49 protein-coding genes (1 of these 49 running past the window's edge) are annotated in these 56,975 nt (G+C 69.6%); 22 read left to right on the top strand and 27 right to left on the bottom strand.

Annotated features, from left to right (window positions below):
• Positions 1-63: 63 nt before the first annotated feature.
• The 4 genes from SSP08S_RS24085 to SSP08S_RS24070 are packed head-to-tail and all read right to left on the bottom strand — an operon-like array spanning position 64 to position 5,512.
• Entirely contained in the window at positions 64-1,413 is a 1,350-nt protein-coding gene (locus SSP08S_RS24085) for an ABC transporter substrate-binding protein (protein ID WP_026178781.1), read from the bottom strand.
• 18 nt (positions 1,414-1,431) lie between these two features.
• Positions 1,432-2,370 carry a carbohydrate ABC transporter permease gene (locus SSP08S_RS24080; protein ID WP_019070201.1) on the bottom strand — a complete coding sequence of 313 codons (939 nt, stop codon included), beginning with the start codon at positions 2,368-2,370 and terminating at the stop codon, positions 1,432-1,434.
• A gap of 13 nt (positions 2,371-2,383) precedes the next feature.
• Positions 2,384-3,403: a carbohydrate ABC transporter permease gene (locus tag SSP08S_RS24075; protein ID WP_019070200.1), complete on the bottom strand. Its 1,020-nt coding sequence runs from the start codon at positions 3,401-3,403 to the stop codon at positions 2,384-2,386.
• Between the two features lie 33 nt (positions 3,404-3,436).
• Positions 3,437-5,512 (bottom strand): fibronectin type III domain-containing protein, encoded by a 2,076-nt coding sequence (locus SSP08S_RS24070; RefSeq protein ID WP_026178780.1) that lies wholly within the window; start codon positions 5,510-5,512, stop codon positions 3,437-3,439.
• Positions 5,513-5,881: 369 nt separating this feature from the next.
• Here SSP08S_RS24070 and SSP08S_RS24065 point away from each other — a divergent pair, with 369 nt between their 5' ends.
• Positions 5,882-7,033 (top strand): ROK family transcriptional regulator, encoded by a 1,152-nt coding sequence (locus SSP08S_RS24065; protein ID WP_019070198.1) that lies wholly within the window; start codon positions 5,882-5,884, stop codon positions 7,031-7,033.
• A gap of 43 nt (positions 7,034-7,076) precedes the next feature.
• Positions 7,077-9,407 (top strand): glycoside hydrolase family 95 protein, encoded by a 2,331-nt coding sequence (locus SSP08S_RS24060; protein WP_019070197.1) that lies wholly within the window; start codon positions 7,077-7,079, stop codon positions 9,405-9,407.
• A gap of 21 nt (positions 9,408-9,428) precedes the next feature.
• On the opposite strand, the gene SSP08S_RS24055 is transcribed toward SSP08S_RS24060, so the two are convergent.
• A complete protein-coding gene (locus tag SSP08S_RS24055) occupies positions 9,429-10,175 on the bottom strand; it encodes an SDR family NAD(P)-dependent oxidoreductase (RefSeq protein ID WP_019070196.1) in 747 nt (248 codons plus the stop codon).
• A 32-nt stretch (positions 10,176-10,207) separates the two neighbouring features.
• The gene (locus SSP08S_RS24050; protein WP_019070195.1) at positions 10,208-11,410 is read right to left on the bottom strand and encodes a mandelate racemase/muconate lactonizing enzyme family protein; all 1,203 of its coding nucleotides are present in this window, start codon (positions 11,408-11,410) and stop codon (positions 10,208-10,210) included.
• Positions 11,411-11,508: 98 nt separating this feature from the next.
• Here SSP08S_RS24050 and SSP08S_RS24045 point away from each other — a divergent pair, with 98 nt between their 5' ends.
• The 3 genes from SSP08S_RS24045 to SSP08S_RS24035 all read left to right on the top strand — a co-directional run bounded on the left by SSP08S_RS24045 (position 11,509) and on the right by SSP08S_RS24035 (position 15,060).
• Positions 11,509-12,441 (top strand): LysR family transcriptional regulator, encoded by a 933-nt coding sequence (locus SSP08S_RS24045; RefSeq protein ID WP_019070194.1) that lies wholly within the window; start codon positions 11,509-11,511, stop codon positions 12,439-12,441.
• A gap of 105 nt (positions 12,442-12,546) precedes the next feature.
• The gene (locus SSP08S_RS24040; protein WP_019070193.1) at positions 12,547-13,425 is read left to right on the top strand and encodes an SMP-30/gluconolactonase/LRE family protein; all 879 of its coding nucleotides are present in this window, start codon (positions 12,547-12,549) and stop codon (positions 13,423-13,425) included.
• Positions 13,426-13,524: 99 nt separating this feature from the next.
• On the top strand, positions 13,525-15,060 hold the full coding sequence (locus tag SSP08S_RS24035; RefSeq protein ID WP_218006659.1) for a UxaA family hydrolase: 1,536 nt from the start codon (positions 13,525-13,527) through the stop codon (positions 15,058-15,060).
• Positions 15,061-15,072: 12 nt separating this feature from the next.
• On the opposite strand, the gene SSP08S_RS24030 is transcribed toward SSP08S_RS24035, so the two are convergent.
• From SSP08S_RS24030 to SSP08S_RS24020, 3 genes are all read right to left on the bottom strand, one after another.
• The gene (locus SSP08S_RS24030; protein WP_019070191.1) at positions 15,073-15,981 is read right to left on the bottom strand and encodes a GlxA family transcriptional regulator; all 909 of its coding nucleotides are present in this window, start codon (positions 15,979-15,981) and stop codon (positions 15,073-15,075) included.
• A 10-nt stretch (positions 15,982-15,991) separates the two neighbouring features.
• On the bottom strand, positions 15,992-16,591 hold the full coding sequence (locus SSP08S_RS24025; RefSeq protein ID WP_019070190.1) for an isochorismatase family protein: 600 nt from the start codon (positions 16,589-16,591) through the stop codon (positions 15,992-15,994).
• 102 nt (positions 16,592-16,693) lie between these two features.
• Positions 16,694-20,068 carry a pyruvate carboxylase gene (locus tag SSP08S_RS24020; RefSeq protein WP_019070189.1) on the bottom strand — a complete coding sequence of 1,125 codons (3,375 nt, stop codon included), beginning with the start codon at positions 20,066-20,068 and terminating at the stop codon, positions 16,694-16,696.
• Between the two features lie 235 nt (positions 20,069-20,303).
• Between SSP08S_RS24020 and SSP08S_RS24015 the strand changes: the two genes are divergently transcribed.
• Positions 20,304-21,521: a chitinase gene (locus SSP08S_RS24015; protein WP_026178779.1), complete on the top strand. Its 1,218-nt coding sequence runs from the start codon at positions 20,304-20,306 to the stop codon at positions 21,519-21,521.
• Between the two features lie 101 nt (positions 21,522-21,622).
• Here SSP08S_RS24015 and SSP08S_RS24010 read toward each other — a convergent pair whose 3' ends face one another.
• From SSP08S_RS24010 to SSP08S_RS24000, 3 genes are all read right to left on the bottom strand, one after another.
• A complete protein-coding gene (locus tag SSP08S_RS24010; protein ID WP_019070187.1) occupies positions 21,623-22,357 on the bottom strand; it encodes a hypothetical protein in 735 nt (244 codons plus the stop codon).
• A 67-nt stretch (positions 22,358-22,424) separates the two neighbouring features.
• A complete protein-coding gene (locus tag SSP08S_RS24005) occupies positions 22,425-23,612 on the bottom strand; it encodes a M20 family metallopeptidase (RefSeq protein WP_019070186.1) in 1,188 nt (395 codons plus the stop codon).
• Positions 23,613-23,660: 48 nt separating this feature from the next.
• The gene (locus tag SSP08S_RS24000; RefSeq protein WP_019070185.1) at positions 23,661-25,220 is read right to left on the bottom strand and encodes an AbgT family transporter; all 1,560 of its coding nucleotides are present in this window, start codon (positions 25,218-25,220) and stop codon (positions 23,661-23,663) included.
• 112 nt (positions 25,221-25,332) lie between these two features.
• Between SSP08S_RS24000 and SSP08S_RS23995 the strand changes: the two genes are divergently transcribed.
• A complete protein-coding gene (locus SSP08S_RS23995; RefSeq protein WP_019070184.1) occupies positions 25,333-26,358 on the top strand; it encodes an Lrp/AsnC family transcriptional regulator in 1,026 nt (341 codons plus the stop codon).
• 15 nt (positions 26,359-26,373) lie between these two features.
• Here SSP08S_RS23995 and SSP08S_RS23990 read toward each other — a convergent pair whose 3' ends face one another.
• Positions 26,374-27,882, bottom strand: a complete 1,509-nt coding sequence (locus SSP08S_RS23990) for a hypothetical protein (protein ID WP_019070183.1) — start codon at positions 27,880-27,882, stop codon at positions 26,374-26,376.
• Between the two features lie 140 nt (positions 27,883-28,022).
• Positions 28,023-28,766: an IclR family transcriptional regulator gene (locus SSP08S_RS23985; RefSeq protein ID WP_026178777.1), complete on the bottom strand. Its 744-nt coding sequence runs from the start codon at positions 28,764-28,766 to the stop codon at positions 28,023-28,025.
• A gap of 105 nt (positions 28,767-28,871) precedes the next feature.
• On the opposite strand from SSP08S_RS23985, the gene mhpD reads away from it, so the two are divergent.
• From mhpD to SSP08S_RS23965, 4 genes are all read left to right on the top strand, one after another.
• A complete protein-coding gene (gene mhpD, locus SSP08S_RS23980) occupies positions 28,872-29,705 on the top strand; it encodes a 2-keto-4-pentenoate hydratase (RefSeq protein WP_019070181.1) in 834 nt (277 codons plus the stop codon).
• Entirely contained in the window at positions 29,702-30,637 is a 936-nt protein-coding gene (locus SSP08S_RS23975) for an acetaldehyde dehydrogenase (acetylating) (RefSeq protein WP_019070180.1), read from the top strand. The genes mhpD and SSP08S_RS23975 overlap by 4 nt, the downstream gene beginning before the upstream one ends.
• On the top strand, positions 30,634-31,656 hold the full coding sequence (gene dmpG, locus SSP08S_RS23970; RefSeq protein WP_019070179.1) for a 4-hydroxy-2-oxovalerate aldolase: 1,023 nt from the start codon (positions 30,634-30,636) through the stop codon (positions 31,654-31,656). Before SSP08S_RS23975 ends, dmpG begins: the two co-directional genes overlap by 4 nt.
• A 142-nt stretch (positions 31,657-31,798) precedes the next feature.
• Positions 31,799-33,508: a carbohydrate binding domain-containing protein gene (locus tag SSP08S_RS23965; RefSeq protein ID WP_019070178.1), complete on the top strand. Its 1,710-nt coding sequence runs from the start codon at positions 31,799-31,801 to the stop codon at positions 33,506-33,508.
• On the opposite strand, the gene SSP08S_RS23960 is transcribed toward SSP08S_RS23965, so the two are convergent.
• Together SSP08S_RS23960 and SSP08S_RS23955 are read right to left on the bottom strand one after the other, a co-directional pair.
• A complete protein-coding gene (locus tag SSP08S_RS23960; RefSeq protein ID WP_019070177.1) occupies positions 33,505-34,629 on the bottom strand; it encodes a lysylphosphatidylglycerol synthase transmembrane domain-containing protein in 1,125 nt (374 codons plus the stop codon). The genes SSP08S_RS23965 and SSP08S_RS23960 overlap by 4 nt on opposite strands.
• A 231-nt stretch (positions 34,630-34,860) precedes the next feature.
• On the bottom strand, positions 34,861-36,471 hold the full coding sequence (locus SSP08S_RS23955; RefSeq protein ID WP_019070176.1) for an MFS transporter: 1,611 nt from the start codon (positions 36,469-36,471) through the stop codon (positions 34,861-34,863).
• Between the two features lie 108 nt (positions 36,472-36,579).
• On the opposite strand from SSP08S_RS23955, the gene SSP08S_RS23950 reads away from it, so the two are divergent.
• A complete protein-coding gene (locus SSP08S_RS23950; protein WP_019070175.1) occupies positions 36,580-37,188 on the top strand; it encodes a TetR/AcrR family transcriptional regulator in 609 nt (202 codons plus the stop codon).
• A gap of 10 nt (positions 37,189-37,198) precedes the next feature.
• Positions 37,199-37,987 carry an LmeA family phospholipid-binding protein gene (locus tag SSP08S_RS23945; RefSeq protein ID WP_019070174.1) on the top strand — a complete coding sequence of 263 codons (789 nt, stop codon included), beginning with the start codon at positions 37,199-37,201 and terminating at the stop codon, positions 37,985-37,987.
• Between the two features lie 34 nt (positions 37,988-38,021).
• Here SSP08S_RS23945 and SSP08S_RS23940 read toward each other — a convergent pair whose 3' ends face one another.
• The 4 genes from SSP08S_RS23940 to SSP08S_RS23925 form a co-directional block, all read right to left on the bottom strand.
• Positions 38,022-38,654 (bottom strand): TetR/AcrR family transcriptional regulator, encoded by a 633-nt coding sequence (locus SSP08S_RS23940; RefSeq protein ID WP_019070173.1) that lies wholly within the window; start codon positions 38,652-38,654, stop codon positions 38,022-38,024.
• Positions 38,655-38,751: 97 nt separating this feature from the next.
• Entirely contained in the window at positions 38,752-39,327 is a 576-nt protein-coding gene (locus SSP08S_RS23935) for a hypothetical protein (protein ID WP_019070172.1), read from the bottom strand.
• Between the two features lie 142 nt (positions 39,328-39,469).
• Positions 39,470-40,348, bottom strand: a complete 879-nt coding sequence (locus SSP08S_RS23930; RefSeq protein WP_026178776.1) for a SigB/SigF/SigG family RNA polymerase sigma factor — start codon at positions 40,346-40,348, stop codon at positions 39,470-39,472.
• A 132-nt stretch (positions 40,349-40,480) separates the two neighbouring features.
• Positions 40,481-41,293 (bottom strand): SAM-dependent methyltransferase, encoded by an 813-nt coding sequence (locus SSP08S_RS23925; RefSeq protein ID WP_043259626.1) that lies wholly within the window; start codon positions 41,291-41,293, stop codon positions 40,481-40,483.
• Between the two features lie 71 nt (positions 41,294-41,364).
• Between SSP08S_RS23925 and SSP08S_RS23920 the strand changes: the two genes are divergently transcribed.
• Positions 41,365-42,783, top strand: coding sequence for a PP2C family protein-serine/threonine phosphatase (locus SSP08S_RS23920; protein WP_102133401.1), 1,419 nt, complete (start codon positions 41,365-41,367; stop codon positions 42,781-42,783).
• Positions 42,784-42,822: 39 nt separating this feature from the next.
• Here the strand turns inward: SSP08S_RS23920 and SSP08S_RS23915 are convergent, their stop codons facing one another.
• Positions 42,823-43,269 carry an ATP-binding protein gene (locus SSP08S_RS23915; protein ID WP_019070168.1) on the bottom strand — a complete coding sequence of 149 codons (447 nt, stop codon included), beginning with the start codon at positions 43,267-43,269 and terminating at the stop codon, positions 42,823-42,825.
• A gap of 240 nt (positions 43,270-43,509) precedes the next feature.
• Between SSP08S_RS23915 and SSP08S_RS23910 the strand changes: the two genes are divergently transcribed.
• The 4 genes from SSP08S_RS23910 (at position 43,510) to SSP08S_RS23895 (ending at position 46,823) form a co-directional block, all read left to right on the top strand.
• Positions 43,510-44,376, top strand: a complete 867-nt coding sequence (locus SSP08S_RS23910) for a Sco1979 family transcriptional regulator (protein WP_019070167.1) — start codon at positions 43,510-43,512, stop codon at positions 44,374-44,376.
• Positions 44,373-44,624, top strand: a complete 252-nt coding sequence (locus SSP08S_RS23905) for a DUF397 domain-containing protein (protein WP_019070166.1) — start codon at positions 44,373-44,375, stop codon at positions 44,622-44,624. The genes SSP08S_RS23910 and SSP08S_RS23905 overlap by 4 nt, the downstream gene beginning before the upstream one ends.
• A gap of 85 nt (positions 44,625-44,709) precedes the next feature.
• Entirely contained in the window at positions 44,710-45,537 is an 828-nt protein-coding gene (locus SSP08S_RS23900) for an SAM-dependent methyltransferase (protein WP_019070165.1), read from the top strand.
• 242 nt (positions 45,538-45,779) lie between these two features.
• Positions 45,780-46,823, top strand: a complete 1,044-nt coding sequence (locus SSP08S_RS23895) for a glycoside hydrolase family 5 protein (RefSeq protein ID WP_019070164.1) — start codon at positions 45,780-45,782, stop codon at positions 46,821-46,823.
• 98 nt (positions 46,824-46,921) lie between these two features.
• Here the strand turns inward: SSP08S_RS23895 and SSP08S_RS23890 are convergent, their stop codons facing one another.
• Entirely contained in the window at positions 46,922-47,737 is an 816-nt protein-coding gene (locus SSP08S_RS23890; RefSeq protein ID WP_019070163.1) for a S1 RNA-binding domain-containing protein, read from the bottom strand.
• A 235-nt stretch (positions 47,738-47,972) separates the two neighbouring features.
• Here SSP08S_RS23890 and SSP08S_RS23885 point away from each other — a divergent pair, with 235 nt between their 5' ends.
• Positions 47,973-48,257, top strand: a complete 285-nt coding sequence (locus SSP08S_RS23885) for a hypothetical protein (protein ID WP_019070162.1) — start codon at positions 47,973-47,975, stop codon at positions 48,255-48,257.
• Positions 48,258-48,260: 3 nt separating this feature from the next.
• Here SSP08S_RS23885 and SSP08S_RS23880 read toward each other — a convergent pair whose 3' ends face one another.
• On the bottom strand, positions 48,261-48,686 hold the full coding sequence (locus SSP08S_RS23880; protein ID WP_019070161.1) for a nuclear transport factor 2 family protein: 426 nt from the start codon (positions 48,684-48,686) through the stop codon (positions 48,261-48,263).
• A 182-nt stretch (positions 48,687-48,868) separates the two neighbouring features.
• On the opposite strand from SSP08S_RS23880, the gene SSP08S_RS23875 reads away from it, so the two are divergent.
• Positions 48,869-49,681 (top strand): SDR family oxidoreductase, encoded by an 813-nt coding sequence (locus tag SSP08S_RS23875; protein ID WP_019070160.1) that lies wholly within the window; start codon positions 48,869-48,871, stop codon positions 49,679-49,681.
• A gap of 215 nt (positions 49,682-49,896) precedes the next feature.
• Positions 49,897-52,080: an MMPL family transporter gene (locus SSP08S_RS23870; protein ID WP_019070159.1), complete on the top strand. Its 2,184-nt coding sequence runs from the start codon at positions 49,897-49,899 to the stop codon at positions 52,078-52,080.
• A gap of 83 nt (positions 52,081-52,163) precedes the next feature.
• Here the strand turns inward: SSP08S_RS23870 and SSP08S_RS23865 are convergent, their stop codons facing one another.
• Complete coding sequence (locus tag SSP08S_RS23865; RefSeq protein WP_019070158.1) at positions 52,164-53,399, bottom strand: SH3 domain-containing protein; 1,236 nt, start codon at positions 53,397-53,399, stop codon at positions 52,164-52,166.
• A 171-nt stretch (positions 53,400-53,570) separates the two neighbouring features.
• On the opposite strand from SSP08S_RS23865, the gene SSP08S_RS23860 reads away from it, so the two are divergent.
• Positions 53,571-53,939, top strand: a complete 369-nt coding sequence (locus tag SSP08S_RS23860; RefSeq protein ID WP_019070157.1) for a response regulator — start codon at positions 53,571-53,573, stop codon at positions 53,937-53,939.
• 2 nt (positions 53,940-53,941) lie between these two features.
• Here the strand turns inward: SSP08S_RS23860 and SSP08S_RS23855 are convergent, their stop codons facing one another.
• The 3 genes from SSP08S_RS23855 to SSP08S_RS23845 all read right to left on the bottom strand — a co-directional run.
• A complete protein-coding gene (locus tag SSP08S_RS23855) occupies positions 53,942-54,664 on the bottom strand; it encodes a response regulator transcription factor (protein WP_019070156.1) in 723 nt (240 codons plus the stop codon).
• A complete protein-coding gene (locus SSP08S_RS23850) occupies positions 54,661-56,430 on the bottom strand; it encodes a sensor histidine kinase (protein ID WP_019070155.1) in 1,770 nt (589 codons plus the stop codon). Before SSP08S_RS23850 ends, SSP08S_RS23855 begins: the two co-directional genes overlap by 4 nt.
• Before the next feature lie 341 nt (positions 56,431-56,771).
• A protein-coding gene (locus SSP08S_RS23845) for a helix-turn-helix domain-containing protein (protein ID WP_019070154.1) crosses the window boundary here: on the bottom strand, positions 56,772-56,975 show its 3' portion. The gene runs 381 nt beyond the window's last position; 204 of the gene's 585 nt are visible here — the last part of the coding sequence; its start codon lies off the right edge, out of view; it ends in the stop codon at positions 56,772-56,774.

The following is a 56,975-nucleotide window of genomic DNA, read 5'->3' as shown; positions in this document are numbered from 1 at the left end:
ACTTGCGTGGGGTTCCCCGCCGTACAGGCCCCGTCCCGCCTCAGTGCGCCGGAGGGGCGGCGGTCACTTCTCGGTGAGGATGCTCTTCGTCTTGGCCTGCATGTCGGCGAAGACGCTGTCGTTCTTCTGGCCGCCGAAGTAGGCCTCGATCAGCGGCTCGATCGCGTCCTGGAGGGCCGCGCCGTTACGGAAGTCCGGCGAGGGGTAGAGCTCCTTGTTCTTGAGCATGTCGGTGAAGACAGTGAGGTCGACGCCCTGCGCCTTGAGTGCCTTGGCGGAGGCGTCCATCGAGGCGGGGATGGACGGGAAGAAGGTGCCGGTCGCCGACGCCTTGGTCTGGCAGGCCTCGGAGCCCATGTAGGAGACCCACTTCCAGGCCAGGTCGGGGTTCTTCGTGCCGGCCCAGATGGTGTTGCCGTTGGAGTTGCTGAAGACGGCGCGGGTCTTGCCGTCGGGGCCCAGGACCGTGGGGCCGATGCCGACCTTGATGTTCGGGATCTTGGCGAAGGTGGACGCCGTCCACGATCCGCCGGTCTCCATGGCGACCTTGCCCGAGGAGAGCAGGTCGACGTCGGACACCGTGTTGGTGAAGGTGCCGAGCTTGGGTGCGTAGCCCTTCGCGACGAGGGTGCGGATCCAGTCCATGGTCTTCACCAGGCGCGGGTCGTTGTAGTTCAACTCGGTCGGCCAGTTGGCCTTGTTGCCGAGCCGCCAGCCCGTCGTGGAGACGAAGGAGCTCCAGGTGGACTGGCCCAGGAAGTCCTTGGCGGCCAGCTGGCCGAAGCCGTAGGTCTTGATGTGTGCCTTGTCGAAGCCCGGCTGGTCACCGCGGCGGCCCTTGGTGTCGAGGGTGAGGTGGGCGATCATCCTGCCGATCGTGCCGCCGTCGTCGGGGTTCCAGTTCAGTTTCTGGACGTCGTCGGTGGAGTAGCCGGCCTTGGTGAGCATGTCGGTGTTGTAGTAGAGGCCGGTGGCGGCCCAGTCCAGGGGCAGGCCGTACTGGTGGCCGTCGGTGTACTTCCAGGAGTCGACGCCGACGGAGAACCGTGACAGGTCGAACTTGTCCTTCTTGATGTAGTCGTCCAGCGGGAGGAGTTGATGCTGGTCGGCGTACTGCGGGAAGAACTGGACGCTGTTCTGGAAGGCGTCGGGTGCCTTGCCGGCCACGAAGCCGGCGGTGAGCTTGGTGAAGTAGTCCACGACGTTGTACTGGGTGATCTTCACCTTGGTGCCGGGGTTGGCCTTCTCGAAATCCGTGGCGCAGACCTTGTAGGCGGCGGCCTGCTTGTCGTCCCAGGTCCACCAGTTGAGGGTGGAGGAGCCGGAGCCGCTGCTCGAGCCCGAGGAGCAGGCGGAGACGAGGGCGGTCAGGGTGAGCGCGGCTCCCAGTGCCACGGCCTTGCGAACTCTCATGGTTCCTTCTTTCACTGCTCACTTGAGGCCGGAGAAGCCGATGGAGTTGACGATGCGTCTGCCGAAGGCGATGAAGAGCAGCAGCATCGGCAGCGCCGCGATGAGGGCGGCGGCCATCAACCCGGCCCAGTCGGGGGCGGCTTGGGGTGAGGACTGCTTGAAGACGCCGAGGGCGAGGGTGAGGGGCTGGACGCTCTGGTCGTTGGCGATGAGCAGCGGCCAGAAGTAGTCGTTCCAGGCGTTGACGAACATCAGCAGCGAGACGGTGGCGATCGGCGCGGCCGACATCGGCAGGATGATCCGGAAGAAGATCCGCAGCGGGCCGGCGCCGTCGATGATGGCGGCTTCCTCGACCTCGGTGGACAGGCCGAGCATGAACTGCCGCAGGAAGAACAGCGCGAAGGCCTGGAACAGCCCGCCGGGGAGGATGAGTCCGGCAAAGGTGTCGGTGAGCCCGAGGTCCTTGACCAGCACGAAGTTGGGCAGCAGCGTGAACACGCTGGGCACCATCAGGGCGCTGATCAGGATGTTGAACACCAGGTCGCGGCCACGCCAGTGCAGCCGGGAGAAGGCGTAGGCGGCGGCTGCCGAGAGCAGCACGATGAGCGCCGTCTGCACGGACGCGTAGATCAGCGAGTTGCGCAGATAGATCGCGATGTCGAGGGTGGCACCCGAACCGCCCTGGGCCTGCGCCTCGGCGGTGGTGGCGATACCGAGGACACGTTCGAAGGCGCCCCAGGTGAAGCCCACCGGCAGCGGCGAGGACGGGTTGGTGGCGAGCTGGTAGTTGTTCGACAGCGCGGTGCGCAGGATCCAGTAGAAGGGGAAGAGGGTGACGAGCACGATGCCGCCGAGGTAGGTCCAGGCCACGGCCCTGCCGGGCGAGAACCTGCGGGTGTCCTTCCGGGGCGGACGACGCGGGAGCGCCGCCGGGCCGGGTGCGACGGTGACAGCCATGGGGCGGCCTCCTTCAGCTCAGGTCGGATTCGTTGGCGCGGGCGAGCCGCAGTTGGGTGAAGGTGACCGCGATGAGCAGGGCGAACAGGGCCAGCGACATGGTGGCTGCGTAGCCGAAGTCGAACTGGCGGAAGGCCTTGCGGTAGATGTACATCTGCAGCACGTTCGAGGCGTTGGCCGGACCGCCCTCGGTGGTGACCTGCACGATGTCGAACAGCTGGAACGAGTTGATCACCGTCAGGACGACCACCATGACGAGGATCGGCCGCAGCAGGGGCACGGTCAGCCGGCGGAACATCTGGATCTCGCTCGCGCCGTCGACCCGGCCGGCCTCGTAGATGGTCGGCGGGATGGTCTGCAGTCCGGCGAAGATCAACAGGGCGTAGTAGCCCATCCACTTCCAGACACTGATCGCCGCGAGGGAGGGGATCGCCCATCCCCCGCTGCCGAAGAACAGGACGGAGTGGCCGGTCAGGTGCTTGAGGGCGATGTTGACGATGCCGAGGGTCGGGTCGAGCATCCACTGCCACACCAGCGCGGCGATGACGTTGGAGATCAGGAACGGCAGCAGGATCACTCCGCGCAGCGCCGAGGACCGGGTCACCCGATCGAGCACCACCGCTGTCACCAGCGAGGTCAGGGTGCCGAAGACGACGGACAGCAGGACGAAGTAGCCGGTGACGAGCAGCGAGTGCCAGAAGACGTCGTCTCCGAACAGCTCCCGGAAGTTGGCCAGCCCGACCCATTTCGGCGGGCTCAGGACGTGGAACTCGGTGAAGCTGAGGTAGATGCCGCGCAGGGTCGGATAGGCGTAGAAGGTCGCGAAGCCGATCACTGCGGGCAGGATGAGCAGCAGGGCGACCGGCAGGTCCCGGCGGCGGGCCGCGGCCGAACGCGTGACGGTGGGGCGCCGCCCCTTCCTCGGTGAACTCCTTTTCTTGACCGGCGAGTTGGCTGTGGTGGCCACCACACCCGGCTCACCGGGCCACGGTCTCACCGGCGTTGTGTGGTTGCCCTGCGATGTGACCACCACAGCACCCTCCTTCGTACGGTACGAACTGGTGGATCAGACGGTGATCTTGTCGATGTCCGGCGCGTAGTCGGTCGCGTTGCCGAAGCCGATCGTGTTGTCGCCGGCCTTCAGCGGCACCGGGACGGTGAGGGACTGCGGGGTGCCCCAGGCGTTGTCGTTGGTGCCGGGCACCGGAACCTGGAGCGTCGTGGCCCCAACGGACAGGTCGATGACACGACTTGAGTCGGCGTCCACGTAGTCCAGCTTCAGCAGATACGTGCCGTCCTTCGGCGCGCTCACGTGGGTGAAGGACACGACCCCGCCGCCGAGGTTGCCGATCTTCTTCCCGCCGGAGCAGCCGTCGCAGCCCGCGACGACGGCGTTGCCGGTGAGGATGTTGCCGGGCGCCTCGGCCTCGTGGGCGGTGGGACCACCGGACGCGGGCGTGGTGACCTCAACGACCTTGCTGGGAGCCGATGTTCGACCCTTGGCGTCACGGGCGACGACGGTGAAGGTGTGGGCATCTGCCGCGCTCAGGCCGTTGACGGTCGCCGTGGTGCCGGTGCTGGTGGTCACCGGGCGGCCGTCGGCGTAGACGGTGTAGCGAGTGACGGGCGAGGTGCCGGTGTTCACCTTGTCCCAGGCCAGCGACACGCTCGTGGAGGTGGCGGCGGTGCCGTGGACGCCAAGCGGAGTACCGGGGTTGGCGCCCTGCCGGGTCGGAGTGAAGGTGAAGAGCCGTGAGCCGTGCGGCGGCAGGTTCGCCGTGAGGTGTCCGGAGACGCGGCCGAGGTTCTTGTGCTGCCACAGGTCACGGACCGCGGCCGAGTCGCCAATGCCCAGGTCGGTGAAGTCCGCGGTGACGTCGGCGGTTTCGGAGCCCAGGTTGAACAGGGCGACGGTGTAACTCCCGTCGGGATTACGGGCGTACCAGGTCTGCTGGTTCGTCGTCTGGCTGACCGGCCGCGCGGGATGACCGGCTTGGTCCACGGCGATGACCTCGTCGTTGGTGAGCAACTTCAGCCCGTACGCGTCGAGTTTGGTGAGGTCGTCGCCCGAGTACAGCGGTGCCGACTCGATGGCCCACAGGGTGGCGTAGCTCTGCCGTTCGGCCTCGGTGAGGCCGTCCATGGCGCCGACGCCGACGTTCAGGGAGTCGAGGTTGTTCCAGTGGCCGGGTCCCGCGTCGTCGATCCACTGCACGACGTCGTTCCAGCGCACCTTGAGCGAGTTGTTCCAGGTGACGAGCGTGTCGCAGTAGCACTCGACATCCGTGTCGACCCGCCAGCCGTTGGAGTTGGCCTTCCAGGTGTCCGCCTGGGTGTGACTCAGTGACCAGGAGAGCGTCAACTGGATGGGACGGCCGGTCCGTTGGAGCGCGGTGTGCCAGGCCTTCACGTCCGGGGTGTTGTCGTGGTCGGCGTCGCCCTGCCACGAACCCGGGCCGACACCGTCGACCTTGAGGAAGTCCACACCCCAGCCGGCCAGTTGGTCGGCGAGGGAGTCGATGTACTTCTGTGCGCAGGGGTTGGTGAAGTCCATCTTGTACGCGGAGTTCCACCCGTTGGTCTTCCGCAGGTCGGGATAGACGATGTCCGAGGTGATGCAGCCCGGCACGTTGTGGATCGGTGTCTTCCCGTCGCCGTACGCGACGGGGTCGAGGCCGACCGCCAGGTACAGCCCGAACTTGAGGCCCTTGTGGTGGAGATAGTCGCCCAGCGACTTCATGCCCTGCGGAAACGTGGTGGGGTTCGCGGTCGGCCGGGCGTACTGGTCGAAGCCGCTCGCCCAGCCGGCGTCCACGTTGATGTACTCGTAGCCGTGGGACTTGAGCTTCGAGGCGACCACGTCGGCCTGCTGCTTGACGTGCGCCTCGGTCAGCCAGCTCACCCCGCCGTAGCCGGGATGGCTGGTGGCCTCCAGACTCCAACTGCTCCAGCCCATATAGGGCTTGGCGGCCAGGACCGCCTGTTGCCGAGTCGCGCCGGGGCCCGCGGTCGACGCGGCGGCCGGTGCCGCGAGGGACACCACGAGAGCGCCGGCGGCCAGGACGGACAGGCGACGGAGGAACCCACCGCGCGCACCGGATCTGTGCCGTACGAATGACGCGGGTCCTGCTGGACGAGCCATGTGTTTACTCCATCTCGGCGCGAAAAGGCACGGCGGGGCCCTGGGAAGGTCCGGAAGTGTCCCTGCACGGTCAGCCGCATGGGGAAATTGGTGAGTGGGCGTTCGGATCCGCCCTCGTGGCCGTACGACGACGGCCGGTCGGGGAGGAAACCGGCCGCCACCTGCGTCGGTGGACGTCCCATCCATCTGTCGCGAGGTGCCGCGAATGTAGCCAGGCTTTTCTTCCAGCGTCAACATATTGCGCCGCGCGAATCATCGACATTCGTGGAAAGAATGGAGGCGGATTCGGGAGATGAGGACGGAAGACGGACGTCGATCAGCGCGATCCTTCTTCTATCTTCTTTTCCAGTGGAAATGTATGGTCGCCGCATGACGCTCGCCGATCAGCCCCCCGCGGCCGCTCTGCTCTTCCAGACCCTTCTCGCCCACGGCCCGCTCACGCGCGCCGAAGTCGGGCGCCGTACCGGTCTGTCGCCCGGCGCGGTCACGAAGGTCGCCACTCCGCTGCTGAGCGACGGCTGGATCACCGAGCTGGGCCGCTCCACCGAGCAGACCCAGGGCCGCCCTGCCACGCTCATGGCGGTACGCGGCGAGCGCGCCCGCTTCGTGGGCGTGAAGATCACCGGTGACGAACTCATCGGTGTACTCGCCGACTTGACCGCACGCACCCTGGCCACCGCGCGGTCCGCACTCGGCTCGCGTGACGTCGGCACGGTCGTCCTGGCCGTCGCCCGGCTCGTCGAGAAACTGAACGCGAAGGCCAAGCCGTACGCGCCCGGTGCCCTGCACGGCATCGGCGTCACGATCTCCGGCGACGTCGACGGCCACACCGGGACCGTCCAGTACTCCCCCTTCCTCAACTGGCGCCGCGTACCACTCGCCCAACTGGTGCGGGACGCAACGGAGTTGCCGACCGTCATCGAGAACGACGTCCGCGCCCTGACCGTCGCCGAGCAGTGGTTCGGTGTCGGGGCCGGGCTGTCGTCCTTCGCCCTGGTCACCGTCGGCGCGGGCATCGGCTGCGGCATCTCCATCGGCGGCCGGGTCGTCTCCGGTGCCCACGGCGTCTCGGGCGAGGTCGGCCACCTGCCGGTGGGCGGCACCGACCGCGTGTGCACCTGCGGAAACACCGGCTGCGTGGAAGCCGTCGCCTCCACCCAGGCCATCATCGACCAGGCCCGCCAGGCGACGGGCGACCCCGAGCTGACGATGGACGGCGCGGTCCGCCTCGCCCACGCCGGCAACGCCGCCGTCCGCGCCGTCTTCGCCCGGGCCGGTCACGCCCTGGGCCTGGCGATCGCCTCCGTCGCCAACCTCATCGGCCCCGAACGCATCATCATCTCCGGTGAGGGCGTGGCCACTTACGACCTCTACGAGGACCAGATCCGCGCCACCTTCGCGGCCCGTGCCTTCGGCGCGGCGGCCGACTGCGACCTCGTCGTCAGACCCCTCCCCTTCGAGGAATGGGCCCGCGGCGGCGCCGCCATAGCCGCCCAGCACGTCTTCGCACCCGCCAAGTAGCCAGCGTCGCCTACGAGTTGGCCCCGTCCCGAAAGCGCACGTCATGCTGAAAGCCCTCACCGACCAGAGCATCCGCACTGTCCGCGTCCCACCCGGGCTGCTCCACTACGACCGCCCCGCCACCCGCTGGTTCGAAGCACTGCCCATAGGCAACGGCCGTCTCGGCGGCATGATCTACGGCGGCACCGACCGCGAGCGGATCCAGCTCTCCGAGTCGACCGCATGGTCGGGCGGCCCCTCCACAACGGACTTGAACCCGACCGCCCGCCAGCAGCTCCCGCGCATCCGCGAACTCCTCTTCGCGGGAGACCACGCCGAGGCACAACGGCTCGCAGCCGAGCATCTCCCGGGCAGACCAAGCTTGTTCGGGACCAACCTGCCCCTGCCGGAAGTGCGACTCACCTTCCCCGACGGCCCTCCGGCTCACGACTACCGACGGACGCTGGACCTGGACACGGGCCTCGCCGAGGTCACCTACGAACAGGACGGCGTCCGCTTCACCCGCGAGGTGTTCGCCACCAACCCTCATGGCCTGATGGCGATCCGCCTCACCCCGGACCGTCCCGGCTCGCTGGCCTTCGCCCTCTCGATCCGGGACGGCATACTCCCCGGCAGCACAAGCACCACGGACACCTGCGTCACCTTCGACGGCCATGCGTACGAGAGCCTGCACAGCGACGGGCGGCAGGGCGTCGCCCTGGAGATCCGCGCCCATCTCGAAGCCGAGGGCGGCACCGTGCAACACACTGGAGACACACTCCAGTTGGAGGGCGCCGACAGCGCGGTCGTGTACGTCGTGGTCGGCACCGACTGGGCCGGAGCGGACCCGCGAAAGCGCGCGGAATCACTGCTGTCCGCAGGCATGGAGGCCGGATACGAGACAGTGCGGGCAGCACACATCGCGGACCACCAGTCGCTGATGCGACGCGTCTCACTGGATCTCGGTTCACCGCCGCCCGACCTCGCGTCCGCCCCCACCGACACCCGCCGCGAACGGCTCGCCTCCGGCAAGGCCGACAACGCGCTGATGGCCCTCTACTTCCAGTACGGCCGCTACCTCACGGTGGCCGGCTCCCGCCCCAACTCCCCTTTGCCGCTTGCCCTGCAGGGCCTGTGGAACGACGGCCTGGCCAGCAGCGCGCCCTGGACCAATGACTTCCACCTGGACATGAACACCCAGCAGAATTACTGGGCCGCCGAACCGACCAACCTGGCCGAGTGCCAGGAGCCACTGTTCGGCCTACTGGACATCCTGGCGGACCAAGGCCGTTCCACCGCCCAGCAGTTGTACGGCGCTCCGGGCTGGGTCGCGCACACGGTGACCAACGCGTGGGGATACACGGCACCCGGCTCCGGTATCGGCTGGGGCATGAACGTGACCGGCGGGGCCTGGCTGGCCCTCCAGTTGTGGGAGCACTTCGAGTACGGCCGCGACGAGACGTTCCTCCGGGAGCGCGCGTACCCGGTACTGCGCGGAGCCGCCGAGTTCCTGCTCGCCTACACGGTCGAGGAGCCGGAGCACGGTCTGCTCGTCACCGGGCCGTCCGAGTCGCCGGAGAACTGGTATCTCGCGCCCGACGGCAGCCGGTGTTCCGTGTCCATGGGGGCGACCGCGGACCGGGTGTTCATGGAGGCGGTGCTGCGGATCTGCGCGGAGAGTGCCGAACTGCTCGGTGTCGACGCCGACTTGAGGACCAGCATCGCCGCCGCGCGCCGCCGACTGCCGCCGTTCCGCATCGGACGACACGGGCAACTGCAGGAGTGGCTTCACGACTACGAAGAGGCCGAGCCCAGTCACCGGCACACCTCCCACCTCAGCGCACTGTTCCCGGAGCGCCAGATCACCCCGCGCGACACCCCGGACCTGGCACGCGCGGCCGAGGTCACCATTGCGCGCAGACAGCAGGCCCCGGGCTGGGAGCAGACCGAGTGGGTCGAGGCCAACTTCACTGTCTATTTCGCCCGGTTGCTCAACGGCGACGCGGCCCTGAAGCACCTCACCAGCCTGATCGCGGACGCCAGCGAGGCGAACCTGATGTCGTTCTCGGCCGGCGGGGTGGCGGGCGCGGCGCAGAACATCTACTCCTTCGACGGCAACGCCGGCGGCACGGCCGGGATCGCCGAGATGCTGCTCCAGTCCGACGGACGGGACGTGGAACTGCTCCCCGCGCTGCCCGCCGCATGGCCGGGGGGCAGCGTGTACGGACTGCGCGCCCGTGGCGGTCTCACCGTGGACATCCGTTGGAAAGCAGGGAAGTTGGAGGCCGCGTGCATCCGGGCGGCACGAGCCGCCGACGTCCGGGTGCGTTACGGCGCGGACCTCCTCGACATACGGCTCGCCGAGGGAGAGACGCTTGCCCTCGGCCTCGGCTGAGGGCAAGCGTCGATGACAGCGTCACTGCGCGATCTGGCCGCCGTCGACGAGGAGGGTCTGTCCGGTCATCGCGGTGCCGTCGAGCGCCACGAAGGCCACGGCCGCAGCGATCTCCTCGGCCTCCAGCAGCCGGCCCATCGGGATCTGGTCGATCCACTGCGTCATCCGGCGGGGATCGTCCATCCCGACCGTGTCGAGGATGGGGGTGCGGGTCCGTCCCGGCGCGACGGCGTTGACCCGGACCCCGTACTGCGCCCACTCGACGGCGAGCGACCGCGCGAGCTGGGAGACACCGGCCTTCGCGACGTCGTAGGCGACGTGGTACTCGGGGTTGGACCCGATGAAGGCGGCGATGGAGGAGATGTTCACGATCGATCCGGAGCGCCGGTGCACGAAGTGCCGGCCGAACTCGCGGCAGGCCACGAAGGTGCCGGTCAGGTCGGTGTCGAGGACGCGGTGCCAGATCGCGTCGGTCACGTCGAGGGCCGCGTTCTCGTGGGCGATACCGGCGTTGTTGACCAGGACGTCGACGCGGTCGAAGCGCCGTACGACCTCGTCCGCGACCTCCGCGACGGCCCGAGGGTCGGCGACGTCCAGGGGCAGGAAGTCGCCGCCGGTCTCCTTGGCGACGGCGGTTCCGGTCTCGGTGTTGCGGTCGGTGACGACGACCCGTACGCCCCGGGCCGCGAGCGCCAGGGCGATGGCGCGCCCGATTCCCTGGCCCGCGCCGGTGACGACGGCCACGCGGTCGTCGGTCTGCTCGGTCATCTCGTTCCTTTCCTCGGTGGACGGTCGGGGTCTCACAGGGTGCGGGCCGAGCCCACCGCAGGGAGCTGCCAGCGGACCCGGGCGGCCGGTTCGATCGCGGTGGAGGCCCCCGGGCTCTGCGGGCGCTCCATGAGTCCTTCGCGTACGACGCTGCGCTCGACGAAGGCTTCCTGCGTCCAGGGGATGAACTCGACAAGGGGCGGCACCTCCGACAGGACGGTGCCCACCAGGTGCTGGTGCACCTGCATCATGTCGCCCGCGTGCGGTGCCAGCCGCAGGCCCCGGGCCGCCGCGTGTGCCGCGACCTGGAGGAACTCGGTGACGCCGCCGACCCGGGTGACGTCGGCCTGGACGACGCGGATGGCGTCGGCGGCCATGAAGGAGGCGAACTGGTGGTACGAGTAGATGCTTTCGCCGGCCGCCACGTCCAGCCGCGTCGACGACTGGAGGCGGGTGTGGGCCTGGAGGTCGTCGGCGTGGAAGGGCTCCTCCACCCAGTCCATCGCGGCCTCCTCGAGGACCGGCATGATCTGGTTGGCGGTCGACAGGTCCCAGCGCTGGTTGGCGTCGCACATCAGGGTCACGTCGTCGCCGAGCGCCTTGCGGACCGCGCGGACGCGCCGGGCGTCCTCCCGCCAGTCGGACCGGCCCACCTTGATCTTCACCCGGGACCAGCCGTGGTCGACCAGCGAGGTGAGGTCCCGGACCAGGTCGGAGTCGCTGAGGTTGAGCCAGCCGCCGTCGGTGTTGTACGCCTCGACGCTCTCCTGGGTGCCGCCCAACAGCCGCCACAGGGGCATCCCGGCGCGCTGTGCGGCGAGGTCCCACAGGGCGATGTCGACCATGGCCAGCGCCATGTGGACGACACCGGCCCGGCCGATCCAGTGCGTGGGCAGCCAGTACAGGCGTTTCCAGGTGCCGAGGATGTCCTCCGAGGAGGTGTCGAGGAGGGCGTCGGCATAGTAGGAGAGGATCACGTCGGAGAGGAGTTCGGGAGCGCAGTGCACACCGGAGATCCCGGTCCCGATCCGGCCGTCGGCGGTACGGATCTCGACCACGGGCACCGTCCAGTGCGCCATGGCGGCCGTGGAGTCGGCGATGGGCCGCTTCAGGGGCACGGCGAGTGCGTAGGTCTCCACGGAGGTGATCACGGCACCGTCGTCGCCGCGAAGGAGATCCGCTCCGTGCGCGGACAGCAGCCCGCGGGCAGTGCCGAAAGAAGTCTGATCGGTCATTGTCCCAGTCGGCCATGGTCTCCAAAACTCGTCAACAGTGAAATACGAATACCGGTGATCCGCCGCGCAGATGACCGTAAGAAGAGGAGGTTCGGCCAATGACGCTCGAACTGGCCTGGTTGCGTACCTGGGTTGAGGTCGTCGATACCGGTGGCTTCACCAGGGCGGCGGACAAACTGCATTTGTCGCAGCCGCGCGTATCGGCGCACATCGCGAATCTGGAACGCGAACTCGGCTGTCTGCTCATCGAACGCCGTATCCGCCCGCTCACCCTCACCGACGACGGGCGCGCGCTGCTGGCCCGGGCGCGCGCGGTGCTCGCGGCGGCGGACGAATTGGTCACCGCGCGCCAGACCGATCTGGGGAACATCACCGGAAGCGTCACCGTCGCGAGTTTCGCCAGCGCGAGTGCGGAGTTCCTGCCGGGAGTCATCACGTCCTTGCAGGCGAGATATCCGGGGATCCGGGTGGCGGTCCTGGACGGGGACGTGGACTTCATCGAGGCGGCGCTGTCCGAGCGCCGGGTCTCAGTGGCCCTCCGCACGGTCCGGCCCGAACCGCACGACCACGCCTTCACCATGCGGCCGTTGTGGCGCGAGCCGTATGTGATGCTCGCGCCGACCGGTCATCCCCTGCTCAAGAAGAGCGAGGTCGAACTCGCCGACTTCGCGAACCAGCGCGTCATCACGATCGGCGATCCGCTCGCCAACACGGTGGTCGGATACGAGGCCGAGGTCGAGTTGAGCATCCAGAACCTGGTCTCGCCGAACGGAATCGTGTCGCATCAGCCCACCACGCTGGGTGCCATGGTGCGCGCCGGACACGGACTCGGGATCATCAACCATCTGGGCGCGGTGATGATTCTGCGCGAAGGAATGGAAATGCGCCCCCTTCACCAACTCAACCGCTTTCGGGACGTGGGAGTGTGGTGGCATTCGGAGCGTCCGCTGGGCGCAGCCGCACAGGCTTTCATCCGAGCGGTGATGAGAGCCCCCAGACCTGAGGGCACAACAGCCATTCCACCGGTATGACATGACCCGCTTCCATTCGCGGAGCGAATACCCGGCATCTGCTATTCGGGCGTTGACGATCACGGGTGCCCGGGGCCAGGTTGAGGGAAAACGAACGGAGTCGCGATGACCAGTGTCCGAACGTACGCAGATCTCGAAGTGGCGGTCCGCAGTGAGACCTCGGACGTCGGCGAGGGACCGGTCTTCGATCCTCGCACCGGGCATCTCCTCTGGGTGGACATCTACGGCCGCAAGGTGTTCGAGGACGATCTGTCCACCGGTCGGCAGACCGTCCACGAGGTCGGCACGATGGTCGGCACGGTCGCGCCCCGCGAGTCGCACGACGGTTTCGCCGTAGCGGTTGCCGAGGGGTTCGGCTACGTCACCGACGACGGGCTGACACTGGTCGATCCCGTGCTGCCCGAACCGAACCTGCGCATGAACGACGGCAAGGTCGACTCCCGCGGCAGGTTCTGGGCGGGCAGCAACGACATGGAGTTCGCACCCGGCCAGGGCCGGTTGCACCGCTGGGACGGCGACGGGCCGAGCGTCGTCGTCGCGGACGGCCTCGTGCTGCCCAACGGGCTGGGCTGGAACGCCGAGGACACCGTCATGTACCTCGCCGACAGCTACGCCAACCTCCTCTACCGCGCGGACTTCCACGCGGAGCCGGGCGAACTCGGCCGCCTGGAGGTGCTGACCAAGACCGAGGGAGTGGGCGTCCCCGACGGTCTCGCCGTCGACGTCGAGGGCTGCTTCTGGGTGGCCATGCACGGCGCTCGCGAAGTGCGACGCTACGACCCGACAGGGCGCGTGGTCGGACTCGTTCCCGTGCCCGTGCTTCAGCCGACGAGCTGCGCCTTCGGCACGGACGGCCGCCTGTTCATCACGTCCGCGCGAAACGGCCTGTCCGCCGAGGAGTTGGCCAGGTCCCCGCTGTCGGGTTCCGTCTTCGTCGTCGAGACCGGAACGGCAGGAGTCCCTGTCCACCCGTTCCGGGCCTGACCCAACTGCCGCCGGGGCGACGGGCATTCGTATTCCGGATGACCGACCATCGATAACCGTCTTTCCCTTGCGCGGTGTTGGGGCCCTACGGTCGATCACGTGAACAGCGAACGTCGAGACGCACAGGGATCGAAACCGCTGGTGCCTCGTCCCGGCGTGGACGACATAGGCCTGCTTCTCGTGGCAGCGGCGCGAGGGACACTCCTCGAGCTACCAGACGGCACGGCACCGGCCGTCGAGGACATCCCCGCCGGGCACAAGGTCGCGCTGCACGACATTCCGAAGGGCACTCCGGTCCGCAAGTACGGCGAGGTCATCGGCGTGGCCCTCGCCGACATCCCGGCCGGCGGGCACGTCCACGTGCACAACCTGGGCGTCGGCCAGTGGGAAGAGCCGACCCCGCACCAGTCACCGACACGGTCACGACCGTCCGGTGTCTCTCCCACCCGCGACCACTTCCTCGGCTACCGCAGGGCCGACGGGCGCGCCGCCACCCGGAACTACGTCGTCGTGGTCCCGACCGTGAACTGCTCGGCCACGGTGGCCCGGATGATCGCCCAGCAGGCCGACGCCGTCCACAAGGGGACACCCGGTCTCGACGGTGTCATCGCGCTCCCGCACGACCTCGGCTGCGGAATGGCGGAGGGCACACCTGGGGATGCCGTCCTGCGCCGCACGCTGCACGGTTACCTCGGCCACGCCAACGTCGCGGCGGCCCTGCTGATCAGTCTCGGCTGCGAGGTGAACCAGCCCGAAAACCTGCTCCCCGACGGCGACTTGGGCGCCGAGACACTCACCATCCAGCAACTCGGCGGTACGGCGGCCACGGTGAACGCGGCACTCGACCGCATCGCGGACCTGGTCCCACGCATCACGCGGACCCACCGCACGCCGATCCCACTCTCGGACCTGACCCTGGGCCTCCAATGCGGCGGCAGCGACGCCTACTCCGGCCTGACCGCGAACCCCACGCTCGGTGTCGCGGCCGATCTGCTCGTCGCGGCCGGCGGGCGTGTCGTACTCGGCGAGACCCCGGAGATCTACGGCGCCCACCATCTGCTGCGGGACCGGGCGACGACCCCGGAGTCGGCGGCGCGCATCGACCAACTCATCGACTGGTGGCAGGAGTACGCGGCCGCGGGCGGCGCGACCCTCGACAACAATCCGTCGCGGGGAAACCGGGCCGGCGGGATCACCACCATCTGGGAGAAGTCCCTGGGCGCCGTGCTCAAGTCCGGGACGAGTCCGCTGAACGACGTCGTCGGCTACGCGGAGCCGGTCACCGCGCCGGGCCTCACCTTCATGGACACCCCCGGCTACGACCCGGTGTCGGCCACCGGGATGGTCGCGGGCGGCGCCAACCTGCTCGCCTTCACGACCGGCCGCGGCTCGTTGTTCGGCTCCCGTCCCGTCCCGTGTCTGAAGATCAGCACCACCAGCGGGCTGTACGAGCGGATGCGCGGCGACATCGACTTCGACGCCGGGCCCGCCATGAGCCACACCGATCAAGTCGCTTACGGCACCGCCCTGTTCGAGGCCCTGGTGGACCTGGCCTCCGGTGCGGAGAGCAAGTCCGAGGCGCTCGGGTTCGGGACGGAGGAGATCGTGCCGTGGCGTATGGGAGCGGTGCTGTGAGGGTCAGCCGGACTACTGGCCGCGAGCCCGCAGTCGGCGCAGCATGCGTGGGTCCTCGAAGCCGACCGAGCGGGCGGCGGCGTCGATCGTGGTGCCGTGGCTGATGAGGTGCTCGGCGCGTTCGAGGCGGAGGGTCTGCTGGTAGCGCAGCGGGGTGAGTCCGGTGGCCCGGGTGAAGAGGCGGGTGAGGGTGCGTTCGCTGACGCCGACGGCCGAGGCGAGGGCGGGCAGGGGCAGCGCCTCGTCGAAGCGGGTGTCGATGAGGTCCTGGGCGCGGTGCACGGTGTCGTCCAGGTGGGAGCGGTGCCGGAGCATCGCGCTGGACTGCGGTTCGTGGCCGTTGCGGCGGGCGTAGACGACCATGTCCCGGGCGATCTGGGCGGCCACGGCGGGGCCGTGCCGGGTGGCGACGATGTGCAGGGCGAGGTCGATGCCGCTGGCGATGCCCGCCGAGGTGATGACCCGGTCGTCGGTGGTGAAGAGGACGTCCCGGACGACGGTCGCCCTGGGGTGGCGCAGCGCGAGTTCTTCCTGCACGTCGTGGTGGGTGGTGCAGTGGCGGCCGTCGAGAAGTCCGGCCCGGCCGAGCGCGTCGGCTCCGGCGCAGACGCTGGCCACCGTTCCGCCGCGGGCGTGGTGCTCCCGTAGGACCCGCAGGGGCGTGGGCCCGATGGCGGGCCCCTGGGCGAGCCGGAGCGAACGCCAGCCGGGCACCACGATCAGGTCCTCGCGGCCGAGCTCGGGCCAGTCGAGCCCGGCCGTCAGCGGCAGCCCCTGGGCACTGGTGACCTCGGGTTGCTCGGCGACGTAGGAGAGCGTGTAGGGGTGCCCGAAGTCGGCCGCCGTGGAGAAGACCTGCGCGGGGCCGGCCAGGTCCAGCAGATGGACTCCGGGTACCAGGAAGAAGACGACGTGGCTCACGATCCGGTCATCATGCCTGATCGGCCGCGGCGGCTTCCAGTTCGGCGACCGTCGCGATGGTGGCGAACCGGCCGGCGAGGGCGTACTCGGTGCGGCGAATGATCTCGTCGGCGGGGAGGGTGCGGGGGTCGGCCAGGAGTTCGGCGACGGTCTGGTCGGCGGGGGCGTCGCGGTGCGCGATGGGGTTGGTGGCCGTCGCGTCGGTGACGAAGGTGACCTGGTAGCCGAAGTCGCTCGCGACCCGGGTGGTGGTCTCGACGCACTGTTCGGTGCGGATACCGCAGATGGTGAGCTCGCGGACGCCCTGCTCGGTGAGGATCTGCTGCAGGTTGGTGGTGGTGAAGGCGTTGTGCGAGGTCTTGTGGAGGAGCGGTTCGCCCTCCGCGCGCTCCAGTCCTTCGATGAGGCGGACGTGGCCGAGGGCCGGGTCGAAGACGTCGCCACTGCCGGGCTCGGAGTGCAGCACCCATACGACCAGGTCGCCCGCCCGCCGGGCCAGCTGCACCAGGCGGTCGGCCTGCTCGGCGATCTTCGGGTCGGAGATGGTCTCCCACAGGGGGCGGGCGCGGAAGGATTCCTGGACGTCGATGACGATCAGTGCTCGGTTCATGTCCCAAGACTGCGCCGTGCGGGTGGGGCGGCGACAGGCCGCATCGGGTCCGGGACCGGACCGATCCGGTCACCGGTGGGGCAACCTGTCGCCGCCGTGTACCTACCTCAGCTCGACGAGCAGGTCGCCGCCCTCCACCTGCTGGATGCGGTTGATGGCGAGGCGGGAGACCCGGCCGGACTTGGGCGCGGTGATCGCCGCCTCCATCTTCATGGCCTCGATGGTGGCGACGGTGACCCCGGCCTCCACCTCGTCGCCCTCCTCCACCGCGAGGGTGACGACGCCCGCGAACGGGGCTGCCACATGGCCGGTGTTGGCGCGGTCGGCCTTCTCGGTGACGGGGATGTCGGAGGCCGCGGCGGAGTCGCGGACCTGGATCGGACGGAGCTGGCCGTTGAGCGCGGACATCACGGTGCGCATCCCGCGCTCGTCGGCCTCGCCGACGGCCTCCAGCTCGATGAGGAGCCGGACGCCCGGTTCCAGGTCGACCGTGTACTCCTTGCCGGGCCGGATGCCGTAGAAGAAGTCCTTGCTGTCGAGGACGCTGGTGTCGCCGTAGGTCTGGCGGTGCGTCTCGAACTCCCGCGTGGGGCCGGGGAACAGCAGGCGGTTGAGGGTGGCGCGGCGGTCCTTGTCGAGGGCCGTGCGGTCCTCCGGGGAGAGTTCCTGTACGGGCTTGGGGGCGGCGCGGCCCTGGAGTGCCTTGGTGCGGAACGGCTCGGGCCAGCCGCCGGGCGGGGTGCCCAACTCGCCGCGCAGGAAGCCGATCACGGAGTCGGGGATGTCGTAGCGGTCGGGGGACGCCTCGAAGTCGGCGGGGCTGACGCCGGCGCCGACCAGGTGCAGGGCGAGGTCGCCGACGACCTTCGACGACGGGGTGACCTTCACCAGGTGGCCGAGGATGCGGTCGGCGGCGGCGTACATCGCCTCGATGTCCTCGAAGCGGTCGCCGAGGCCGAGCGCGATGGCCTGGGTGCGCAGGTTGGAGAGCTGGCCACCGGGGATCTCGTGATGGTAGACGCGCCCGGTGGGTGAGGCGAGGCCCGCCTCGAAGGGGGCGTAGATCCTGCGGACACTCTCCCAGTACGGCTCCAGGTCGCCAATGGCCTGGAGATCGAGGCCTGTTGGGCGGTCGGAGTAGTCGGTCGCGGCGACGATCGCGGACAGGGACGGCTGCGAGGTCGTTCCCGCCATGGAGGCCACCGCGCCGTCGACGGCGTCCGCGCCGGCCTGGATCGCGGCGAGGTAGGTGGCGAGCTGGCCGCCCGCCGTGTCGTGGGTGTGCAGGTGCACCGGCAGGCCGAACTCGCGGCGCAGCGCGGAGACGAGGGTCGCGGCGGCGGGCGCGCGCAGCAGGCCCGCCATGTCCTTCACCGCGAGGACGTGGGCGCCCGCCTCGACGATCTGCTCCGCGAGGCGGAGGTAGTAATCGAGCGTGTACAGGCGCTCGTTGGGGTCGGACAGGTCGGAGGTGTAGCAGAGGGCGACCTCGGCGATCGACGTTCCGGTGGCGCGTACGGCGTCGATGGCCGGGCGCATCTGGCCTACGTCGTTCAGCGCGTCGAAGATGCGGAAGATGTCGATGCCGGTGGCGGCGGCCTCCTGGACGAAGGCGTCGGTGACCTGGGTCGGATACGGCGTGTAGCCCACGGTGTTGCGCCCGCGCAGCAGCATCTGGAGGCAGATGTTGGGCACGGCCTCGCGCAGGGCGGCCAGCCGGTCCCAGGGGTCCTCGGCAAGGAAGCGCAGCGCCACGTCGTAGGTGGCGCCGCCCCAGCACTCCAAGGAGAGGAGTTGGGGCACGGTGTGGGCGACGACCGGGGCGACCGCGAGGAGGTCCTTGGTGCGGACGCGGGTCGCGAGGAGCGACTGGTGGGCGTCGCGGAAGGTGGTGTCGGTGACGCCGATCGTCGGTGATTCGCGGAGGTGGCGGGCGAAGCCCTCGGGGCCGAGTTCGGCGAGCAACTGCCGTGATCCGGCCGGGGGTTCGGTGGCGGGGACGGGCGGCAGCTTGGTGGTGGGGTCGATCAGGTCGGGGCGTTCGCCGTGCGGCTTGTTGACCGTGACGTCGGCGAGGTAGGTGAGCAGCTTGGTGCCGCGGTCGGCAGACTGACGGGCCGTCAGCAGTTGCGGGCGCTGCTCGATGAAGGACGTGGTGATGCGTCCGGCCTGGAAGTCGGGGTCGTCCAGCACCGCTTGCAGGAAGGGGATGTTGGTGGCCACACCGCGAATACGGAACTCGGCTACCGCGCGCCGGGCGCGGTTGACGGCGGTGGTGAAGTCCCGTCCCCGGCAGGTGAGTTTGACCAGCATGGAGTCGAAGTGCGCGCTGATCTCCGTACCGGCGTGGGTGGTTCCGCCGTCGAGCCGGATACCGGAGCCGCCGGGCGAGCGGTAGGCGCTGATCCGGCCGGTGTCGGGGCGGAAGCCGTTGGCGGGGTCCTCGGTGGTGATACGGCACTGGAGGGCGGCGCCGTGCAGGGTGACGGTCTCCTGCGAGAGGCCGAGGTCGGCGAGGGTCTCACCTGAGGCGATGCGCAACTGCGCCTGGACGAGGTCGACATCGGTGACCTCCTCGGTCACCGTGTGCTCGACCTGGATGCGCGGGTTCATCTCGATGAAGACGTGGTTGCCGTGCGGGTCGAGGAGGAACTCGACGGTGCCCGCGTTGCGGTAGCCGATCTCGCGGGCGAAGCGGACGGCGTCGGCGCAGATGCGGTCGCGCAGTTCGGGGTCGAGGTTGGGCGCGGGGGCCAGTTCGACGACCTTCTGGTGGCGGCGTTGCAACGAGCAGTCGCGCTCGAAGAGGTGGATGACGTTGCCCTCGCCGTCGGCGAGGATCTGCACCTCGATGTGGCGGGGGTCGACGACGGCCTTCTCCAGGAACACCGTGGCGTCGCCGAACGCGGACATGGCCTCGCGGGCGGCGGCCTCGATGGACTCGCGCAGGGTGGCGGGGTCCTCGACGCGGCGCATGCCGCGCCCGCCGCCACCGGCGACGGCCTTCACGAAGACCGGGAAGCCGATCTCCTCGGCGGCGCGCACCAGTTCGTCGACGTCGGTGGAGGGGGCCGAGGAGCCGAGCACGGGTACGCCGGCCGCGCGGGCGGCGGCGACGGCGGTGGCCTTGTTGCCGGTCAGCTCCAGGATATGGGCGCTGGGGCCGACGAAGGTGATGCCCGCCTCCTCGCAGGCGCGGGCGAGTTCGGGGTTCTCGGAGAGGAACCCGTAGCCCGGGTAGACCGCGTCCGCTCCCGCGCGCCGTGCCGCGCGGACGATCTCGTCGACCGAGAGATAGGCGCGGACCGGATGTCCGGGCTGGCCGATCTCGTAGGCCTCGTCGGCCTTGAGCCGGTGCAGCGAATTGCGGTCCTCGTGGGGGAAGACCGCGACCGTTCGCGCGCCCAGCTCATAGCCGGCGCGGAACGCCCTGATCGCGATCTCTCCACGGTTGGCGACCAGCACCTTGCGGAACATTCCGGATCCCTTCAGCCTGCCGGTGACGTGCACCATGGTGTCGGCGTCACCCCTATAACGCCATGTGAGCCGGGACACTAGTCGCAAACGTGTCGCGCGACGCGCTTCAACGGGCCGACGGTAAAGAAATCGCATGGTCTAGTCCAAAGTGGGATTTGGTCCAGTCCAATCCATTGACGTGGCCGCGACACAGCCAGAAGCTGGGCGCCTCCCCCACTCCCACCGGAGGCACAACGTGACACGTCTTCGCGCATGTCTCGGCGCGGCAGCCGCCGTGACGCTCGCCGCCGCGGGCACGACCGCTCTCATCGCGACCAACGCCCAGGGCGCGACCAACGCGGCCACCGCACTGAGCAACCGCTGGTACGCCGCGGCGCCCTACCTGATGCCGACGGACAACAACCCGCCCGACGCCGGCACCATCATGGACGCCACCGGCCTCAAGGCCTTCCAGCTCGCCTTCGTCCTCGCCCCCAACGGCGGTGGCTGCACCCCCACTTGGGGAGGCACCTCACCGGTCTCCTCGGACACCGCCGTCCAGTCGGTCATCAACACGATCCGCGCCAAGGGCGGCGACGTCTCCGTCTCCATCGGCGGCTACGGCGGCACCAAGCTCGGCCAGGCCTGCTCGGACCCGGCCTCGACGGCCGCGGCCTACCAGCAGGTCATCACCAAGTACGGCCTGCACGCGATCGACTTCGACCTGGAGGAGCCGGAGTACGAGAACACCGCGGCCATCCACAACGAGATCGGCGCGGCCAAGATCCTCCAGCAGAACAACGCGGGCCTGTACGTCTCCGTCACCACGGCCGGTACGGCGGACGGCACCGGCTGGTTCGGCAAGCAGATGCTGCTGGAGGCGAAGTCGCAGGGGTTCACCCCGAACAACTTCTCCATCATGCCGTTCGACGGCGGCTTCAACGGCGCGGCCTCGCAGACCAGCGCGCTCACCAACTTCAACTCCATCCTGCAGTCCACGTTCGGCTGGGACTCGGCGACCGCGTACGCCCACGAGGGCTTCTCGGGCATGAACGGGCGCAGCGACACCGGCGAGTACTTCACCCAGGCCGACTTCCAGACGGTCCTGAACTACGCCACCAGCCACAACATGGACCGCTTCACGTTCTGGTCCCTCAACCGCGACCGCCAGTGCAGCCCGGTCGACAACGGCGGCACCACGTCCGGGACCTGCTCCAGCGTGGCGCAGAACGCGTGGGACTTCGCCAAGTACTCGGTCCAGTTCGCGGGCGTGACCCCGCCGACCACGACACCGACCCCGACGCCCACGCCGACCCCCGGCACGTGCAAGACGGCGTGGAGTTCCACCGCGGTCTACACCCAGGGCAACGAGGTGTCGTACGGCAACCACAACTGGGTCGCCAAGTGGTGGACCCAGAACGAGGTGCCCGGTGCCTCCCAGTGGGGCCCCTGGCAGGACGAGGGCGCCTGCTGATCCGGCGGGATCAGCAGGGAGATGGGCTGCGACGTCGAGTAGGCCTTGGGAAGGGCGTACTCGACGTCGCTGTCCGATGTCCCGCTGCCCGAAGTCCGTTGCTAGCGAAGGATGTTGACCGCCCGCGCGACCACCAGGACGACGATCGACACGGAGACCGAGGACTGGCCCATCATCAGCATCTTGGCCCAGCGCGAGAGCGGCATCACGTCGGTCGGGCTGAAGGCCGTGGAGTTGGTGAAGGACAGGTACAGGTAGTCCAGGAACGCCGGTTCCCAGTCCTTCGGCGCGGTCTCCGGGCTCTGCATCTGGACGAAGAGGAAGTCGGCGTAGGGATGGCTGCCCATGACCCGCGCCATGGGTCCGCCCCGGTCCCATTCCCAGTACCAGAGCGCGAACACGATGACGTTCGTGAGCCAGATGCCGCCGCCGGTCAGCAGGAGTGGCCCGGCGTCCAGCCCCTCTGTGCCTCTCACCAGGCCCACCACCAGCCGGGCCGCCGACCAGCTGTTGGCCAGGCTGATGACCCCCGTCAGCACCAGACTCGGCCAGCGCAGCCACCGCGTGCCGGGCTCGATCCGCCGCGGATTGGCGATGAACAGACCGACCATGAGGACGAGTTCCAGGGTGGGCAGCAGCCAGTACGGCTGGAAGGCGAGCCGGTGCGGCAGCATCAGCTGCACGGCGACCGCCACCAGGATCACTGCCGACACGGCCCACCGCGTCTCCCCGCGCGTGACCTGCCGCCACGCGGGCACCACATCGCGCCTGCCGTCCTCCAGCAGCCGCTCGATCCTGGCCAGGCGGCTCTCGGGGTCGTCTCTGTCGTCCGTCATGACACCGATTGTCCCCGGCCCGGGGTCGGTTCCATGACGCGCCCCACCCTGGATGGGCTGATCGCGGTCATCCCCGCAGCGGCTCCGCCAGCCGCCCCAACAACCCCGCGACCAGCGCCGTCTGCCCGGGCACCGTGTCCGGATAGATGAACTCCCCCTGCGCATGCGCCCCGTCGCCGACCGCCCCCATGCCGCACAGCACCGGCAGCCCGAGCGCGGCGACGAAGTTGGCGTCGCTGGCGCCGCCGACGGCGGTGTCGCGCAGGGGCGCGCCGCCCTGCTCGCGGGCCACCTCGCGGGCGAGGTCGAGCAGCGGGGCGGAGGCCGCGTTGAGGGTCATCGGCGGGCGGTTCCAGGCGTGGTCGATGTCGATGCGGACGCGCGGGTCGCTGACCTTGATGGCGTCCAACTCGGCGTCCACCCTGTCCTGTTCGGCCGCGCTGCTCACCCGGATGTCGACGCCTGCGGTCGCCTGCCCGGCGACGACGTTGATGGCCGAACCGCCCTTGATGAGCCCGGTGTTGATGGTGGTACCCCGCTCCGGAGCGGCGACGTCCGCGGCGGCCACCACGAACTCCGACAGCGCGGTGATCGCGCTCGCCCCGTCCTGCGGTGCGAGCCCCGCGTGGGACTCGACACCGGTGGCCGTGACCTGGAAGATCCCGGTGCCCTTGCGGGCGGTCTTCACCGCGCCGTGGGCACTCGGCTCAAGAACGAGCGTCGCATCCACCTTCCGCGCGAGCTCCTCGATCACCGGGCGCGAGGAGAGAGAACCGATTTCCTCGTCGCCGTTGAAGAGGAAGGTGACGGTCGGCAGGGGCGCTCCGCTCTCCCTGGCCAGCTTCAGGGCCCAAATACCCTGCGCCAGACCGGTCTTCATGTCGAAGATGCCCGGCCCGCTGAGCCTCGCCCGCCCGTCCTCGGACGCCCCGGGCTGCTCCCATCCGGCGAGGGTTCCGGTCGGCCACACGGTGTCGTAGTGCCCGATGAGCGCCACATGGCCGGCATCGGAACCTGCGTAGGTCAGAGTGAGGGTGTCGCCGCACTCTCCGCCCGGGTGCCGCTGTTCGTGGTCGGGGCGGCCGAGGCGTTCGACGGTCAGCTCGCGCAGCAGATCCAGGCCGGTCGCGAGGGCGGGAAGGTCGTAGCTGCCGGTCTCGTGGCGGACGAGGGTCAGGATGTCGTCGACGATCCGCGACGAGGCGTCCTGGGCGCGGGTGGTGAGGGTGGCGGTGGGTGCGGGTGAGGCGGTCATGGTCTGCTTTCTTCTCCGAACCGGCGGGTGACGGTGGTCAGTTGGGGTTCAGCCGATGCCGAGCGGGATGCCCAGCAGGTACCAGGCCACGAAGAACGCGACCCAGACGACCCAGACGACGGCGGCGATGGGGATCGTGAAGGAGGCCAGGGTGCCGATGCCGGCCGACTTGCGGTACTGCTGGATGAAGCCCAGGGCCATGACGAAGTAGGGGCTCATCGGGGTCACGCAGTTGGTGACCGAGTCGGCGACGCGGTAGACGGCCTGGGTGGTCTCGGGGTCGATGCCGATGAGCATCAGCATGGGCACGAGGACGGGTGCGGCCAGCGCCCACAGTGCGGAGCCGCTGGTGATGACGAGGTTCATGAAGGTGATCAGCACGGCGATGCCGACGAGCACCGTCCAGCCGTGGAGGTGCAGGTCGCGCAGCGCCTCGGCGCCCTTGATCGCCAGGATGTTGCCGATGTTCGTCCACTTGAAGTAGGCGAGGAACTGGGCGATCGCGAAGAACAGGACGAGGATCGGCGCCATCGAGCGCGTGCCGTCCACCATCGCGCCGATGCTGTCGCGGGCGGCGGTGAACGTGCCGGCCATCCGGCCGTAGACGGTGCCGAGCACGGCGAAGAACACGCCCAGGACGAGCGCCATCCCGCCGATGAGCGGGGAGTTGACGATGCCGCCGCCCTCGCCGCGCAGGGGTGAGGAGGCGGGGATCATGGCGGCCGCGAGGAACGCGAGGAAGCCGACGGCGACCAACCCGGTGGCGCGCAGGGCGCGTTGCTGCCGTTCGGTGATCTCGATCGCGGCCAGTTCCTCGGCGTCGGGCGCGGCGATCGGCTCGTCGGGTTCCAGGTCGGAGCGGCGGGCGAGGACCTTGTCGACGACGAGCGTGATCACGAGCGCCACCAGGATCGAGGAGCCGAGGCCGAAGAAGTAGTTGGCGACCGGGGTGACGACGTAGTGCGCGTCGATGGTGTGGGCGGCGGCCGTGGAGATCCCGGACAGCAGGACGTCGGTGGTGGTGAGCGACGGGGAGGCGTCGTAGCCGGCGGCGATCGAGACGTAGGCGACGACACAGCCGAGGACGGGGCTGCGGCCGGCCGCGCGGAAGACCAGGGCGCCGAGCGGGATGAGGGTGACGTAGGCGGCGTCGCCCGCGACATGGCTGACCATGGCCGTCATCGACAGGGCGAAGGTGAGGTACCGGCCCGGCACGCGGGCGACCATGCGGCGCAGCAGGGCGGAGAAGAGTCCGCTCTTCTCGGCGACGGCGATGCCGAACATCACGGTGAGGATGGTGGCCAGCGGCGGGAAGGCCGCGTAGTTGTCGACGGCTCCCTCCACGGCCATGGTCAGGCCGTCCTTGCTGAGCAGGTTCTGCACCTTGATGGTCTCGTGCGTGCCGGGGTGCACGGCGCTCAGACCGGTCGCCGCCAGGACGGCGCTGAGCACGGCGACGGCGCCCGCGAGGATCCAGAACAGCCAGAAGGGGTTGGGGAGTCGGTTCCCGATCTTCTCGATCGCCGCCAGGCCCCGGAACGCGGTGCGCAGGGCCCTCGACCGAGGCTCGGTGGACTGCGGCTGAGGCTGGGCCGAGGTGACACTCATCGGTACCTCTTCACACATGGGGGGATGTTCCTGCGAACGATGGCATCTCAATGAGAGATTCTCCATCCCCTAGATGTAACGGTGGGATTAAACGGCATCTAGAGTGAGACCCATGACCCGTCCTCTCCTCGACGAGCTCGACCGGCGCCTCATCGGCGCGCTGCACCTGGCGCCCCGGGCCACCTGGGACGACATCGGCGAGATCCTGGCCGCCGACGCCAGCACGCTCAAACGGCGCTACGACCGCCTGCACGAGGCCCGCATGGTGCGCGTGATCGGACAGGCCGACTGGGGCATCCACTCCACGGCGATGCCGGTCCACGTCTTCCTGGACATCACCGGCGAGAGCCCCCTGGCCGTCCTGCACCGGCTCCGCGGCCTGCCCCATCTCCAGCTGCTGGCGCAGATCTCGGGCGACTACCCGCTCTACGCCGTCGTGCACGCCCCGTCGGAGGCGGCGACCAGCGAGGCGATCGACCGGATGTTCTCCGTGCCCGGTGTCCGCCGCGTCAACGCGCTGCCCGCGCTCAGCACGCTGCGCCGGGGCCGGACCTGGGACCCGCAGTTCCTCACGGACACCGAGCGCGCCGAGCTGCTGAAGCTCGCCGGCGCCCGCCCCGAGGGCACCGCGACCGCGACACCCCCGGCGAAGCCGCTGAGCGAGGCGGAGCGCGGTGTCATCGCCGAGCTGCTCCGGGACAGCCGCGTTTCCGCCGCGAGCGTCTCGCGGGCCACCGGCCTGGCCACCTCCACCGCGCACCGCGTCGTCCGCCGGGTCCTGGACGAGGGATGGGTCAAGCCGCGCCTGGAGATCGTGTCGGAGTGGCTCGGCTTCCAGACCGCGTTCATCCTGCGCCTGCGGGTCGCGCCGGGGGCTACCCCCGAGGTCATGCACCGCATCGACCAGCTCCCGCAGACCCGGCTCGCCGCGCATGTGGCCAGCGACATGTCGGTGCTCGCCACCGGCCTGGTGACCGACCGCTCCGCCCTGGCGCGCTTCGTCGACGACGAGCTGGCCAGGATCCCCGGCCTGCTCGGCGTCAGCGTCGCCGTCATGCTCGCCGAGCCGCGCCGCTACTGGCTGGACCGCGACCTGACCACCGGCCTCGGCACCTTCCACGCACCGGCGCTGCTCTGAGCGGACCCTCGCGCGTCAGCCGGTGCCGAAGGACCCCGTGGCGTAGGCGCACTCCGTGTAGATGTAGCCCGACCTGAGCTTGGCCGTGTCCGAGGCCGGGCTCGCGGTCGAACTGTCCGGCCGGTGCACGAAGTACGTGGTGCCGGTCGGCAGACTGATCGTCTTCTGCGGGTAGTTCTTGCCGCCGCTGCACGGCTTGAACCCGGACAGCAGGGTGGTGGACAGGGAGTACGTCGTGCAGCTGCCGCAGGCCTTGAGCGTGAAGCTGCCGGTGACCGGTCCGGTATACAGGACGGTGATGTCGTCGGGGCTGTCGTTCTTGACCGTGACGGAGATGCTGCCGCCGGACGCCATCGTCGGCAGCTTCTTGCCCGCGGCGGGGACCGTCTGGGCCACCTCGGCGGCGATCGCGATCTTCTTGGCGCGGGCCCGGTTCTTGTCGTGCGTGTTGTTCTTCACGAAGTCGTTCATCGTGGAGAGCGCCGAGTCGAAGTCACCCGACTTGTACTGCGAGACACCGCACTGATAGGCCCCGGCGCCGGCCTGGCCGTCGGCCCGCGATGCGTCGGCGCTCAGCTCGTCGGCCACGCCCGCCTGTCCGCCCTCCAGGGTCCCGATCTGGGAGGAGAGGCTCTTCAACTGCTCGACGGCCGCACACGGTTGGCTGCCGCCTACGCCCTGCGCCGCCTTGGTGACGGCCGACTTGACGGCCGGTTCGACCTGGCCCGCCTGGGACGACTGCGGGAACGTGGACAGCAGATCCCCGAAGTTCGTCGGCCAGTCGGCGCTCTGCGTGGCCAGCGAGGCGGAGGCGCATTCGTAGAGGGAGGTGGCCAGCCGGTCGTCCGGCCAGGTGGTCAGAGTGCCCAGCTGCTTCTTGCCGATGGTGCCGGGGACGGTCCGCAGATACTTCAACTGGGGTATCGCGTCACAGTAGTTCTTCTGCGCATAGGCCCCGGCGACCGTCGTGTAGAACGTCTTCAGCCGGTCGGGGACCTTGCCTGCGGCCCGCGAACCGGAGTGCGCGGTGGTGAGGTTGTCGTACACCGCCAGCGCCTGACGGTAGTGGGGCTCGGCCGCGGAGAACGACAACCTCCCGCTGTCCGCCACGAGTTGGTCGGCCTTCTCCAGCCGGTCGAGGAGCATCTGCTGGGTCGCCTCGTCACGGGCGTTGTCGTAGAGCACGACTCCCCCGGCGGGTACGGCGAGCAGCACCAGGCCCAGCACGATGGCGATCGGTGCGGCCGCGGGCCAGGCCAGCCGGGTGCGCAGACCGACCAACGCGCCGTGGACGGCGGCGAACACGAGGAACACGACGTACAGCACGACGAGCGGGCCCGAGACGCCGTCAGGGTCGGCGGGCAGCGCCACCAGCAGCAGGACGACGGTCGCGACCCAGCACACGGCCATCAGCAGCCAGCGGCGCGTCAGCGCGTAACCGAGGCCGAGGCCACTGAGGTTGAGGAGGCCGACCGCGACGGATCTGAGTCGGTCCGGCGGCGCGGGTGGAGGTGAGGTGGGCATGGGTGGGACGGCGAAGCCCTGATACCCCTGATTTCCCTGGTATCCCTGATAACCGCCGTACTGGTCCCCGGACATGGTTCTCCCCCCGCTCAACAACGCCCCCGTTACCGTGACTTGTCAGTGTACGGTCGGGTTCGCCGCTAGGACAGTGGAGACCGTGGGCCACCTGCGCCCCTGAGCACCCTGGACAGTCCGAGCGCCGCCGTCCGTACCGCCGGGGCGAGTTGGGCGGGCCGGAAGCGGGTGCGCGGTACGGCGACCGAGAGGGCGGCGACCGCATTGTCGCCGGCGAACACCGGGGCCGCGATGCAGCTCACGCCCGAGGCCGCCTCCTGCTCCTCGTAGGCGAGGCCGGAGACCTGGATCTTCTCCAGGGCCGTGCGCAGCCGGGCCGGATCGGTGATCGAGTGCGGGGTGAGGCTCGGCAACGGTAGGGACAGCACCTCCTCCGTCAACTCGGCGCCGGAGAAGGCCAGTAGGGCCTTGCCGACCGCCGTGCAGGTCAGGGGAAGGCTGCCGCCGATGCGGGAGGGCAGTCGCAGGGCCTCGTGGCCGTGGATGCGTTCCAGGTAGACCACCTCCATGCCCTCGCGGACGCCGAGGTGGATGGTCTCGCGGGTGGCCTCGAACAGGTCCTGGAGGAAGGGCAGGGCCGTCTCGCGCAGATCGCGCCGGTGCGGCACGAGCGAGCCCAGCTCGAACAGCTTCGCGCCCAGCAGATAGCGCGGCCCCGAGCGCTCCAGCCAGCCCAGCCCGACGAGGTCGGCGGCCAGCCGGTGGACGGTGGGCTTGGGCAGTCCGGTGCGCTCCGAAAGTTCCGACAGGCGGTACGGTCCGCCGCTCGGACTGAAGCAGTCGAGGATGAGCGCGGCCTTCTCCAGCATGCTGCCGCCCGCGTTGTTCCGTGTCACGGAACAAAGATTGTCCCTTGGAGGGGATGCTGTCTATACCGAGGGGTGTACCCGCACTGCTCTCCCAGGAGGTAACCCGTGCCCACCGTGCCCGACGGCGCCCGTCCGGACGCCGTGTCCCCGGCCGTGGTCAAGGCGGCCGACGTGCTGGCGGAGGCCACCCGTACCGGGGTCGCCTGTCCGCCCGTACGCGATCTGCTCGACGTAGGCGGCCTGGAGACCGCCTACGCCGTGCAGCAGCTGAACGTCCGGCGCGGTCTGGACGCCGGCCGCCGTATCGTCGGCCGCAAGATCGGCCTAACCTCGCCCGCCGTACAGCGCCAACTCGGCGTGGACCGGCCGGACTTCGGGGCGCTGTTCGCCGACATGGCGGTGCCGGACGGCGGCGAGGTGCCCGTGGGCCGGCTGCTCCAGCCGAAGGTGGAGGCGGAGGTCGCGCTGGTCCTCGGCCGGGACCTGCCGCATCCCGAGTGCACGATCGTCGACGTGCTGCGCGCGGTGGACTTCGCGCTGCCCGCGCTGGAGATCGTCGACAGCCGGGTGCGGAACTGGGAGATCTCCCTCGTCGACACCGTCGCCGACAACGCCTCCTGCGGTCTGTACGTCCTGGGCGGCACGCCCGTACCGCTGACCGCCGTGGACCTGCGCGCGGTCACGATGACCATGAGCAGGGACGGCGAGACCGTCTCCGAGGGCACCGGCGCCGACTGTCTCGGCAGCCCTCTCACCGCGGCGGTCTGGCTGGCCTCGGCCCTCGCCGAGCGGGGCGACCCGCTGCGCGCGGGCGACCTCGTGCTGACCGGCGCCCTCGGCCCGATGACCCCGGCCGCGCCCGGAGACACCTTCGAGGCGCACATCTCGGACCTGGGCTCGGTACGGGTCCGCTTCGCCACGGAAGGGAACGGCAAGTGACGACCAAGGTCGCCATCATCGGCTCAGGCAACATAGGCACCGACCTCCTGATCAAGGTCCTGCGCCTCTCCGAGACCCTGGAGATCGCCGCACTGGCCGGCATCGACCCGGACTCCGACGGCCTGGCCCGCGCCCGCCGCCTCAAGGTCGCCACCACCCACGAGGGCGTCGAAGGACTCGTCAAACTGGACGAGTTCGCCGACGTGGACCTCGTCTTCGACGCCACCTCGGCAGGCGCCCACCGCCACCACGAAGAGGTCCTACGGCCCCTGGGCCGCGCCCTCGTCGACCTCACCCCGGCCGCCATCGGCCCGTACGTCGTCCCGCCGGTCAACGGCGAGGCCCACCTCGACGCCCCGAACGTCAACATGGTCACCTGCGGCGGCCAGGCCACGATCCCGATCGTCGCCGCCGTGGGCGCCGTGTCACCGGTCCACTACGGCGAGATCGTCGCGTCCATCGCCTCCCGCTCCGCCGGCCCCGGCACCCGCGCGAACATCGACGAGTTCACCGAGACCACCTCCCAGGCCATCGAGGCGGTCGGCGGCGCCGCACGCGGCAAGGCGATCATCGTCCTCAACCCCGCGGAACCCCCGCTGATCATGCGGGACACCGTGCACTGCCTGGTCTCCGACTGCGCGACCGAGGCGGTCACCGCGTCCGTCGAGGAGATGGTCGGCCGCGTCCAGGCGTACGTGCCCGGCTACCGCCTCAAGCAGCAGGTGCAGTACGACAAGGTGGCGGCCGACGACCCGCTGCGCACCCTCGCGCCGGGCGCGGGCGAGCTGCTCAAGGTCTCGGTGTTCCTGGAGGTCGAGGGTGCCGCCCACTACCTCCCCGCCTACGCCGGAAACCTCGACATCATGACCTCGGCCGCCCTGCGCACCGCGGAACGCATGGCCGCCCGCACTGCCAAGGAGACAGCCAAGTGACCCCGTCCCTCTACGTCCAGGACGTCACCCTGCGGGACGGCATGCACGCCGTGCGCCACCGCTACACCGTCGACCAGGCCCGCGCGATCGCGGCCGCCCTGGACGCGGCCGGAGTGGCCGCCATCGAGATCGCCCACGGCGACGGACTGTCGGGCTCCAGCATCAACTACGGCGTCGGCGCGCACACCGACTGGGAGTGGATCGAGGCCGTCACCGACGCCGTACGGCAGGCGGTCCCGACAACCCTCCTCCTGCCGGGCATCGGAACCGTCCACGACCTCAAGCAGGCCCACGCCCTGGGCATCCGCTCGGTACGGGTCGCCACGCACTGCACCGAGGCCGACATCTCCGCCCAACACATCGCCGCCGCGCGGGAGTTGGGTATGGACGTGGCCGGGTTCCTGATGATGTCCCACATGGCCGAGCCGGCCGAACTCGCCCGCCAGGCCAAGCTGATGGAGTCCTACGGCGCCCACTGCGTGTACGTCACGGACTCCGGCGGCCGGTTGACGATGGACGGGGTACGGGACCGCTTCCGCGCGTACCGCGAAGTCCTCGCCCCGGAGACCGAGTTGGGGATCCACGCCCACCACAATCTCGCGCTGGGCGTGGCCAACACGGTCGTCGCGGTCGAGGGCGGCGCGATCCGCGTCGACGCCTCCCTCGCGGGCCAGGGCGCGGGCGCGGGCAACTGCCCGCTGGAAGCGTTCGTGGCGGTCGCCGACCTGATGGGGTGGAAGCACGGCTGCGACCTGTTCCCGCTGATGGACGCGGCCGACGATCTCGTACGACCGCTGCAGGACCGCGAGGTGAGGGTGGACCGCGAGACCCTCAGCCTCGGGTACGCGGGCGTGTACTCCAGCTTCCTGCGCCACGCCGAGACGGCCGCCGCCCGCTACGGACTGGACACGCGCAGCATCCTGGTCGAGGCCGGGCGGCGGGCGATGGTCGGCGGCCAGGAGGACATGATCACGGACATCGCGCTGGACCTGGTCGCCCGCGCGGCGAAGCCGGCCTGAGCCGGGCGGAGGAGAGGGGAGTCAGTTGGTCTAGTCCTCTTGACGGAGGACTCGGAGAGTTGTTTGGTATATACCAAAGCCTTTCGCGCTCCACCCCCCACAACTCCCCCTCCCCATAGGCACCCCCGAAAGGGGATCTGTCATGCGCCTGGCAAGACTCGCGGCCTCCGTGTGCACCCTCGCGCTCTCGGTCACCGGCGTCACCGTCGCCCTGGCCCCCGCGAGCAGCGCCGCGGGAAGCAGCGTCTACTCCGTGGCCCCCTACGTCGACATGTCGAACAGTCAGGAAGGACTGCTCGACACCGCCATCACCGGACACCAACTCAAGGCGTACACAGCGGCCTTCGTCCTCGGCGTCGGCTGCAACCAGATCTGGGGCGACACGCTCCCCATCGGCAACGACTCCTTCACCGACCCCCTGATCGCCAAGGCGAAGTCCGAGGGCGCGTCGGTCATCATCTCCTCCGGCGGCGCGAGCGGCGAGCCGCTGGCCTGGACGTGCTCGACGCAGAGCAGCATCGACGCCGGATACCAGGCCATCATCAACGACTACGGCGTCACGCAGCTCGACTTCGACATCGAGGGCGCCGCCATCGCGGACACCGCCGCGGTGGCCCGCCAGATGCAGGCGATGAAGGACCTCAAGGCGTCCAACCCGAACCTGAAGTTCTCCATGACCCTGCCGGTGCTGACGAGCGGGCTGACCGGCGACGGCGTCAACATCGTCAAGGCCGCCAGGACCGCGGGCATCAAGATCGACGTCCTCAACATCATGGCCATGGACTACTACGCGGGCACCGGCACCGAGATGGGGCAGGCCGCCGTCTCCGCGGCCAAGGCCACGCTGGCGCAGATGCAGTCCGTCGACTCCGGCTACACCTACGCCAACCTCGGCATCACCCCGATGATCGGCAAGAACGACGACGGCTCCACCTTCACCCTGGCGGACGCCCAGACGGTGGAGAGCTTCGCCGCGCAGAACAGCGTCGGCCGGCTGGCGTTCTGGGCGATCACTCGGGACCAGGCGTGCGGCGGCAACGCCAACTCCCTGCCCACGTGCAGTCAGATCAGCCAGAACAGCCTCGCGTTCACCGACGCGTTCGTGCCCTACACGGGCACGGGCACGGGCGGCGGCGGAGGCACCACGAGCGACTTCTCACTCTCCCTGTCACCGGGCTCCGCCTCGGTGGCCCAGGGCGGTTCGGCGACCTCGGCCGTCTCCACCGCCGTCACCTCCGGCAGCGCCGAGTCCGTCAGTCTCACCGCCTCCGGCGCACCCTCCGGTGTCAGTGTCTCGTTCAGCCCGAACTCCGTGACGTCCGGGGGCAGTTCGACACTGACGGCGACGGTCGGCTCGTCCGTGGCCGCGGGCAGTTACCCGATCACCGTCACCGGCACCGCCGCGACGGGCAGCCACAGCGCGACGTACACGCTCACCGTCACCAGCAGCACTGGCGGAGGCGGCGGCGGGGGCTCGCTGACCAACGCGGGCTTCGAGACCGGAAGTCTGAGCCCGTGGAGCTGCACGGGCGGCAGCGCGGTGGTCTCCAGTCCCGTACACAGCGGAAGCCACAGCCTTCAGGTCACCCCGAGCTCCAGCGCCACCGGCGAATGCGACCAGACCGTCACCCTGTCCCCCAACAAGAGCTACACACTCACCGCCTGGGTCCAGGGACCGTACGCCTACCTCGGGGTGAGCGGCGGCGCCTCCGCGAGCACCTGGTCCAACAGCACGAGCTGGAACCAGCTGTCGGTCCCCTTCACCACCGGCAGCAGCGGAACGGTCACCGTCTACGTCCACGGCTGGTACGGCCAGTCCAACGTCACCGCGGACGACTTCACGCTCAGCTAGTGACCCGCCGACGTACCGGCGCCGGTGCCCAGGGGACCCCTGTCCTCCTGGGCACCGTCGGCGTCGACCGGGACGACCGGCTCACGGCGGTTGTGGCGGCGGATGACCAGCCACGTTATCCAGCCGACGCCGATGATGAACCCGAAGCTGATGATCCGGTAGAGCACGACCGTGGCGATGGCGGTGCTGGTCGCCACGCCACCCGTGACCAGGCCGAGGACGAGCGCGCTGTCGATGATGCCGAGTCCGCCCGGGATGATCGTGAGGGTGCCGGCGGCCATGCCCGCGCAGAAGGCGAGCAGCAGTTGGGCGTTGCTGATCTGCGTGTCGCTTATGGCGTGGAAGCAGAGCCACAGACAGCCCGCGTCGAGCAGCCAGTTGAGCACGGCGAAGACGGCGGCGGCGACGGCGTGCCGGGGTTGCAGCCGGGCGGTGCGGAGTTGATCGACGAAGCCGCGGATCCGGTCGAGGCCCTGGGTCTCGGGAAGGTGCCGCAACTTGTTGACCTTGGCGAGCGCGGCCCGGGTGGCCGGTTCGACCTTCTCCGGGTGCCGGGTGATGCGCCGGATGCCGACGGTGAGCAGCAGGACGGCCAGGCCGAGGGTGACGAGGCTGTGCCACTGCAGACTGCCGTCGGAGGCGATCGCGGAGATCGCGGTGACGACGGCCAGGGCCGCCGCGGAGAGGATGCCGGACAGCGCGATGCACCAGGAGGCGACGGCGGGGGTGGCTCCGAAGCGGCGCATCTGCTGGTAGTTGAAGTGGGTGGAGAAGGCCGGTCCGCCGGGCAGTGTGACGCTGAGCGAGTGCGCGGCGTAGGCCAGGGCGACGTGCTTCTGGATCGGCACGATCACCCCGGCCGAGCGCAGCAGCCGACGCTGCATGCGCGCGTAGCAGCCCATGGCGGCGACTTCGGCGACGAGCGCGACGGCGAACCAGTTCAGGCGGGGTGCGCGCAGCTGTGACAGCGCCGCGGCGAGCGACGGCCAGCCGAGCACCAGTTCGGTGGTGAACAGCGCGAGCAGGACCGTGATCACCACCGGGCGCAGCCAGCGCCGGGTGCGATGCGGCGCCGTGTCGGCCGGTTCGGGGGTGATGGCGGTGGTGTCCGGAGCGTGCACAGGCAGGACCGTCGATTTCGTGAAGTGAGCTTCAACCGTCGGCGATCCCGGCGCCGCTCTAGGCGGGGACGGTGTTCTCCGAGCGGACGAGGGAGCGGGCGCCGAGGCTGAACTGTGCCCAGTTTATGCACGATGGCCCGGCGGACCGGAGTGTGCCCCCGTTCGTTCGTTGCGCGCCTACGCGATCGTGCGGGCCCCCGCTGCACGAAGGGGCCCGCATCGCACCGGAGTTCAGACGGAGTCGGCGTGCTCCTCGTCGCGGCTGGTCTCCGCCGCCTTCGGCTCCTGCTCGCCGGCCGCGCGGCGGCCTGGCAGGACCGCGAGGACGATCAGCGTGCCGGCGGCCATGATGATCCCGCCGACCAGGCTGGTCTGCGCGACACCGTGGGCGAAGGCCTCGTGCACGGCGTCGACCAGTGCCTGGGCCTGCTGCGGTCCGGCGGACGGCGTCTTCGCGATCTCCTGGGCGACCGCCAGGCCGCCGCCGACCGAGTCCTTGGCGGTGTCGAGGGCGGCGGCGGGGAGATGGCCGCCGACCAGGTCGGTCAGCTTGTCCTTGTAGACGGTGCCCAGCAGCGAGCCGAGGATGGCGATACCGAGCGAGCCGCCCAGTTCCAGCGCGGTGTCGTTGGCGCCGCCGCCGACACCGAGCTCGTTCTCCGGGAAGGAGCCCATGATCGTGTCCGTGGCGGGCGAGACGCTCAGTCCGACCGCGAAACCGAGCAGCATCAGCGTGGGCAGGAAGTCGCCGTAGGTGGAGGTCTTGTCGACCTGGGTGAGCAGGAGGACGGCCACGGTGCCCAGCACCATGCCGGTCACCACCATCGGCTTCATGCCGAGCCTGGGGGTGAGCCGTCCGGTGACCGCGGCGCCGAGGAACACGGCTCCGGCCAGCGGCAGCAGTCGTACGCCGGTCTCCAGCGCGTTGTAGCCGAGGACGAACTGCAGGAACTGCGTGGCGTAGTAGATCGAGCCGAAGGTGCCGAAGAAGAAGAACAGCACCGCTGTCATCGAGCCGCTGAAGGGGCGGTGGGCGAACTTGCGGACGTCGAGCATGGGGCGCGGGTGGCGCAGCTCCCAGGCCACGAAGGCGGGCAGTCCTACGGCGGCGACGACGGCCGCGGTGACCGGTCCGGCGCCCCAGCCGAAGTGCGGGCCCTCGATGATCGCGTAGACGAGGCTGCCGACCGAGACGATGGAGAGCAGACCGCCCACGTAGTCGATGCGGAACTTCGTGTCCGCCTTGGACGGCGGGACGAGGACCAGGGCGCCGACCACCGCGAGGACGGCGATGGGGACGTTGATCAGGAACGTGGAACCCCAGGCGTGGCTCTCGAGCAGCCACCCCGCGACCAGCGGGCCGACGGCGATGGCGAGGCCCGAGGTGGCGGTCCAGGCCGTGATGGCCCGCGCCCGCTCGTGCTTCGGGAAGATCGCGACCAGCAGGGACAGCGTGGCCGGCATGACCACGGCCGCACCCACGCCCATGGTCGCGCGGGCGGCGATGACGAGCCCGGTCTCGTGGACGAGGCTGCCCATGACCGATCCGCCGGCGAAGATCAGCAGGCCGGTGACGAGGGCGCCGCGGCGGCTGTACTTGTCGCCGATCGAGCCCAGGACGAGCATCAGCGCGGCGTACGGGACGGTGTAGCCGTCGATGACCCATTGCAGATCGCTGCTGCTCAGGCCGAGGTCCGTGGTCATGGCGGGCGCGGCCACGATCAGCGAGGTGTTCGCCATGACCACGATCAGCAGGCTCAGGCACAGGACGATCAGGGCGGACCAGCGGCGTGCGTAGGGCCCGGCCATCCGGTCGACGGGGGTGGTGACGAAGAGCGGCATCGGGGACTCCTGGGGACGCATTAATTGCTCACTGATGTGCAGACTATTTTATTGCTCATTGATGTGCAACTATGCCGGGACGAGGCAGCCCCTCCAGGAGGTGTCGACGTGATCAGCCGCAGCAGCGCCAGGGCGCACGCCACCCGCGCCCGCATCCTGGAAGCAGCCCTGCGTGAACTGGGCCGTGACCCCGACTGCAGCCTCGGTGACATCGCCGGGGCGGCCGGCGTGGCCCGGCGCACCATCTACGGGCACTTCACCGGGCGGGCCGAGCTCGTCCAGGGCCTCGCCGCGGACGCCGGGGAGGCGGTACGGCGGGTGAGCGCCGACACGCACGCGCCGACGCCGGACGCCGTGACCGCGCTGGCCCGCTTCGTCCTGGCCCTGTGGCCGGTCGGCGACCGCTACCGCACGCTCCTCGGACTCGCCCACCGCGACCTCGGCCCCGACGCGATCGACGCGCTGCTCCGCCCGGCCCGCGAGACCGTCAGCGGGATCCTCGCCCAGGGCCAGCAACAGGGCGTCTTCCACACCACCGTCCCGCCGGGACCGCTCAACCGAGCCCTGGAGGCACAGATGCTGGCGCTCCTGGAATGCGTCAACTCCGGCCTCTGGAACGACGACGGCACGGCCGCCACCACCGCCGCCCTCATCACCGCCGGCGTCGGACGCGACAGCGCCGCCGCCGCGGTTCACCATCTGCGATCGTCCAGCTGAAGGAGACCTCATGGACCAACACCGGTACGACTACGCCGACTTCACGTACGGGGCGTACGAGCCCGACGACACCCGCCCGCCGCGCACGAACCGGCGCCCGGTGGTCATCGCGGTCGGCGCGCTCGTCGCGCTGCTCGTCGTTCCCGTCGCCGTCGACCGCTTCGCGACGGCGCGGGTCGAGTCCCGTACGGCCAAGGCCTTCCAGGAGGGCATGCATACGCCCTCGGCGCCGGAGGTCCATGTCCGGGGCTTCCCCGTGCTGACCCAACTGGCCGCCGGCACCCTGCGGCACGTGGACATCACCGCCCACGACATACCGGCGAGCGACACCACCGGCCCGCTTCCGGTGAGCCAACTCTCGGTCCGTCTCGCCGGGTTGAGGAAGTCGGACGACGACAAGGAGGCGCTGGCCCGCTCGGCGGAGGCGACCGCCCTGCTGTCCTATCAGGACCTGTCCGACACCCTCGGCGTTGAGATCTCCCGCGGCACCCGCCCCGACCAGGTCCGCGCGAAGGTCCCGCTCGCTCCCGGTGCCGACGTCACCGTGGCGGCGACCGTCTCCGTACTGTCCGGCAACCGCATCGCCTTCAAGGACTTCCAGGTCACCGGCGGCCTGCTGCCCGAAGTGGGGCGCGCGGCGCTCACCCAGGTCTTCGAGCGGCCGATACAGCTGCGGAACATCCCCGAGGGACTGCGACTGCGGTCCGTCACCGCGACGGAGAGCGGGCTCAGCGCCCGGCTGTCGGGCGAGTCGGTCACCTTCCGGTCCGACGGCGGCGCGGGGAGCGGTTCGGCGTGAGTCGACTCGCCGTACCGGGTTGCCGGTCGAGGGCTCAGTCGTCCGCGCCCGAGATCTGGTCCACCACGTCACGCGCCTGCTTCTCCGGCACACCGGCGGCGATCAGGGCGGCGACGGCCACGTGCGTGCCGTCGTCCTCCAGCTCTCCGGTGTTGACCTCTTCGAGCAGCGCGACCGTCATGGCCTCGAGTCCGGCGCTCAGCACGGCGGCAGGCAACTGCGTGTGGAAGACGCCCTCGCGCTGTCCGCGGTCCAGGATGGCTGCGGCGGCGGCGCGGGCCGGTGCCAGGATCTCGGTCACCCGCTCGACGCCCAGGTCACGGCGGGTCAGGGCCAGCAGGAGCCGGTAGCGGTCGCCCACGGTCCACATCGACAGGACGAAGCGCGCGAACGCCCGGTCGGCCGACTCCGGCTCCGCCGGTTCCGGTTCGGCGGGCAGCGCGGACTTCAGCGCCTCCGAGCCCTCCTCGGCCAGCGCCTCCAGCAGCGCCTCCCGGCCGGGGAAGTGCCCGAACAGGGTGCGCCGGACCACGCCGGAGGCCCGGGCCAGTTCCTCCAGGGTGATGTCCGGATTCCGGCCGAGTTCCCGGCGGGCCGTGGCCAGGATGCGTTCCCGGTTGGAGCGCGCGTTGCTTCGCTGGGGGACTCGGGCCGGGGGCTTGGTCACGGACAACCTCGGTGAAGTACGGGAACGGCGGAGCGGGGACTGGTGGTACGTCCAGTCTGGCACGGTCCAGCGCCCGTCCGGCGTCCCGACCGTCCGCTCAGTAGGGCCGAAGGTAGCGATCCAGGCGGGAACGCGCCCGGTTCACGCTGAGTCCCAGCGCCTTGCCGAGCGCCTCGCCCGACACGTCGTCGGCCCGCACCCCGTACGCGGCCTCCCTGCCGACCCGGACCGCCATGCGCTCCAGCATGGCCACCGCCTTCAGCGCGGCCACCGGCGCCGTCTCGGCGAGCGCGTCGAGCCGTTCTTCCAACTGCTCCATCAGATCGGAGAGTTCCTCAGGCAACGGGACCGTACGGCGTTCGACCGCGCTGATGTGCTCCCACCAGTCCTCGTACGCGTCGGACGTGTCCAGGTCGTCCAGGTCGTGGTCCTCCACCTGGTCCCAGTCGATGGGATGGCTCTCGCCACGCCAGCCGCACACACAGGAGGCCCGCCAGGCCGCCGCCTTGGGGCGGCCCAGCCAGCCGTTGTACGCCCACCACTCGCGCGTCTGGAATCCGTTGGTGCCACTGCCCACGTCCAGATACACGGGTTTGGGCTCACTGCCGTCGGCGAGGGTCGCCCCCACGATGCCCTCGTGGGACTCCCCGAACTCCTCACTCCGCCACGCCACAACTCCCCCTTCCGGCAACCCTGTCACGACCGGACCGGCACCCTGGGTGCCGGTCCGGTCACAGTACGAGAGTCCCGCGGAACGGACGTCCGAGGAGGACGAATTCACCCAACAGACCGGATTGTTGGGCGGGATGGGCCCGTCAGGCGACCGCGGGATCGAGCAGCCCGGCACGCAGCCGCCGGAGCATACGGCTGATGAGGCGCGAGACATGCATCTGGGAGACGCCGAGCTCCTCGCCGATCTCGGCCTGGGTGCGCTCCTCGACGTAGCGCATGTGGATGATCTTCCGCTCGCGGTCGTCGAGTTGGGCGATCAGGGGGGCCAAGGAGCTGAGGTCGTCGACCAGTTCGAGGCCCGGGTCGTCCTCGCCGATGACGTCGGCGAGCACGGTCTCGCCCTCGCTGCCGGCGTCGGAGCTGAGCGCGGCGTCGAGCGAGGAGGAGGTGTAGCCGTTGGACGCCTTGCGGGCCTCGATGACCTCTTCCTCGGTCAGGCACATCAGCTCGGACAGTTCCCGCGTGGTGGGCGTACGGCCGAGGCGTGAGCGGAGTTCCTCGGTCGCCTTGGCGAGCTCGACGCGGGCCTCCTGGAGCCGGCGCGGCACATGGACGGCCCAGCTGGTGTCGCGGAAGAAGCGCTTGATCTCGCCCACGATGTAGGGGACGGCGAACGAGGTGAACTCGACCTGGCGGGTGAGTTCGAAGCGGTCGATCGCCTTGATGAGTCCGATCGTGCCGACCTGGACGATGTCCTCCATCTCGTTGTTGCTGCGGCTGCGGAAGCGCGCCGCCGCGTAGCGCACGAGCGAGAGGTTCATCTCGATCAGGGTGTTGCGCACGTACTGGAACTCGTGGGTGCCCTCCTCCAGCGAGGTCAGCCGGTCGAAGAACTGGCGCGACAGTTCACGCGCGTCCTTCGGGCTCACCTTCGACGGCTCCGCGATCAACGGGAGCGACTCCTCGGTCGCAACCCGCCGCCCTGCCGTGGCCGCTGCCTTCGCTGCCGTCACGGCTCCCATAACGCCCACCCCATTCGTTCGAACGAACTTCCGTCAACAGGCCCCTGCCCCGGTTCACGCGTCTCACTCCCCCTTGTTCGGTCAAATCCGGGGCGAGCGCGCGACTTTCGGTTCGGAGGTCGACCGGGCGGCTCACACGCCCTTGCGGCCGACGCCCGCGTAGACCCAGTACTCGGACGGGTTCTCCGGGATCTCGTCCGCCGGATCCGGGCGCCACAGGGGGACGTAGGTCAGACCGGGTTCGACGAGGTCGAAGCCGTCGAACAGGCCGAGGATCTCGTCGTGGGAGCGGGCGGTGACGGGCGAAGTGGCCTTGGAACGGTACAGCTTGCCGACGGCCGCGGCGGTGTCCGGGCGGTCCTGGTTCGTCGCGTGGCTCAGCGCGAGCCAGCTGCCCTCGGGCAGCGCGTCGCGGAACTCGGCGACGATGCCGGCCGGGTCCTCCGCGGGAGTGATGAAGTGCAGGATCGTGATCATCAGGACGGCGACCGGCTGCTCGAAGTCGATCAACTTCCTTACCTGCGGGGCGGACAGGACCTCGGCCGGCCGCCGGATGTCGCCGTCGACGATGTCCGCGTCCGGGTTGTCGGCGAGAAGGGAGGTGCTGTGCGCGACGGCCACCGGGTCGTTGTCGACGTAGACCACGCGGGCGCCGGGGCTGGCCGCCTGCGCGACCTCGTGGACGTTGCCCTGGGTGGGGATTCCCGAGCCGAGGTCGATGAACTGCCGTACCCCGGAGGCGACCAGGAAGCGCACCGCCCGCCCGAGGAAGTCGCGGTTGGCCCGGGCCAGGGTGCGCACCTGGGGGTCGATCGCGGTGAACGCCGCCAGCGCCTCGCGGTCTATGGCGAAATTGTGTTCACCGCCCAGCATCGCGTCGTACATTCGGGCGACACTCGCCTTGTCGGGATCGATCCCCTGCGGCAGACCTCCACTACCCGGCACTGCAACTCCTCTTCACCCGAAGATCCTTGACGAGTCATCATATGATTGCCGTCGTACGCACGGCAGACCGCATGCCCCACGCCACGCGGCCGGTCCCCACCCCGAAAGGCACGACTCTGCGGAACGAACCGCGCAGTCACTTCGGTGACGCACTCCCTGCCGGGCCCCCACGCCGCAGGCAGGTCTTCGCCCCCGCGGCGGACGTGATCGGCTCGGAGCTCGATCTGCGGCTGACCGGCACCCACGTCGTGCACGCGCTGACGCCCGGGTTCTGCGACGCGGCCTCGGTGTATCTGCTGGAGCGGTGGGTGCTGGAGGAGAACGCGACGCCCTCCGTCGATCCGGCCCAGATCGAGGCGCGCCGGCTGGCGGTGCGGGTGGGTACGGAGGCTCAGGAGACCTGGGACGGTGTGCTGCCGGTCGGTGAGGTGATCGTCTTCCCGCGCGAGACCCCGTACGCGCGCGCCCTCGCGACCGGGCACACCCAGGTGCTCGACGGGGTGGACGCGCACACCTCGCAGCGGCTGCTGGCCTCCGCGGGCGGGGACGCGCAGCGCATAGACGATCTACTGAAGACGGCGTCCTTCCTCGTGTTGCCGCTCCAACTGCGCGGTGCCGTCATCGGGTTCATCGCCTGCACCCGCGGCCCGGAGCGGGAACCGTTCCTGCCCGGCGAGGCCGTGGCCGTGGAGTCGCTCGCGGCCCGGGCCTGTGTGGCCCTGGACAACGCGCGCCGCTACGAACGCGAGCGCCGCACCGCGCTGGCCATCCGCAACAGCCTGCTCCCCGACCCGGCCCGGCAGTTCGCCGGCTGCCGTATCGCCCACGGCTATCTCCCCGCAGGGCAGGGCAACATCATCGGCGGCGACTGGTTCGACGTCCTGCCACGCCCCGGCGGCCGGGTCGGCCTGGTCGTCGGCGACGCGATGGGACACGGCCCCGACTCCGCCGTCGCCATGATCCAACTGCGCACGGCCGTACGCACGTTGGCCCGGCTCGACATGGAACCGGCCGAACTCATGCGCCGCCTCGACGAGTTGGCCTACGACACCCCGGGCGCGTCCTTCGCCACCTGCATCTACGCCGAGTGGGACGCGGCCTCGCACACCTGCACCCTGGTCGGCGCCGGACACCCTCCCCCACTGCTGCGCGGCCCCGGGGGACCGACCGCACCCGTCATCCTCGCCAGCGCGGGACTGCCGCTGGGACTCGGCACCGGCAACTACGAGGCCACGGTGCTGACGGTCTCCGAGCCGTCTCTGCTCCTGCTCTACAGCGACGGGCTGGTGGAGTCCCGGCACGCGGACATCGACCAGGAGATCGCCCGGCTGGCCGCGGCCCTCGACACGGCCGCCGCCGAACCCGCACCGTCCGGCGGTCCGGACGCGTTCCCCGGGTTGTGCGAGCGGCTGCTCCGCTCCCCCGGCGCGGCGCCCGGAGCCGACGACCGCACGCTGCTGCTGGCCGAGTTGACGCCCGCGACCACCTGAACAGGCCGCGGGCGTCCTCGCCCCCTGCATCGTCCTGGATCAGCGCCCGGTCGGCAGCATGGCCCACACGGCCTTGCCGCCGGTGAGCGCCGAGCGGTCGACCCCCCAGGTGTCCGCGAGCGCCTGCACGATGAACAGCCCGCGCCCGCTCTCGTCGTCGACGCACGGCTCACAGCGGGAGAGCCCGCCGCCGGTGTAGTCGTGGTCGTGCACCTCGATGCGCAGACAGCGGTCGTCGACGATCCCGACCCCGCACAGGAGCCGCGCACTGGGGGTGTGGCACACGCCGTTGGTGGCCAACTCCGAGACAAGGAGCACCGCGTCGTCACGCACGCTCTCGGGCAGGCCCCACCTGGCCAGTTGCGCGCCCATGACGTGGCGGGCGACCCGGACGCCGGAGCGGTGCGCCGGAAGTTCCAGCCAGTGCGCCAGGTCGGGGCTGGCGACGTCTAAAAGCTGCGGGGAGGGAGTCGTGTGGGGGGACACGGTGGTTCGCCTTCCATCGGGGGCGTGCGCAGGCGGGAGACGCGGGTCAGCGGCAACAGGCGTGCCGGAATTGGGGTGTTCCGGCGGGGGGCCTAGATCACTGACACAAGTAACTATGCCCATAGGTCAGTTCAAGCTGCAACCGGCTCCCTGATAATTACAGAACGCCGATTTCTGTCTGGCGGCAACAGCAAGTCGCTGTCAGACTGGCGCCGGTGACAGTCCCTCAGGAGGTTGGGCGTGAGCGAAGCTCGTTCGGGCGCCGGTGCACCCACGGTCCTGCGCATGATCCTCGGCCGCCGGCTGCAGGACCGGCGGCAGGACGCGGGCGTGTCCCTGGACGACGCCGCCAGGGCCCTGCGGGTGACGTCCCTGACCATCCGCCGCCTGGAGAAGGCCGAGGTCGGTCTCAAACCGCTCTACGTCGAGAAGCTGCTGGAGACCTACGGCGCCGACCGGCAGGAGATCGAGGAGTTCGTCGCCCTCGCCGAGCGCGCCAACCGGCCCGGCTGGTGGCACGACTTCCGTGACGTGCTGCCCGGCTGGTTCACCGCCTACGTCAGCCTGGAGACCGGCGCCAAGACCCTGCGCACCTATGAACCCCACTACGTCACGGGACTCCTCCAGACGTACGACTACGCGCGTGCCGTACTGAGCGGCGGCTTCCCGAACGACAACGACGAAGACCTTGAACGGCGGGTGCAGTTACGTCTGCGCCGCCAGAGTCTGCTGGAGAGGCCGGACTCGCCCACCCTGTGGGCGGTGCTGGAAGAAGCCGTGCTCCACCGGGTGGTGGGCGGTCCCGCGGTCATGCGGGACCAGATAGACCGGCTCCTCGAGGTCTCGGAACTGGACCACGTCAGTGTCGACATCGTCCCGTTCTCGGCGGGTGCCCACGTGGGGGCGTGCGCACCCTTCACCTATTTCCGGTTCGAGGAACCGGAGCTGCCCGACATCGTCTACAGCGAGATCCTCTCCGCCTCCATGTATCTGGACCAGCGATCCGACGTCGCGGCCCATCTGGAGGCGCACAACAGGATGTCGCTGCTGACCTCGTCCGCGGACAGCAAGGCGCTCTTGAACCGCATGCGCAAGGAGTACTCATGACCACCACCGACAACACGGTCTACAACGGGATGCCCGCGTCGAACCTCGGCGAGCAGGGCTGGGAATGCCCCTGGAGCGGTCCCAACGGCGGCCAGTGCGTGGAGACCAAGCAACTCGCCGACGGCCGTATCGCGTTGCGCCAGTCGACCGACCCCGCCGGACCCGCGCTGATCTACACGCCGCAGGAGATGGCCGCGTTCGTCGACGGGGTCAAGCGCGGCCTGGCCGACCATCTGATGGCCGGCTGAACCAGAACCACGGGCGTGAGGAACTGGAGCCGGCCCGGCTGCGACCTGCCCGAGACGCCGATGCACACCACTTGAGAGGGACAGCATGACCAACCCCCACGCCGCGCGGGACATCGACACCAGCAGGCCGCACTCCGCCCGCATGTACGACTACTACCTGGGCGGCAAGGACCACTTCGAGGTCGACAAGCAGGCGGCCGAGACGGTCGCGGCGGCCTACCCGGCCATCTTCGTCTGCGCCCGCGAGAACCGCGCGTTCATGCACCGGGCCACCCGCGTCCTGGCCCGGGAGCACGGCATCAAGCAGTGGCTCGACATCGGCACCGGCATCCCCACCGAACCGAACCTGCACCAGGTCGCCCAGTCCGTGGTCCCCGAGGCCCGGGTGGTCTACGCCGACAACGACCCGCTGGTCCTCAAGTACGCCGAACGGCTGATGCGCAGCACCCGGCAGGGCCGCACCACCTATGTGCAGGCGGACGTCAACGACCCCGAAACACTCCTCAACGCCCCGGAGCTGGCCGAGGTACTCGACCTCGACCAGCCGGTCGCGCTCTCCCTCAACGCGCTCCTGCACTTCGTCACCGACGCCCAGGACCCGTACGGGCTCGTGGAGCGCCTGCTGTCGGTTCTCCCCTCGGGCAGCGCCCTGGCCATCAGCCACTGCACGCCCGACTTCGACCCGGCCACCTGGGAGAAGGTGACGTCGATCTACACCAACGCCGGGACTCCGGTGCAGTTCCGCTCCCAGAAGGACGTCTCCCGCTTCTTCACCGGGCTCGACCTGCTCGAACCCGGCATCGCGGTCGGCCACCGCTGGCGCCCCGACGCCGCCGACGAGGACACCGGCACGGCGGAGCAGCCCACGGACGCCGAGGTCAGCCTGTGGACCGGGGTGGGCATCAAGCCGTAGACGCGTCGCAGGACGCCGACGGCGTTACGTGCGGGAAACCTTGACGATGGCGGTGCCGGATGCCACGATTCCGGCGCCGCCATGTTTGCGTAAACATCCCCCTCCACCACCTCACGCCGAGCCCACCGGGCCGGAGACGGCGAGCCGACATCCCCGTCCCTCCCGGTACCTGTTCCAACGGCCGCTCAGCCGCGCGCGGGCCCCGCCCCGCGTCGAGCCGCCATTCCTGAAAGGGCAAGTCGATGCGCACCAACCCCGCCAGAACCCGTCTGCGGGCCACCTTCGTGGCCGTCGCGATCGCCGCTGTCACCGGCACCACGCTGGCCGGCAGCCCCGCCTCCGCGGCGCCGAGCACGAACACGTCCCAGTTCAAGGGCGTCAACTGGGCCGACCCGCGCGACAATTACGCCGACGACCCGGTCGTCCTGTCCGGCCTGTCGCTCAGCGACACCTACGCGCAGACGTACACCAAGGCGACCCGCGTCATCTCGGCCTTCCGCGCCAACCTCGGCGCCAACACGGTGCGGCTGCCCATCAACCCGTACACGGTGAACGGCAGTTACTGGAAGTCGTACCGCGGGGTCATCGACGCGGCGACGGCGCAGGGCTTCAAGGTCATCGTCTCCTACTGGGAGGGGACGGGCGCCAACAAGGACGGCTTCATCGACGACCCCGCCACGTACTGGCCGATGTGGGACACCGTGGTGAAGGCCTACCAGCACAACCAGCGCGTCTACTTCGAGCCGATGAACGAGCCCCACGGCTACACCGACACCGAGTGGGCCGACCTCGCCGCCAAGTGGCTGGACACCTACTCCAAGGTGCCCCGCAACCGGGTGTTCGTGAGCGGCGCCGGCTACAACGACCACGTCACCACGGTCTGCGCCGACCCGCGCCTGAAGGGGACGTACCTCTCGCTGCACCACTACGGGTTCTGGAAGAGCTACGCCACCTACGACCAGTGGGTGAGCGACCTCAAGGAGCGTCTCGGCGACTGCGCGAACCGCACGGTGGCCGACGAGTTCGGCGCCCCGATGACCACGGGCCTGAACTACAACGTGCCTACCCCTGACGACAACTCGGTCAACTTCATCCAGGCCGACACCGACACCTTCCGCAAGCTCGGCATGGGCTCCGTCTACTGGCCCGGTCTGCGCACCGACGACACGTACTCGATCCAGAAGCTCATCGGCGACGCGGCCCGCCCCTGGCTGGCCACGACCAACCAGTCCGGCGCGGACCGCCTCGCCTGGGCGTGGGGTCGGGGGCGTCCGGTCAAGTCCTGAGGCGGCTGCCTGATCCGTCTCCGCGCAAGGGCGACGCGGGGGCGGATCTCGGCACCCGGCTCATGGTGAACTGGTCGGTCACGTAAGGGAGTACACGATCAGCGCGCCGGGGACAGCGCCAATCTGCGCCGCTCCCGGTCGATTTCGGTGACGACGACCGTGAGCTCGTCGCCCACCTGATGGACACCCTCCGCCGTCTCCACGGGCGCCTCGACCAACTCCCGTAGATGGACCAGCCCTTCGATGCCGTCGGCGACCCGGACGAAGACGCCGAACGGGACCACCTTGGTGACCTGTCCGTGCAGCGCCTGCCCCACCGTGACCCCTTCGGCGAACACCGCGAAGGGGTCCGGCTGCATCGCCCTCAACGACAGCCGCGCCTCTCCGTTCCAGTCGTCGAACTGGAGGAACTCGCACGTCACGCGCTGCCCGACCCGGACGACGTCGGACACCGCGTCGATGTGACGCCAGGACAGTTCGGGGATCGTGATGAACCCGACGCCGGGGAAGACCGGATGGTCGGGGCCGTCGTCCAGCGCCACGAACACACCGAACCGCTCGATGGCGGCGACCGTCCCGGAGAGAATCTCACCGGGGTGAAGCGAGGTCAGGAACGCCCAGAGTTCCGGGTTCTCGGTAGCGGTCATCGCCAGCCGCAACCGCCCCTCGTCGAGATCGACGGCCACCACTTCAGCGGTGATCCGCCGGCCGACCTCCACGGCCACAGCCGTCTTCCAGCGCCAAGAGACGTCCGCCGGCCAGACGACACCCAGCGGGCGCGCGGAGAACCCGTCCAGGGCGACCACCACCCCCTGAGACCGCGTGACCTCCACGACGGTCCCGTCGCAGATGTCCCCCACGTGGATCCCTGCCAGGAATTCCCCGGCCGCCCGATCGTCCGCCGCTGCCTCCATGCCGCGCAGGCTCTCACGGGGACTCCCCCTCCCGCATGCAGGTTCTCCGCTTGCCGGGCGACAGCCGCAACGCGCATTCCCGCTCACCCATCCTGATTCGCACGCCGGCGTCCGTTTCACGAAATTCCCTGAGGACCTGCGGACGTTCGAGCATCTGCTGTGGCTTTCCCGGGCCACGGTCTGGTCCCGCAGGACATCCGCGTGATCTCCGTCGACCTCTCCCAGAAGAACACGCATGAAGTCCCGGCCGCCGCCGACAGCCGTTGCGGCACTGCACCACTACTCCCGGTTCGTCCCCGACGACGGCTTCTTCGTGGTCGAGGACGGTCTCATGGATTCTCCGGAACTGTGCGTGCACTTAAAGCCCCCGGGCGAGACGGGTGGAGTCGTGTCGGCGGTGCGCGACTGGCCGGCCGGCGATCAGGTGCAGTTCTTCCAGGACAGGCCGGACCTGAACAGATACGGCGCTTCCTGCCGCAACATATGGTTGCGTCGCAAGGCGGTGACGACCTCCGAGTGACGGTCAGTCGTCTCCGGCCTTGACGGCGGCGACCTCCCGCATTTCCGTGATCCTCCCGTCGAGGACGGAGAAGATCGAGGTCACCCGGAATTCCTCCCGCCCGGCCTCCCCGGCGATGACGGCGTGGTCGAGGTCTCGCGTGCGGATCAGGATGTCGTGCTCGATGACGACCCTGTCCCCCGTTTCCAGGTATGTGTAGAACGGCTCACGAACCTCCACCTTCTCGTACAGCTCAGGAAAGACTTCGAAGTGCTTCCGCAGCGCCTCGATACCGGCCGCCTTGACCCGGCCGAAGGTGACGATCCGTCCGTCGTCCGCCCAGTAACGGTGAATCTCGTCGATGGCACTGCCCTTTTCGGCATCACACAGGTCCGAGATCCACGTGTACATACCGTGGAAGAGATCCCGATAGCGCTCAGTCGTATCCATGGCCGCAGAGCGTTCCTTTCATACAGGGCCGACGATCATCTTGGTCGACGCACAAGAACCGTACACACCCCTTGGTCGCCGCACAAGAGGTGCACTGTCGCAGGTTGACATCTTGGTCACCGACCAAGTTCACTGGCCCCATTCCCATTGGTCAGTGAACAAGAGAGTGAGCGAGGGAGATCATGCCGAAGACGTGGTTCATCACCGGAGCCTCGAAGGGGTTCGGCCTGGAGTGGGCGGAGGCCGCGCTCGAACGTGGCGACCAGGTCGCCGTGACCAGCCGCTCCGCGTCCTCGTTCGACGACCTCGTCGCGAAGTACGGCAACGCGGTGCTGCCCCTGCGACTCGACGTCACCGACCGCGCGGCGGCGTTCGAAGCCGTACAGGAGGCGGTCGACGAGTTCGGCGGCCTCGACGTCGTCATCAACAACGCGGGCTATGGCCTGTTCGGGATGACCGAGGAGGTGACCGAGCAGCAGGCCCGCGAACAGATCGACGTCAATCTGTTCGGCGCGCTCTGGGTCACCCAGGCGGTACTGCCGCACCTGCGCGCCCGCGGTTGCGGCCACATCATCCAGGTCTCGTCCATCGGCGGCGTCGTCTCACTGCCCGGACTCGGCCTCTACCACGCGTCCAAGTTCGCCCTGGAGGGCTTCACCGCGAGCCTCGCCGCCGAGGTCAGGGACTTCGGCATCAAGGTCACCCTGGTCGAACCCGCCGGCTACGCCACCGGATGGGCCGGACCCTCCGCCGTACAGGCCCAACACCTGCCCGCCTACGACGACTTCCGTGCCGCCATGACGAGGATCTCCGCGCGGCGCGGCGATCCGAGTGCGACGCGAGCGGCGATCCTCACCGTGGTCGACGCGGAGCAGCCGCCGCTGCGGATCTTCTTCGGTGAGGGACCCCTGGACATGGTCACCAAGGAGTACCAGGCACGGCTCGACGAGTGGCGGAAGTGGGACGACGTCTCGAAGCTCGCGTTCGGAGCCTAGGTGGCCACGGCGGCGGGCCCGCGGCCCCGTTCCGCCCGCGAAAACTCACCCGCGGTCGCGACCATGCGTGTGTTATGAATCTTCACGCGTCACCGATGTGACAGAAGACAGACAACCATTCGACCGGCCAACGGGTGAGGGCCGGTCGGGGTCGCCGATGCCGGGGTCCGCTCCCCGGGCTGCGGTGATCTTCCTGCATCAGGAGGACCTCCCGCATGTTCCGACGTATTGGCAATACGGTCGTCCGACATCCCGTCTGGACGATCGTCGCGTGGCTGATAGCGGCGGTGGCGATTGTCGCCACCGCTCCGGGCCTGCCCTCCAACAGTGACGAGAGCAGCTTCCTGCCCAAGAGCTACGAATCCATCAAGGCGGCGGATCTGCAGGTGAAGGCGTTCCCCAGCGCCTTCACCCCGTCCGCCATCGCGCTGTACCAGCGCACCGACGGCGGCACACTGACCGCCGCCGACAAGAAGGACGTCGCCCGGATCACCACCGAACTGGGCGAGAAGCACATCGACCAGGTGCAGAAGGTGGTCCCCGGCCAGCCGTCCAAGAACGGCCGCTACACCATGTCCCTGGTCCAGATGGACAGCAAGAACGCCGGCCAGCCCGTTCAGGCGGATGCCGCGAAGGTGCTGCGCGACGACGTCAAGCAACTGGTCAAGGGCACGGATCTGGAGGTGAAGCTCGGCGGTTCCGCCGCGCAGGCCCTCGATCAGCAGGACTCCTCCAAGCGCGGCGAGGCGCTGATCGGCATCGGGACCTTCGTCATCATCCTGGTGACGCTCCTGATCATCTTCCGGGCGCCGATCCTCGCCTTCCTGCCCCTGCTGCTGATCGGTGTCGTGGCGGCGATCGCCAACGGACTGATCGCGTACGCCACCAAGCTGTTCGGACTGCAGGCCAACAGTTCCGTCTCGTCGATCCTGATCGTCGTGCTGTTCGGTGTGGGCACGGACTACTTCCTGTTCCTGATGTTCCGCTACCGGGAACGGCTGCGGGCGGGTGACGAACCGAAGCAGGCCATGATCAACGCGGTCGCCCGGGTCGGCGAGGCCATCGCGTCGGCGGCAGGCGCGGTCATCATCGCGTTCCTCGCGCTGGTGCTGTCCACGCTGGGCTTCCTCAAGCAGATGGGTCCGGCGCTGGCGATCGCGGTCAGCGTCACCCTGATCGCGGGTCTGACCCTGATCCCGGCCGTGGTGTCGCTGATCGGGCCGAAGGTCTTCTGGCCTTCCAAGTCGTGGCAGCGGGAGCCGGAGAACGCCCGGTTCGCCGCTCTCGGCCGCGGTGTGCGCAGCCGTCCCGCGCTGACCGCCGTGCTCTCCGGCCTCGTGCTCGTCGCCCTGTCGCTCGGCACCCTCGGTTACAAGGCCACCTTCGACCTGGCCTCGGGTTCCATGCCGAAGACCAAGGAGTCGATGGTCGTCCAGGACGAGATGCAGAAGGCGTACTCGGCGGGCGCCGCCGCGCCCACCGACGTCTATCTCTCGAGCTCCGACGGCCGGGCGCTGGACCGGAGCACCTTCGCCGCCTACGCCGAGAAGCTCGGCGCCGTGGACGGTGTCGCGAGCGCCCGGATGAGCCAGGTCAACAAGGGCGGGACCACGGCGGACTTCACCGTGACGCTGAAGTACGAGGCCTCGACGGAGAAGGCGATCGACGCCGTGGGCCGGGTGCGCGAGGTCGCGCACTCCGCCGCTCCCGACGGTACGGAGGCCCTGGTCGGCGGCATGTCCTCGATCTACAAGGACATCAACGCCGCGGTCAACCACGACTACCGGACCGTCTTTCCCGTCGCCGCCCTGCTGATCATGCTGATCCTGGGACTGGTGCTGCGCAGTGTCGTCGCGCCGCTGTACCTCATGGCCTCGGTGGGTCTCGGCTTCGGCGCCACACTGGGCGCCACCGTCTGGATCTTCCAGGACGCGCAGGGGCACCCGGGTCTGATGTTCATGCTCCCGGTGATCATGTATCTCTTCGTGGTCGCCATCGGCACCGACTACAACATCCTGATGATCGCCCGGCTGCGCGAGGAGGCCCGCGAGGGCCGAGATCCGCGCGAGGCGGCGGGTATGGCGCTGCGGCACGCGGGACCGACGGTGGCGGCGGCCGGTTTCATCCTCGCGGCGACCTTCGCGACGATGATGCTGGCCGGCAACGCGCTGCTCACGGAGATGGGTTTCGCCGTCTCCTTCGGCATCGCCGTCGCCGCGTTCGTGATGGCGATGTTCTTCACGCCCAGCCTCACCGCCCTGATCGGCCACGCGGCCTGGTGGCCCGGCCACGCCGACCGCGCCCGGGAAACAACTCCTGCTCCGGGCACCGGTTCCGGCATCTCCGGCAGGGGGGATCGGGACTCGGTCGCCCACGATCCGGCAGGCCGACGCGGTTAGTCACGACACGAGGGCCTGTCCGCCGGACAGGCCCTCGTTCAACTCCCGGACGGCGACGCCGAGTTCTCCGAGCTCGATGGTCGTCAGCTCGTCGGTACGGCATCCGAGACCGTCGGCGACGGAGTACCGGACCCGCTCCCGGTGTCGGCGCACTCCGGGAGCGAGAGCCCGTCAGGACCTCCGGTGAGCGCGGTGGCCGTGACCCAGCCGGTGCCCCCGGCGCTGAGGGCCAACTCGACCCACAGGTCACTGGTGTAGCCGTGGGCCTGCACCGTCTCGCCGTGCGTCACGCACCGTGCCGGGTAGTTGCCGCCCGCCTCGATGTGACTGGTCCGTTCACCGGCCGTGCCCGGGCTCGTGCGGACCGGCGCGTACGCGGCACCTTCAACCGAGGTGGTCCCTGGCACCGTAGGCTCGTCCGTCGGCTGTCCGGAAGTCTCGCCGCTGCCGCTCGGCGAGAGCGACGGCGAGGGCGAGGGCGCCGTCGCCGCGACATACACCGTGGCCGGCGTACGACGGCTGGCCGTCACCCGGTCCCCCGGCCCCGGCGCACCCTCGTCGACGCGAGGCAACTGCACGGCGCCGACCGCGCCGTCGACCGGGATCACGACCCGAGCGACCATGCCCTCCGCCACCCCGTCCGCAGGCTCCGCCGCGTACTGGACCTGAAGACAGTCGGCCGCCAACTCCGTGACGGTGTCGGTGACATCGGCCCCCGCGGACACCTCGGGCAGGGTGATCCCGATGGCGTCGGTTCCCGCGCAGGAGGACGCCGTACTGGTCGGCACCGGCGAATGCTGCTGCTCCGGGGCGTCGGCGATCTGCAGCTGGGTCACTCTGCCCGGCTGTGTGTGCGTGGCGTCGACGACTATCGTGCCGCTCTTCGCCAGAGCCAGGGGCTGCCCGTTCAGCGCGGGCTGGACATGACGACCCTTGGCCTCGATCCGGTACAGCGAGTAGACCGTGCTCGAGCTCTCGGCGACCTCGGCATACCCGAGATCCGGCGCGTACGCGGAGTGGACCGCCCCCGTGGACCGGTCCACTGCCGCGTTCGCGCCGGATGTCGTGCTCCCCTCCAGATGGCGGATGGCCGCCACGAGATACGGCTTGGGGTTGCCCAGCTCTCGCTGGAATCCCGACACCGACACCTCACCCAGCGGTGTCACGATCGACGCCTCGGCGGAGAAGCTGATCTTTCCCGACGCGTCGATCGTGAACGTCACCGGCAGGAACGCGGGTTTGACGGAGACCGTCGTACCCTCTGCCGGGTCCTTGCACCCCGTTGCCAGCAGCGCCGCGAGCAGTGCCGGCGCGAGCAACCTCCCCCGATAACCCCGCATACGTTCCCCCCCGATGACCCCGCAATGGGCTGTCCCACCAGTGTGAGTTCGCCGCGGGCCGGGGTCTTCGGGGCAACCACCGGTCTCCTGACCGGTGTTCTCGGTGCTGGCCCTGATGCCGTCGCCCTGCGCGTCCGCCAGCATGGGGGCATGGGCCGCAGCGTGCTGATCGTGGACGACGATCCTGTCTACCGAGCCGCCGTGCGCGCCTTGTTGGAGGCCGACGGCGAGTACACCGTGTCGGAGGCGGCTTCGGCGTCGGCTGCTGTCACGGCGATCGCCCGGGGGAACCGTCCCGACCTCGTGCTCCTGGATCTCGGGCTCCCGGGCGAGGATGTGTTCGCCGCCACCCGGGAGTTGAGCGCGCTGGCGTCAGGGGTGGTGGTCGTCCTCTGTTCGGTGCGCGAGGCCGACGAGTTCGGCGGCCGGATCGCGCACTGCCCGGCGGCCGGTTTCCTGACGAAGGCACGGCTCTCGGCCGCCGCGCTGTCCCACTTCATCACGGCGGACGACGGCTGAGGTCAGGCGGTTCGATCGGACTGCAGATACGTGAGGACGGCGAGGACACGCCGGTGGTACTCGCCCTCGCTCTCGTCGGGGAGGCCAAGTCGCCTGAAAACGCTGCCCACATGGGTCTCGACCGTCTTGACGGTGACCACGAGGTGGCTCGCGATCGCCGGGTTGGTCAGCCCCTGCGCCATGAGTTTCAGCACCTCCAGTTCCCGGGCGCTGAGTCTGGCCAAACGCCCTTGCTGGTCAGGGCCGTTGAACAGCAGCCGTAGAACCTCCTGGTCGAACTCGCACTCCCCTTCGGCGATTCGGCGCACGGTGTCGAGGAAGTGTTCGTCGGCGACCCGCTCCTTGAGGAGATAGCCCACGCCTCTGACACCGGAACCCGTCAGTTCGGTGAGATGGGTTACCTGAATGCTCTGGGACAGCAGGAGAATCCCCACGCCGGGATGGGACTGCCGGATGTCGACCGCGGCCCGCAGGCCTTCGAGGCGCTTGGTGGGCGGCATTCTGATGTCGATCACCGCGAGGTCGGGGTCGGTGCGGGCGACCGCCGCTCGGAGGGCGTCCGCGTCGCCGACCTGGGCGGTGATCCGATGCCCCCGGCTCTCCAGCAGTGCGGCCAGCGCGGACCGGAACAGTCTCTCGTCATCGGCCAGCACGATGCGCAGCGGGTCGGTCCGCCGTACGCCCGCCGGTCCCTCCCCCTGTGGTGTCCGCCCCGAATCCCTCATCCTGGTCCGTCCTCCCCCTCGGAACACCGGGCCCGTCCGGTCGTCAACGTGGCGGCCACCACGGTCCCTTGACCCGGCGCGCTGCTCACGGTCATCTCGCCGTCGAACACCGCCACCCGGTCCCGCAGACCGAGCAGCCCGGTGCCCCCGTCGGGGTCGGCACCGCCGATGCCGTCGTCGGTGACCGCGAGCCGCAGTACGCCGTTCTCGTGTCGTACGTCGATGTCGATGGCCGTGGCGTGGGCGTGTTTCAGGGCGTTGGTGACCGCCTCCGCCGCGATGAAGTACGCGGTGGCCGCGAGGGGCCGCGGCAGTTCCGGAACCTCCGTCGCACTGACCCGCACCGGGCAGGGGGACCGGGCGGCGATCATCTCCAGGGCCGCCACGAGCCCCGTCTCGCTGAGGACGGCCGGGTGGATTCCATGGGCGAGGTCGCGCAGCTGGTCCATGCCCTCGCCCATCAACTCCGCGATACGGTCCAGGAGTTCGGCCAGCTCGGCCGACGCTGTCGGCTCGGGCACCCGCTGGTTGGCCAGTCGCTGGCGTGCCAGTCGCAGCGTCACCAGCGCGGTGACGAACCTGGACTGGGCGCCGTCGTGCAGATCGTGCTCGATCCGCCGCCGCTGCTCGTCGCCCGCTTCGACGATTCGGACGCGGGACGCCCGTACCTCGGCGAGCTGTGCCTGGACCTCGGCGGCGAGCCGCTGGTTGTCCAGTTCGAGCGCTACCGCCGAGACGACCGCCTCCAGTACGTATCTGTCCTCCCGGAGCGCCGGGTCGTGGAGCAGGACGCCGACCCGCCGGCCGTTCCGCTCCAGGGGGCTGACCTGCTGTCCGGGCGCGGCGTTGAGCGTACGGCCCTGGCTGTCGACGAAGCCGATCGCGTCCTGGGCGGGGAAGCCCACCTGCACGGAAGTGTCGCCGAGTGCTTTCGCGAGCGCGTCGCGGAGTTGTTCCTTGGAGGCGAGCGGCATCCGGCGGAGCAGGTCGGCCACGGCGGTGCGGCCCAGCCGGACGCGCCACACGCCGGCCAGGAACGCCAACGGCAGCAGCAGCACGGACACATGCGCGATGTTGATGAGGGGGGTGTGGGTCCACGAGGGCCCGGTGCCGAGCATCCCGTCCAGCGCCGAGGCGAGACCACCGACCAGGCCGACGACGTAGAGCGGGGCGAGGACGCGGCGGGCGGGGCGGGTGGCGGTCGTCCAGTGGGCCAACAGGGCGGCGACCACGGCTCCGCTGATGACGAACTGGACCACGTCGGTCGCCTGGCGCAGCCAGTCCACCGGGTGCACCAGCAGCAGGTTCCGCACGACCGAGGTGGAGAACGGCACGCTCAGCGGCATCAGCACGAAGGCCGTCAGATATCCGGCACCGGCCAGCACGCGGTCGGTCCGGGACCTCAACCGGCCATCCGGATACATCAGTAGGAGCGGGATGAGGAAGCCGCTGGACGCCGAACGGACGAGCAGGCCCACGGTGTGCACGACCGGGTCCAGGCTGATCTGCAGGTCCTCCGCGAACCAGCCGATCCCGACCAGCAGCATCATCAGCCCGACGCGGTTGCCGGGCCTTCGCAGCCGGGCCAGCAGTCCGGCCACCAGGTACAGCCCGCCGACGGCTCCCGAGAACGGGATCGTGGTCGTGGTGGTGTACCGGCCAGGAGCGGTCACGACCAGGACGTACGTCCCGAACCCCGCGCCGAACACGGCCAGCGCGACGGCCTCACGCCGGGCCGACAGCCGCACGTCCAGGGCACCGGACAACTGGCCGCCCCCTCCCCCACCGACGCGACTACTCAGCGTAGGCCCGAGGCAACCCTTCCCGTGGCGGAATCTGCGCAATACGGGTCACTCCGTCGGCGGGGCGGGCCGGAGCGCGCACCCTCAACTCCCGGATCCGGTCCCGGGTTTGGTCGTCGGGGCCGACCGAAGGAAAATGCGTGCCTCAGCTACTGGAGCAACTCGGTCACCGATCAGGCGGCGTCTGCCCCTCTCCTCGACAGCCGGCGTCGTAGGCCTTGATGAACTGCGCGGCCAGGTCGCCCCTGCCGACGATTTTCCCTTCGGCGTCCCACAATCCCGCGCGGTGGGCAACGGGTGTTCGCCTAATTGCGACGCGACGCCGGAATGGGGTGCCGCATCGGGACGGTTGCCGCCGTCGACGCGATCAGTACGGTGGCGTCGGCATCGTCGTCGCTGGTGAGACGGTGCTCCTTCGACGAGTCGAAATGCACCGAGTCCCCGGCATTCAGTTGCAGCGATACGCCGGAGATGTCGAGAGTGATCGCCCCCGACACGACATGCAGCCA

Source organism: Streptomyces hokutonensis (assembly GCF_000376565.1).
GTDB classification, from domain to species: domain Bacteria; phylum Actinomycetota; class Actinomycetes; order Streptomycetales; family Streptomycetaceae; genus Streptomyces; species Streptomyces hokutonensis.
This window is presented reverse-complemented; position numbering and strand designations above follow the sequence as displayed.

Coding starts and splice junctions, on each gene's coding strand:
- SSP08S_RS23895 (WP_019070164.1), top strand. CDS start 45,780: ATGCGCACCAACCCCGCCAGAACCCGTCTGCGGGCCACCTTCGTGGCC.
- SSP08S_RS24065 (WP_019070198.1), top strand. CDS start 5,882: ATGACGCTCGCCGATCAGCCCCCCGCGGCCGCTCTGCTCTTCCAGACC.
- SSP08S_RS23985 (WP_026178777.1), bottom strand. CDS start 28,766: ATGCTGGAGAAGGCCGCGCTCATCCTCGACTGCTTCAGTCCGAGCGGC.
- SSP08S_RS24045 (WP_019070194.1), top strand. CDS start 11,509: ATGACGCTCGAACTGGCCTGGTTGCGTACCTGGGTTGAGGTCGTCGAT.
- SSP08S_RS23965 (WP_019070178.1), top strand. CDS start 31,799: ATGCGCCTGGCAAGACTCGCGGCCTCCGTGTGCACCCTCGCGCTCTCG.
- SSP08S_RS23885 (WP_019070162.1), top strand. CDS start 47,973: ATGAAGTCCCGGCCGCCGCCGACAGCCGTTGCGGCACTGCACCACTAC.
- SSP08S_RS23870 (WP_019070159.1), top strand. CDS start 49,897: ATGTTCCGACGTATTGGCAATACGGTCGTCCGACATCCCGTCTGGACG.
- SSP08S_RS23995 (WP_019070184.1), top strand. CDS start 25,333: ATGACCCGTCCTCTCCTCGACGAGCTCGACCGGCGCCTCATCGGCGCG.
- SSP08S_RS23905 (WP_019070166.1), top strand. CDS start 44,373: ATGACCACCACCGACAACACGGTCTACAACGGGATGCCCGCGTCGAAC.
- SSP08S_RS24040 (WP_019070193.1), top strand. CDS start 12,547: ATGACCAGTGTCCGAACGTACGCAGATCTCGAAGTGGCGGTCCGCAGT.
- SSP08S_RS24025 (WP_019070190.1), bottom strand. CDS start 16,591: ATGAACCGAGCACTGATCGTCATCGACGTCCAGGAATCCTTCCGCGCC.
- SSP08S_RS23945 (WP_019070174.1), top strand. CDS start 37,199: ATGGACCAACACCGGTACGACTACGCCGACTTCACGTACGGGGCGTAC.
- SSP08S_RS23930 (WP_026178776.1), bottom strand. CDS start 40,348: ATGGGAGCCGTGACGGCAGCGAAGGCAGCGGCCACGGCAGGGCGGCGG.
- SSP08S_RS23875 (WP_019070160.1), top strand. CDS start 48,869: ATGCCGAAGACGTGGTTCATCACCGGAGCCTCGAAGGGGTTCGGCCTG.
- SSP08S_RS24020 (WP_019070189.1), bottom strand. CDS start 20,068: ATGTTCCGCAAGGTGCTGGTCGCCAACCGTGGAGAGATCGCGATCAGG.
- SSP08S_RS24055 (WP_019070196.1), bottom strand. CDS start 10,175: ATGACCGAGCAGACCGACGACCGCGTGGCCGTCGTCACCGGCGCGGGC.
- SSP08S_RS24050 (WP_019070195.1), bottom strand. CDS start 11,410: ATGACCGATCAGACTTCTTTCGGCACTGCCCGCGGGCTGCTGTCCGCG.
- SSP08S_RS24000 (WP_019070185.1), bottom strand. CDS start 25,220: ATGAGTGTCACCTCGGCCCAGCCTCAGCCGCAGTCCACCGAGCCTCGG.
- SSP08S_RS23860 (WP_019070157.1), top strand. CDS start 53,571: ATGGGCCGCAGCGTGCTGATCGTGGACGACGATCCTGTCTACCGAGCC.
- SSP08S_RS23890 (WP_019070163.1), bottom strand. CDS start 47,737: ATGGAGGCAGCGGCGGACGATCGGGCGGCCGGGGAATTCCTGGCAGGG.
- SSP08S_RS24005 (WP_019070186.1), bottom strand. CDS start 23,612: ATGACCGCCTCACCCGCACCCACCGCCACCCTCACCACCCGCGCCCAG.
- SSP08S_RS24010 (WP_019070187.1), bottom strand. CDS start 22,357: ATGACGGACGACAGAGACGACCCCGAGAGCCGCCTGGCCAGGATCGAG.
- SSP08S_RS23855 (WP_019070156.1), bottom strand. CDS start 54,664: ATGAGGGATTCGGGGCGGACACCACAGGGGGAGGGACCGGCGGGCGTA.
- SSP08S_RS24085 (WP_026178781.1), bottom strand. CDS start 1,413: ATGAGAGTTCGCAAGGCCGTGGCACTGGGAGCCGCGCTCACCCTGACC.
- SSP08S_RS23990 (WP_019070183.1), bottom strand. CDS start 27,882: ATGCCCACCTCACCTCCACCCGCGCCGCCGGACCGACTCAGATCCGTC.
- SSP08S_RS24080 (WP_019070201.1), bottom strand. CDS start 2,370: ATGGCTGTCACCGTCGCACCCGGCCCGGCGGCGCTCCCGCGTCGTCCG.
- SSP08S_RS23880 (WP_019070161.1), bottom strand. CDS start 48,686: ATGGATACGACTGAGCGCTATCGGGATCTCTTCCACGGTATGTACACG.
- SSP08S_RS23920 (WP_102133401.1), top strand. CDS start 41,365: ATGCCCCACGCCACGCGGCCGGTCCCCACCCCGAAAGGCACGACTCTG.
- SSP08S_RS24060 (WP_019070197.1), top strand. CDS start 7,077: ATGCTGAAAGCCCTCACCGACCAGAGCATCCGCACTGTCCGCGTCCCA.
- SSP08S_RS23900 (WP_019070165.1), top strand. CDS start 44,710: ATGACCAACCCCCACGCCGCGCGGGACATCGACACCAGCAGGCCGCAC.
- SSP08S_RS23955 (WP_019070176.1), bottom strand. CDS start 36,471: ATGCCGCTCTTCGTCACCACCCCCGTCGACCGGATGGCCGGGCCCTAC.
- SSP08S_RS24070 (WP_026178780.1), bottom strand. CDS start 5,512: ATGGCTCGTCCAGCAGGACCCGCGTCATTCGTACGGCACAGATCCGGT.